Source organism: Nonomuraea sp. NEAU-A123, assembly GCF_018603905.1.
GTDB lineage: Bacteria > Actinomycetota > Actinomycetes > Streptosporangiales > Streptosporangiaceae > Nonomuraea.
Window position 1 is genome coordinate 1 of sequence record NZ_JAHFZZ010000029.1, and the last position, 41614, is coordinate 41614.

General features: G+C 71.0%; 40 protein-coding genes. 21 read left to right on the forward strand and 19 right to left on the reverse strand.

The window, feature by feature from the left end:
* Window positions 1-408 precede the first annotated feature (408 nt).
* The 7 genes from KLK06_RS50845 to KLK06_RS50875 form a co-directional block, all read right to left on the reverse strand.
* Window positions 409-783, reverse strand: a complete 375-nt coding sequence (locus tag KLK06_RS50845; protein ID WP_214643072.1) for a hypothetical protein — start codon at window positions 781-783, stop codon at window positions 409-411.
* 384 nt (window positions 784-1167) lie between these two features.
* On the reverse strand, window positions 1168-1551 hold the full coding sequence (locus tag KLK06_RS50850) for a sensory rhodopsin transducer (RefSeq protein WP_214643073.1): 384 nt from the start codon (window positions 1549-1551) through the stop codon (window positions 1168-1170).
* Between the two features lie 53 nt (window positions 1552-1604).
* Window positions 1605-2381, reverse strand: a complete 777-nt coding sequence (locus KLK06_RS50855; RefSeq protein ID WP_214643074.1) for an SDR family NAD(P)-dependent oxidoreductase — start codon at window positions 2379-2381, stop codon at window positions 1605-1607.
* Between the two features lie 24 nt (window positions 2382-2405).
* Window positions 2406-3863 (reverse strand): sugar porter family MFS transporter, encoded by a 1458-nt coding sequence (locus KLK06_RS50860; RefSeq protein WP_214643075.1) that lies wholly within the window; start codon window positions 3861-3863, stop codon window positions 2406-2408.
* Window positions 3864-3930: 67 nt separating this feature from the next.
* A complete protein-coding gene (locus KLK06_RS50865; RefSeq protein WP_214643076.1) occupies window positions 3931-5067 on the reverse strand; it encodes a mandelate racemase/muconate lactonizing enzyme family protein in 1137 nt (378 codons plus the stop codon).
* A 594-nt stretch (window positions 5068-5661) separates the two neighbouring features.
* Window positions 5662-6312, reverse strand: coding sequence for a GntR family transcriptional regulator (locus KLK06_RS50870; RefSeq protein ID WP_214643077.1), 651 nt, complete (start codon window positions 6310-6312; stop codon window positions 5662-5664).
* 90 nt (window positions 6313-6402) lie between these two features.
* Window positions 6403-7056: a hypothetical protein gene (locus KLK06_RS50875; RefSeq protein ID WP_214643078.1), complete on the reverse strand. Its 654-nt coding sequence runs from the start codon at window positions 7054-7056 to the stop codon at window positions 6403-6405.
* A gap of 1 nt (window position 7057) precedes the next feature.
* On the opposite strand from KLK06_RS50875, the gene KLK06_RS50880 reads away from it, so the two are divergent.
* The 4 genes from KLK06_RS50880 to KLK06_RS50895 all read left to right on the forward strand — a co-directional run bounded on the left by KLK06_RS50880 (window position 7058) and on the right by KLK06_RS50895 (window position 9336).
* On the forward strand, window positions 7058-7390 hold the full coding sequence (locus KLK06_RS50880; protein WP_214643079.1) for a hypothetical protein: 333 nt from the start codon (window positions 7058-7060) through the stop codon (window positions 7388-7390).
* 57 nt (window positions 7391-7447) lie between these two features.
* Window positions 7448-7807, forward strand: a complete 360-nt coding sequence (locus KLK06_RS50885; protein ID WP_214643080.1) for a hypothetical protein — start codon at window positions 7448-7450, stop codon at window positions 7805-7807.
* A 58-nt stretch (window positions 7808-7865) separates the two neighbouring features.
* Entirely contained in the window at window positions 7866-8021 is a 156-nt protein-coding gene (locus tag KLK06_RS50890; protein ID WP_214643081.1) for a hypothetical protein, read from the forward strand.
* 331 nt (window positions 8022-8352) lie between these two features.
* A complete protein-coding gene (locus KLK06_RS50895; RefSeq protein ID WP_214643171.1) occupies window positions 8353-9336 on the forward strand; it encodes an RNA ligase family protein in 984 nt (327 codons plus the stop codon).
* A gap of 231 nt (window positions 9337-9567) precedes the next feature.
* On the opposite strand, the gene KLK06_RS50900 is transcribed toward KLK06_RS50895, so the two are convergent.
* The 3 genes from KLK06_RS50900 to KLK06_RS50910 all read right to left on the reverse strand — a co-directional run bounded on the left by KLK06_RS50900 (window position 9568) and on the right by KLK06_RS50910 (window position 11440).
* Window positions 9568-9894, reverse strand: coding sequence for a hypothetical protein (locus KLK06_RS50900; RefSeq protein WP_214643082.1), 327 nt, complete (start codon window positions 9892-9894; stop codon window positions 9568-9570).
* A 420-nt stretch (window positions 9895-10314) separates the two neighbouring features.
* Complete coding sequence (locus tag KLK06_RS50905) at window positions 10315-10554, reverse strand: hypothetical protein (RefSeq protein WP_214643083.1); 240 nt, start codon at window positions 10552-10554, stop codon at window positions 10315-10317.
* A 7-nt stretch (window positions 10555-10561) separates the two neighbouring features.
* On the reverse strand, window positions 10562-11440 hold the full coding sequence (locus KLK06_RS50910; RefSeq protein WP_214643084.1) for an SDR family oxidoreductase: 879 nt from the start codon (window positions 11438-11440) through the stop codon (window positions 10562-10564).
* A gap of 46 nt (window positions 11441-11486) precedes the next feature.
* Here KLK06_RS50910 and KLK06_RS50915 point away from each other — a divergent pair, with 46 nt between their 5' ends.
* From KLK06_RS50915 to KLK06_RS50925, 3 genes are all read left to right on the forward strand, one after another.
* Window positions 11487-11867 carry a hypothetical protein gene (locus KLK06_RS50915; RefSeq protein WP_214643085.1) on the forward strand — a complete coding sequence of 127 codons (381 nt, stop codon included), beginning with the start codon at window positions 11487-11489 and terminating at the stop codon, window positions 11865-11867.
* A 73-nt stretch (window positions 11868-11940) separates the two neighbouring features.
* Entirely contained in the window at window positions 11941-12609 is a 669-nt protein-coding gene (locus KLK06_RS50920; RefSeq protein ID WP_214643086.1) for a cysteine hydrolase family protein, read from the forward strand.
* A complete protein-coding gene (locus KLK06_RS50925; protein ID WP_214643087.1) occupies window positions 12606-13370 on the forward strand; it encodes a methyltransferase domain-containing protein in 765 nt (254 codons plus the stop codon). Before KLK06_RS50920 ends, KLK06_RS50925 begins: the two co-directional genes overlap by 4 nt.
* Window positions 13371-13402: 32 nt before the next feature.
* On the opposite strand, the gene KLK06_RS50930 is transcribed toward KLK06_RS50925, so the two are convergent.
* From KLK06_RS50930 to KLK06_RS50945, 4 genes are all read right to left on the reverse strand, one after another.
* On the reverse strand, window positions 13403-13765 hold the full coding sequence (locus KLK06_RS50930) for a gamma-glutamylcyclotransferase family protein (protein ID WP_214643088.1): 363 nt from the start codon (window positions 13763-13765) through the stop codon (window positions 13403-13405).
* Between the two features lie 148 nt (window positions 13766-13913).
* A complete protein-coding gene (locus KLK06_RS50935; RefSeq protein ID WP_214643089.1) occupies window positions 13914-14123 on the reverse strand; it encodes a molybdopterin-binding protein in 210 nt (69 codons plus the stop codon).
* 104 nt (window positions 14124-14227) lie between these two features.
* The gene (locus KLK06_RS50940) at window positions 14228-18397 is read right to left on the reverse strand and encodes a bifunctional nitrate reductase/sulfite reductase flavoprotein subunit alpha (protein WP_214643090.1); all 4170 of its coding nucleotides are present in this window, start codon (window positions 18395-18397) and stop codon (window positions 14228-14230) included.
* Between the two features lie 340 nt (window positions 18398-18737).
* Complete coding sequence (locus KLK06_RS50945; protein WP_214643091.1) at window positions 18738-19853, reverse strand: hypothetical protein; 1116 nt, start codon at window positions 19851-19853, stop codon at window positions 18738-18740.
* 350 nt (window positions 19854-20203) lie between these two features.
* Here KLK06_RS50945 and KLK06_RS62060 point away from each other — a divergent pair, with 350 nt between their 5' ends.
* A complete protein-coding gene (locus tag KLK06_RS62060) occupies window positions 20204-21634 on the forward strand; it encodes a sensor histidine kinase (RefSeq protein ID WP_214643092.1) in 1431 nt (476 codons plus the stop codon).
* Window positions 21635-21756: 122 nt separating this feature from the next.
* Window positions 21757-22401 carry a response regulator transcription factor gene (locus KLK06_RS50955; protein ID WP_308168826.1) on the forward strand — a complete coding sequence of 215 codons (645 nt, stop codon included), beginning with the start codon at window positions 21757-21759 and terminating at the stop codon, window positions 22399-22401.
* A 17-nt stretch (window positions 22402-22418) separates the two neighbouring features.
* Here the strand turns inward: KLK06_RS50955 and KLK06_RS50960 are convergent, their stop codons facing one another.
* Window positions 22419-23390 carry a LacI family DNA-binding transcriptional regulator gene (locus KLK06_RS50960; protein ID WP_214643093.1) on the reverse strand — a complete coding sequence of 324 codons (972 nt, stop codon included), beginning with the start codon at window positions 23388-23390 and terminating at the stop codon, window positions 22419-22421.
* A 140-nt stretch (window positions 23391-23530) separates the two neighbouring features.
* On the opposite strand from KLK06_RS50960, the gene KLK06_RS50965 reads away from it, so the two are divergent.
* The 9 genes from KLK06_RS50965 to KLK06_RS51005 are packed head-to-tail and all read left to right on the forward strand — an operon-like array spanning window position 23531 to window position 33252.
* The gene (locus tag KLK06_RS50965; RefSeq protein ID WP_214643094.1) at window positions 23531-25435 is read left to right on the forward strand and encodes a primary-amine oxidase; all 1905 of its coding nucleotides are present in this window, start codon (window positions 23531-23533) and stop codon (window positions 25433-25435) included.
* A 12-nt stretch (window positions 25436-25447) separates the two neighbouring features.
* A complete protein-coding gene (locus KLK06_RS50970) occupies window positions 25448-27067 on the forward strand; it encodes an ABC transporter substrate-binding protein (protein WP_214643095.1) in 1620 nt (539 codons plus the stop codon).
* 2 nt (window positions 27068-27069) lie between these two features.
* Window positions 27070-27978 (forward strand): ABC transporter permease, encoded by a 909-nt coding sequence (locus tag KLK06_RS50975; RefSeq protein WP_214643096.1) that lies wholly within the window; start codon window positions 27070-27072, stop codon window positions 27976-27978.
* A gap of 50 nt (window positions 27979-28028) precedes the next feature.
* Window positions 28029-28874: an ABC transporter permease gene (locus KLK06_RS60920; RefSeq protein ID WP_214643097.1), complete on the forward strand. Its 846-nt coding sequence runs from the start codon at window positions 28029-28031 to the stop codon at window positions 28872-28874.
* Window positions 28871-29881 (forward strand): ABC transporter ATP-binding protein, encoded by a 1011-nt coding sequence (locus KLK06_RS50985; RefSeq protein ID WP_214643098.1) that lies wholly within the window; start codon window positions 28871-28873, stop codon window positions 29879-29881. The genes KLK06_RS60920 and KLK06_RS50985 overlap by 4 nt, the downstream gene beginning before the upstream one ends.
* Entirely contained in the window at window positions 29878-30615 is a 738-nt protein-coding gene (locus KLK06_RS50990; protein WP_308168828.1) for an ABC transporter ATP-binding protein, read from the forward strand. The genes KLK06_RS50985 and KLK06_RS50990 overlap by 4 nt, the downstream gene beginning before the upstream one ends.
* The gene (locus KLK06_RS50995) at window positions 30612-31580 is read left to right on the forward strand and encodes a P1 family peptidase (RefSeq protein ID WP_214643099.1); all 969 of its coding nucleotides are present in this window, start codon (window positions 30612-30614) and stop codon (window positions 31578-31580) included. Before KLK06_RS50990 ends, KLK06_RS50995 begins: the two co-directional genes overlap by 4 nt.
* A 5-nt stretch (window positions 31581-31585) precedes the next feature.
* The gene (locus KLK06_RS51000) at window positions 31586-32194 is read left to right on the forward strand and encodes an FMN-binding negative transcriptional regulator (protein ID WP_214643100.1); all 609 of its coding nucleotides are present in this window, start codon (window positions 31586-31588) and stop codon (window positions 32192-32194) included.
* Window positions 32191-33252 (forward strand): C45 family peptidase, encoded by a 1062-nt coding sequence (locus tag KLK06_RS51005; RefSeq protein ID WP_214643101.1) that lies wholly within the window; start codon window positions 32191-32193, stop codon window positions 33250-33252. Before KLK06_RS51000 ends, KLK06_RS51005 begins: the two co-directional genes overlap by 4 nt.
* A gap of 5 nt (window positions 33253-33257) precedes the next feature.
* On the opposite strand, the gene KLK06_RS51010 is transcribed toward KLK06_RS51005, so the two are convergent.
* Complete coding sequence (locus tag KLK06_RS51010) at window positions 33258-34418, reverse strand: acyl-CoA dehydrogenase family protein (RefSeq protein ID WP_214643102.1); 1161 nt, start codon at window positions 34416-34418, stop codon at window positions 33258-33260.
* 68 nt (window positions 34419-34486) lie between these two features.
* Between KLK06_RS51010 and KLK06_RS51015 the strand changes: the two genes are divergently transcribed.
* From KLK06_RS51015 to KLK06_RS51025, 3 genes are read left to right on the forward strand one after another with little or no spacing between them, the layout of a single operon-like run.
* Window positions 34487-35932, forward strand: a complete 1446-nt coding sequence (locus KLK06_RS51015; protein WP_214643103.1) for an aldehyde dehydrogenase — start codon at window positions 34487-34489, stop codon at window positions 35930-35932.
* Complete coding sequence (locus KLK06_RS51020) at window positions 35929-37044, forward strand: CaiB/BaiF CoA-transferase family protein (RefSeq protein ID WP_214643104.1); 1116 nt, start codon at window positions 35929-35931, stop codon at window positions 37042-37044. The genes KLK06_RS51015 and KLK06_RS51020 overlap by 4 nt, the downstream gene beginning before the upstream one ends.
* Window positions 37041-37715 (forward strand): GntR family transcriptional regulator, encoded by a 675-nt coding sequence (locus KLK06_RS51025; RefSeq protein ID WP_214643105.1) that lies wholly within the window; start codon window positions 37041-37043, stop codon window positions 37713-37715. Before KLK06_RS51020 ends, KLK06_RS51025 begins: the two co-directional genes overlap by 4 nt.
* Window positions 37716-37748: 33 nt before the next feature.
* Here the strand turns inward: KLK06_RS51025 and KLK06_RS51030 are convergent, their stop codons facing one another.
* The 3 genes from KLK06_RS51030 to KLK06_RS51040 form a co-directional block, all read right to left on the reverse strand.
* Window positions 37749-38525 carry an SDR family NAD(P)-dependent oxidoreductase gene (locus KLK06_RS51030; protein WP_214643106.1) on the reverse strand — a complete coding sequence of 259 codons (777 nt, stop codon included), beginning with the start codon at window positions 38523-38525 and terminating at the stop codon, window positions 37749-37751.
* A 67-nt stretch (window positions 38526-38592) separates the two neighbouring features.
* On the reverse strand, window positions 38593-39981 hold the full coding sequence (locus tag KLK06_RS51035) for an amidase (RefSeq protein WP_214643107.1): 1389 nt from the start codon (window positions 39979-39981) through the stop codon (window positions 38593-38595).
* On the reverse strand, window positions 39981-41614 hold a 1634-nt coding region (locus KLK06_RS51040; protein ID WP_214643108.1), incomplete at its 5' end, for an FAD-dependent oxidoreductase. The genes KLK06_RS51040 and KLK06_RS51035, both read right to left, overlap by 1 nt.

Sequence of the window (41614 nt, forward strand, 5' to 3'; positions counted from 1 at the left end):
ACTGCTCAGGGGCATGCCTGTCCCCAAGACACACCGGCGAGCACACGCGGGCGTGGGGACTTAAATCTGGCCACCAGTGGTGACCTCAACCCGGCCACCTGCGGCTACCTTTGCACGGCCACGGACAAGCAGCGAGCAATTTCGCCATGCCTCCAATGTCGCGGGAAGATCACTCAGGATCAGTCACGCCTGCCTGCCTGTTGGAGTGGGGGTCTTCCCTACTGTCGATTGTCCGGGGGAGGCCAATTGCGCCGATCGAGGGATGGGAGGCGGACACCGGCCAACGGCCGCCCGGCCGATCTCCTCGAAGGCGCGGTAGGTGAGGTGCTTGGGGCCGCCGCGGGTGACCGCAGTACTTGTCACGGCAAGGGATCTTCAGGGCCGGAGGGGCGGGCCTCCGGGTGGGGATCATCTGAGGAGGGCGAGGTCCTCGGTGTATATGAGGGTCCCCGCCGAGGCGAACCATACGATCACGGCCGCTGAGAAGGCCAGTGCTTGGGCCATGAGCAGCCTGCCGACGATTCCCGTTCGGGTGAACGAGCAGCGATAGGCGAAGAGCAGGGCGGCGATGGGAGGCAGGACGAGTGCCCCTTCCAGGAGGTTGACGTGCCACCCTCTGGCACAGGTCTTACCACCGCACAGCCCGGCCCAGCCGATCTCGATGAGACCGAAGAACATGATCACGAGCATGACGAGAGCACCCACGCCGGCCGCGATGATCAGCACGAGGCGCTGCCGCGACGTGATCGGCAGCCGGTCGTCGCGAGCGATCTGCGGTGCCAATCGCCGCCTCCGATGAGCTCGTGGTCGCCAGTTGTCCTCATCCTGACACCGATCAGGCTCCTACCTAGGATCCAGCGCTGCAGTTCGCGCTTGAAAAAGCCGACTGGAGTGAAGATCGGGAAGTATCACGGCGAGCACTCTAACGACCCGACATCCTCAACCCCGGGAAACGATCACAGAATGTCGGGAAGGGATCTTCTCGGTATTCACTCCCACCAGGCCAACGCCACTTGTGCCCACCCCGCCGAGGGCCGTTCTTGAAACGCAGTGCGGTCAAGTCCTCGGACGGCCGTATCGTCCAGGCCGGTGGTCGCGGTGGCCGGTCGGCGACCGAAGTCGAGCGCACCCAATAGGTTCGGTACGCGGTCGCACGCCGTGCACCATTCACGCGGGGAAGGCGATGGTGCTCATCAGCGCGTTGGCTTCCTGCCTGGAGTCCAGGCGGGTGTGCTGGACGACGATGGGCACGTCGCTGGTGACGATCAGGCAGTAATCGGTGCCGGTGGGAATCTGCTCCGGGTGCCTGAGATCGTTGATGCGTTGGTGAAAGGCGCGTCGGGGGTCGATGGCGAGAAGGAAGGGGCCGGCCGGCTCGCGATCGGTGAAGTAGACGTACACCTCGACGCGTGCCTCGCTGTCTCCCGGGTTCAGCATGCAGATGCTGTCGTGACTGGTCATTTCCGGCTCGGGTCCGGAACTTCGGGGTGGTATGTAGCCGTCGGCGACGACCCACGTGGTGGATCCGATACCGGTCAGCCCTGGGTTCATGGGTCTTTCCTTTCAGTTCTGGAGGGGGAGGGACGCCTGGTCGCAGGGCGGGGTCAGAAGTCGTTGGCGCCCCTGGCCGTGAGACCACCGTCGACGTGCAGGTGGCTGCCGGTGACATAACTGGATTTGGGGCCGAGAAGCCAGTCCACCGCCTCGGCGATCTCCTCGGGCCGCGCGAGCCTGCCCATGGGTATCTGGGTCCGTGCGCGGTCGGCGACGTCATGTCCATTCGCGGCGACGTCGAGCAGAGGTGTCGCCGTGGCGCCGGGGACGACGCCGTTGACGCGGATGCCGGACTGCGCGTAGTCGATGGCGAGGGCTCTGATCAGGGCGGAGATCCCGCCTTTCGAGCTTCCGTAGGCACTGTTGCCTCCCCCGGCGAAGCCCACGAACGCGGAGGGTGACGAGACGCAGACGATGGTCCCGGCAAGGCCCTCGTTTAGGAGGAGCCTGATGGCGTAGCGGCAGGTGAGGAAGGTGCCCGTGAGGTTTACGTCGATCACGTGCCGCCATTCGGCAAGCGTGGTCTCGTGTGCCTTTCGTGAGATCTCGATGCCGGCGTTGGCGACGATCCTGGTGGGGGTGCCGAGAGAGGCTCGGCACTGTTCGAAGGCGCGGGTGATGTCGGTTTCGGAGGAGATGTCAGCGGTGATGGCCAGCGTGTGCTGGGCTCCGCGTTCCTTCGCCGCCGCGGCGACTTCTCTCGCGGCGGGCTCGTTCCTGTCCATCAGGGCGAGCGAGCGTCCGGCCGACGCCTGCTGGAGCGCGATGGCCCGCCCGATGCCGGATCCCGCACCGGTGATCAAAGTGATGTCGTTCTGCATGGTCATGTACCTCACACGAAGGGTGGCCGGTCAGGGACGAGCGTCCCGGTGGGCCGGCGCGCTGCTCATGTCCTCGAGCTCGCGGTTCGTCGTTTCGGGTACGCCGAAGTAGACCAGAAACCAGGAGAGCGCCGCCATCACCGCATAGATCGCGTAGCTTCCAGGGAGGGAGATCTCGCGCATGGTCGGGAAAGAGAGGTTGAGCCCCACACCGGCGATCCAGTTGATCGACGCCGCCAGCGCGAGTGCGACCCCACGGATGGCGTTGGGGAACATCTCTCCTAGCAGCACCCATACCACTGGGCCCCAGGAGACGGCGAAGCAGACCACGAACGCGTTCGCGCCGATGAGGGTCAGCGGGCCCCAGGCCTCGGGGAGCGTCAGTTCCCCGCGAACCGTGACGGACTGCGCGAACCCGAAGCTCACCAGGACGAGGCTGGCCACCATGCCGGCGGAGCCGACGAGCAGCAGCCGGCGTCGGCCGACCCGATCGATGAGCACGATCGCGGCGATCGTCGAGAGCACATTGATCAGCGAGCTCAGGACGGAGAGTCCGAACGAGGCGGACTCGTCGAATCCGACCGACTTCCACAGGGAGTTCGAGTAGTAGAAGATCACGTCGATGCCGACGAGGGCCTGGAGTGCGGCGATGCCCACGCCGATCCAGACGATGGGGAGGAGGCCGGTCCGGCGGGAGAGCAGGTCCCGGAAGCGGGGGCGGTGTCCTCGGGAAACAGTGGCCTCCATGCGGTCGACGTCCCGCTCGGCCTGATCGAGGGGGATCGCGTGCAGGTCGGCCAGCACCCGGGAGGCTTCGTCCCGGCGGCCGCGGGCCGCCAGGTAGCGCGGGGATTCGGGGAGCTTGACGGAGAGGGCTCCATAGAGGAGCGAAGGGACCACCCCGGCGATGAACATCCACCGCCATGCCGGGAGCCCGAGGAACGTCTCGGCGTCCGCGCCGCCGAGTAGGGCGGCGATGAGGGAATCGGTGAGGAGGGCGGTGAAGATCCCCAGAACGATGGCCATCTGCTGGAGAGAGGACAGCCGGCCGCGGATTGAGGCAGGGGCGATCTCGGAGATGTAGAGCGGGCCGAGGACCGTCGCGTACCCGACGGCGACCCCTGTCAGCAGGCGCCATACCACCAGATCCCAGAAGCCCGCCGACACCCCGCATCCGATCGCGGAGGCGACGAAGATGAGGGCGGCGACGCCCATGACCTTGGTTCTTCCGATGCGGTCGGCCATCCAGCCCGCGATCAGCGCCCCGGTGGCGGCGCCGAACAGGGTGATGGCCACGACGACGCCGAGACCGACCGAGCTGAGGTGGAAATTCTCCTTGATGGGGTCGACGGCCCCGTTGACGATGGCTGTGTCGAAGCCGAAGAGGAAGCCGCCCACGGCCCCCGCGATGGATATGAGAATCACTCGGCGGGGCGATTTGCCGGTATGGGGACCAGAGGCGAGCGCTGCTGTGGACTCGTCGGACATGAGCTTTCTTCTCTCGCGCTGTTGGAATGGATCACTGCGAGTGGTGTGCGGTCGAGGCAAGGGCTGGTCAGGGCCGCAGCAGAGCGGTGACGTCGGCGTAGCGGGCCAGGGCCTCGGGGTCGAGGCGGATCCCCAGGCCCGGGGTCTCGGGGATGGCGAGCATCCCGTCGGAGTCGAGTCGCCAGGGAGTGGTGGTGATGTCGTCGACGTAGGGCGATCCGGTGACGTACTCGACGAGGTCGGTGCCGGGCAGCGCCGAGGCGAGCTGCAGATCGGCGGCGAGCCCGACTGCTGTGTTCCAGCCGTGCGGGATCAGGCGCACTCCGTGGTCCTGGGCCGCCCACCCGATGCGGCGCTGTTCGCTCAGGCCGCCGACCTTGGTGACGTCAGGCTGGACGATGTCGAAGGCCCCGGCCTCCAGCCAGGCGTGGAAGCTCTGCCGCCTGGTCAGGACCTCACCTCCCGAGATCGCCACCATGGCCTCGCGGCGCAGATGCGTGTAGTCCTCGAGAGCGTCAGGGTTGAGCGGTTCCTCGAACCAGGCGACGCCGTAACGGTCGAGCATGCGGGCGGTGCGGAGCGCCCACTTGTAGCCGTTCGACCAGGCGCTGTCGCTGCCGCCCGCGTCCACCATGAGCAGGGCGTCGGGACCCACAGCCTCTCGGGCGGCGGCCACGATCCGCTCGTCCAGGTCCTCACTGACCCGCCCGAAGGGGCCCCAGCCGATCTTGAAGGCTTTCCAGCCCTGAGCGGCCAGAACGTTCAGGCGTTCCGCCAGGACCTCTGGACGGTCCATGAGCAGGGAGGCGTACGGGCGGACGCGCTCACGGTACCGCCCGCCGAGCAGGCGGCCGACGGGCTGGCCGGTGACCTGGCCGAGCACATCCCACAGGGCCACGTCGATCCCGCTGATCGTGTGCGTCACCGTCCCACCGCGGCCCAGCCAGAATGTGGCCCGATGCAGGCGCTCCGACACTCGCTCCGGCTCTGTCGCCTCCTCTCCGATCAGCAGCGGGCGCAGCACCTCAAGGGCGCCGCGGACCAGCGCTTCGCTGGTGAACACGCTGCCGACGCCGATCAGCCCTTCGTCGGTGTGCACTGCCACCAGGGTGTGAACGACGTCGTCACTGGTGAGTTCCTCCTGCCACCCGCCCGCCGGGGTGGCACCCCGCAGGCCGGCCGCACGAATGTCACGGATTTTCATGAGTTCCTGATCCGTTTCGCGAAGATTCCCCGACGGCTCTGGGCGAGCCGACGGACGGTTGATGAAGTTGGAGCCACCAGAGCGCCGATCCCTTGCGAAGCATGAGATCGAGGTCGCGGCGTCTACCACGTCTCATCTGCAGGTGAGGCGATGAGGTGATGGGGAACATTAACCGCTCAAATGGCAGATGGTCAACCATCTGCCATCGTGGTCGGTTATCGCAGTCGTTCCACGCAGCGCGCCATCACGGGTCGGCGGCATGGCCCGCAAAGCTTTGGCAGCGGGGCCGCACACGGCTCTGGCGATCTGGCTGCTGTGAAGCTCAGGGAATGTCGGCTTTCGCCTGACGCGCCTGCTGCACGTGGAGTCAGCCGAGGTGATGGCGGGCGGGCGTACGAGGTCGCCGACCGCTACGGCGCGAAGCCGGTGCCCATGGCAGAGAGCCTCTCGTCGGCCTGCGACGTACTGGCGCGGTGCGCACTGAGGGAGGCGGTGACGGGTGGGACGCCGAGATCTACCTGGAGGAACGACTCCTCGGCCACGGCGACCAGAGCGGCCCGCGTCAGGCGTCTTCGAACGGGCCGGGCATGCGGGTCACCCGCCGATGTAGGTCTCCACGTGTTCGGCGATCGCGCGTTCGGTGGCCTCTGGGTCGGCCGAGCGGATGGCGTCGAGCAGCGCCCGGTGCTGGCGAGGGATCTCGGCGGGGTCGGGGTGCTCCGGCGCGTCCCGGACGAAGTAGGCGCGGACTCGCGGCTGGATGGTCCGCCAGATGGACAGCGTCTGCGTGTGGCTGGAGGCCGCGATGACCGCTTCGTGGAAGGCGAGGTCGAGATCGGCGAGCCGGTCCGGTGAGGTGGTCTTCTCCATGTCGCTGACCAGGGCGGTGAGCCGGTCTACCAGCTCGGGGGTGGCGTTTTCCGCCGCGTGCCTGAACGCGAAGCGCTCGATGACGAGCCTGATCGGCACGAGGATCTCGCTTATCTCGGCCTGTGAGACCGGAGCCACCTGGGCGCCGCGGTAGGGATGGGAGACGACCAGGCCCTCCTGTTCGAGGATCATGATGGCCTCGCGCACCGGCCCACGGCTCACCCCCGAGCGTGCCGAGATGTCCCGCTCCACCAGCCGGTCCCCGGCCTTGAGCTCGCCGGACGAGATCGCCTGCCGTAGCCAGCGCAGCAGCCAGTCGCGGCGGGACTCGGGTATCGCGCTAACGGGCTCGGACATCGAACCTGACCTGCTCATGGCCGAGATCATAGCGCATGGTAAATGGTTGACCATTTGCATCCGTGTGGCTACGCGACGGGGCCGTCGCCTGACGGCCCCGTCCGCCGTTCATCGCCGGGAGCCCTCTTCGACGCCCTTGAGCACCGCGTCGGCGATCGAGCGTGGGTCGACCCCGAAGTGCCTGCGCACGGACTCGCGGGTGCCGGACAGCCCGAACCCGTCGGTGCCGAGCGACGTCCATGGCTGGTCGATCCAGGGGCGAATCTGGTCGGGTACGGCGCGCATCCAGTCACTGACCGCGATCACCGGGCCGTTGATCCCGGCCAGGGCCTGCCGCAGGTACGGCACGCCCGTCGCGGCCATGGCATCACGGCGCAACTCGCTCCACGACGTGACCGACCAGACGTCGACGCCCAGGCCGTACTCCTCCTGCAGCATGCGCTGCGCGGCCAGCGCCCAATGGATGGCGGTGCCGCTGGCGAGCAGGTGGGCCTGGCCGCCACCGGCGGCGTAGCGGTAGATGCCTCTGAGGATGCCCTCCTGCGCTCCCTCGGGCATCGCGGGCTGGGGGAGCGGCTCGTTGTAGACGGTCAGGTAGTAGAACACGTCCTCGCCGGCGGGCCCGTACATGCGCCTGAGGCCCTCCCGTACGATCACCCTCACCTCGTAGGCGAAGGCGGGGTCGTAGGCCAGGCACGCGGGGTTGGCGGAGACGAGGAGCTGGGAGTACCCATCCGCGTGCTGCAGCCCTTCCCCCGTCATCGTGGTCCGGCCGGCCCTGCGGGATCTCGCACTCGCCGAGGACGGGTCGGCGGCGCTGTCGGCGTTGGACGATACCCGCCAGTTCGACGCCTGGGACACGACAGCCCTGACTCAGGGGCGCGCCTACGACAGCAGCGGATTCGGTGAGCACGGCCTGCCCACCGCTGTCGCGGCCAGCCCGAACGGCGCCTACGTCGTGGGCGGCTGGAACTCCTCCGCGGGCGACGCGGCGGAGCTCGTGGTGTATGACGCGACCACCGCGGAGGTCATCTACACACTGCCGGTGCCATCCGGTCTGACGACCTTGCCCGGCACCGGGCGGATGCACCTCTAGCGGCTGCCGCCCTCGCCCTACCACTCCTCCACGCTGACCTTGACGGCTCCCTCCAAGGTGACCGCGCTCAAGCAGTCGACCCTCAGCGGACGACTCACGCTGAGCAGCGGACTGCCACCCGGCCTGCAGACGCTCGAACTGTACCGTTGGCTCCCCGATGGCACCTCCAGCTTCCAGGAGGTCACCACGGCGGCGGACGGGACCTATCAATTCACCGACGCCCCGCCGTCCATCGGGGCGTTCAAGTATCAGGTGTACTGGCCGGGCAACTCATGGTTCCGGGGTAGCGGCTCCTCGGTGACCGTCACGGTGGCCTTGTACGAGCCGACGCTCACCGTGACCGGACCGGCGACGGGCAACGTCGGCGAGCGACTCGAATTCAGACTCTTTCAAAACCGCGAAGTCGCGAGACGGTGATGATCGTCTGCGGGAAGGTGATGCCGTCGGCGCCGAAGGTGCCGACTCGAAGCACCTGGTGAAGTTGATCGCCGCCGCCGATGGGTCGTTCAGCTTCTCCGATACGCCGACCACGGCCGGCGAACACACGTACACCATCCACTTGTTCGGCAACTCGACCATCGAGTCAGTGAGCACCACCCACGTGGTCACCGTCCTCCAGCCGCCCGCGTAGCATCCCGACGCCCGGGTGACGGCGAGTCGACTCGCCGTCACCTATGCTTTCCCACGCCAAGGGACTACAGATCGCCACGGCAGCCATAGGGGTCCGCCTGAGCGCTGGCCGAACGACACCGTCCATCGACGAGATCGCGGCCGCCGCCGACGTGTCCCGCCGACGCGATCAACGAGCCTCGCTGTAGGTGCGTGGTGACGGTCTTCGCTTTGCCAGCTATTGACCCTGACCTGGGTACACTCCCTCAACACACCCCCGCGTCGGTCGAACCGTTGGGGATGCGTCATGGCCACACTGCGCGCCGCCGGCCCCATGCTGGCACTCGCCATCGATCACCTGCCCGACCCGGCCAGTCGCCGCGGAGGATGTCTTTTACGAGCCGAAATATGACGGGTATCGCGCGTTGACCAGGATCGACAACGACGGCGGCGTACACCTGCAGTCGCGGCACGGCACCCGGCTCAACGAGATGTTCCCTGAACTCGTTTTCGCTCTGTGGGAGCACCTCCCAAAGCGGACCATCGTGGATGGGGAGATCGTCCGTTGGAGCGAGGCGGGCAGGCTCGACTTCGGCGCGTTGCAGCGTCGCGTGGGCGGCGGCAACCACGCCCGCCACCTGTCGATAGTGGAACCCGCTCACCTCGTGATCTTCGATCTCCTGGAGGTCGACGGCGTCGACATCCGCACCCAACCTCTGGCTGAGCGGCGCAAGCACCTGGAGGACCTGTTCGCCGGCATCCCGGCCGCCTGCCCGCTCGCCCTGTCCATGCAGACCAACGACCCGGTCGAGGCTCGCCTGTGGTTCACCTCGCTGGCCGCGCACGGCATCGAGGGCCTGGTGATCAAAGCCGCCGCCGAGCCGTACCAGCCCGGCGCGCGAAGCTGGTGGAAGTACAAGTCCCGGACGTCCACCGAAGCGATCTTGGGAGGCCTGACCGGCACCCTGGCCCGGCCGTCAGGGCTTCTGCTGGGCCGCTATCCCCCCAAGGGAGGACAGCTGCGGGTCGTCGGCCGGACCACCCGCCTCGCCCGCGACCTGGCCGCCGAGGTGGCCGCGTATCTTCGCCCGGCCGCCCCGGCTGAGCATCCGTGGCCCGAGCAGCTGCCCCCCGGGTGGGCGAGCGGCCTGCATGGCAAAGGCGACCCCGTGACCTACAGGCGGGTCGTGCCGGAGCTGGTGGTCGAGGTGCTGGTCGACGTCGCCCGCGAGCGCGGCCAGTGGCGCCACCCGATGCGCTGCCTGCGTCTGCGGCTGGATGTGTCCCCGGACGCTGTACCGCGCGGTACCAGGCTGGACGCCGGACCGGCGGCCTGACGGCCACGCCGATGCACGGTGGGCCCCCGGTCAAATTCTGTCTTGAGCCCTGGCACCGATTGATCTTGCTCTCCCGCCTGCAGGAATGTGATCCGACTTACGTCAGCAGCCGGCGACAAGGAGCGTCCAGCGCGGCGGCCATCCGAGAAGAGTCGAGATCAAACGGTTCGGAATCTGCACCACCCTTTTGGAGATCGCTCTACTGCGAACGCGCCCAGTCGTCTTTCCGGCTCAGACCTGGCGCTCGTCAACGCCTACGGCGCCGACGCCGGTGCCGAGACGGCCGCAGGAGCCCTGCGACTGCCCAGAGCCGCCCGGCGGGAGCGTGACCCACTCCCCGACGACGTCAGGTGCCCAGCCGCAGGTGATCACGGCTCGGAACCTCCAGGTTTGGCCTGTGGGGTTGCCGCACGACGCGATGCCGACGTAGTTGTCGTTATGGTGGACGAAGGTGTCGCAGTTGAGGACCGTGGCCGCTGACGCTGGTGTGGTGAGCCACTGCGACAGCAGCGCGACGGAGCCGGCTACGACCGCCGCGACGCGTAGTGTCTTGAACATTGCCCCTCCTGAACCCGCCATTGAACGTTGCTTTGTGTTACCGATCATATGCATAGAGTGGCTATGGCGAAACTGGATTCCCGCGGCACGTCTACGTGGCCGGCCACCTCGACCGGGTCCGAAGCCGTCGCGCCGCCGATGATGGACGGCCCTTCCCTACTCTTGCCGGCTCACGGCATGGCGGCTGTGCTGCTAGTCCGGTTATCCTGCGGTTTCTCGTTGAGGTCGAGTAGGAGTACGTCCATGGCTGCAACGTTCGGAGCCGGTCGCGATTGGCCGACGATACGCCACCCTCACCGCAGGTACATGGCGTGAGCGGCGGAGGCCATGACAATCGTGCGCACCAAGGATCAACGGTCAAGCAGGAGCGTTCAGCGGACGTCACGCGGCAGCGGGGCCGCCGCACCGGGGATTGACGTGCTAGGGGCCGCCCCGAGCCTCTCGGAGCACCTTCAGCAACGTGATGAGGTGGATGCGCTCCTCATCCGTGAGTTCCTGGATCGCCCCCAGGCCTGCCCAGACGGCCTGCGCACCCGAATCAGCGCCGACGAGAGGGCCGAGCGCTGGCGAACGGTCCGGCTCCTGCTCCGGGTCGCCACCATCAAGGATGGCGTCGAACGAACCCGGTTTCCAGCCGAGCCGCTCCTCTATGACGGCCACCGACGCGTCACCGACCTGTCGGTGTGGTCAGGCCGACCAGATCGGCGCTCACCTGCCAGAGCCGTGCCGCGGCCGCCTCGTCGTAGCTGCGCTGGGAGGATCTCTTGGGTTTGCTGTTGGCGAAGTAGCGGCCCGTCACCTGCTCGAGCTCAGGAGCGGAAGCCAGGTGGATGGACGTGGCGGCGCCCCGGGCCGGGGTTTTCATGAAGGGCCGGATGAACGGGACGATCAGTCGCTGGAGGAGGGCGGGATCCTCGGCTCCCCAAGAGGTGTTCACCATGCCGGGATGCAGGGCGTTGGCGGTGACGGAGGTGCCCGGCAGCCGCCTGGACAGTTCGTAGCTGAACAGGATGTTGGCGAGCTTGGACTGGTTGTAGGCGGTTCCGCCGGAGTAGGACCGTTCGCCCTGGAGGTCGTCGAAGTCGATGCGGCCCAGGGACTGCACGTTGGAGGCGACCGTGACCACGCGGGCGGGGGCGCTCTGCTTCAGCCGGTCGAGGAGCAGGTTGGTGAGCAGGAACGGCGCGAGATGGTTGACGGCGAAGGTGTGTTCGAGCCCGTCGGCGGTGACGTGCCGGGTGTGCCAGTAGCCTCCGGCGTTGTTGATCAGCACGTCGATCCGGGAAAGGCTCTGGAGTAACTCCGCGGCCAGCCGCCGCACCTCCGACTGGGCGGACAGGTCCGCGACGAACGCGTCCACCTGCCCGCCGCCGGCCGCCCGGACCTCGCGGGCCGCGCGCTCGGTGCGCTCGCGGTCCCGGCCGATGATGGCCAGCCGCGCGCCCATCGTGGCCAGGCCCAGGGCGGTCGCCTTGCCGATGCCTCCGGTGGCACCGGTGACCAGCACTGTCCTGCCCGCCATCGGCCCGCTGTGGATCTGTTCCATGTTCGTGCCTCTCCGCTGACGAAAAGCTACAGTACTAAGTACGATAATGCTACCGATCGGCAGCGTCAGGAGCGTCGACCCAGGTGAGCACGAGCCGTCAGGGACGGAGCCGGGCCGGGGCGGCCCGCAACGTACGCTGTTCACCGTCACCGCGTCGGGGCGATCCGCCGTGGACGAGTGGCTGATGCGGCCTGTAGAGCGCATCCGCGACATCCGCACCGAGTTCCTGGTCAAGCTCGCCCTGCTCGAACGGATCACGACGGACGCACGGCCGCTGCTGGACGCGCAGGCGGAGCGGATCAAGCCGATCATCGCCAGCCTGCGCGAGCAGCGTGACCAGGCACGCGGGTTCGAGCACGTCGTGGCCTCCTGGCGATATGAGACGGCCGAAGCGGCCCTGCGCCTGATGCGGACGGCCGGACGGTGAGCCAGGGCCGCCGTGAGGTGATGGGGCGGCGGATGCGATGCTCTCGCGGGAGAACATAGCGAGAGGACCGTTCATGAGCGATCCCCACCTGACGCCGAACTGGGCCACGTCGGCGCTGCTCACCATCGACGTGCAACGCGACTTCCTGTCCGAGGCACCGTACGGCGTGCCGGGCACCACCGAAGCGCTGCCCGCCCTGGCCGCGCTGGCGGCGGCTTTCCGCGCGGCCCGGCGGCCCATCGTGCACATCGTGCGGCTGTACCATCCCGGCGGCCAGGACGCCGACCTCGTGCGCCGCACGTTGCTCGCCGACGGAGCCGCCATCGTGGCGCCCGGCAGCGCGGGCAGCGCCATCGCCGCCGACCTGCTGCCGCCCGGTGCACCGCCCCTGGATCCGGAGCTGCTGCTGTCGGGCGAGCCGCAGCCGCTGGGTGAGCACGAGGTCGCGCTGTTCAAGCCACGCTGGGGAGCCTTCTATCGCACCCGGCTGGACGAACTGCTGCGCGGCTGGGACGTGGACACCCTTGTCGTGGCCGGCTGCAACTTCCCCAACTGCCCGCGGGCCACCCTCATCGAGGCCAGCGAGCGGGACTACCGCCTCGTCCTCGCCGACGACGCCATCTCACGCCTGCACGACGTCGGGCGTACGGAGATCACCGGTATCGGCGTCAACCTGCGCAGCGTCCAGGCCATCACCGGCGCCCTGCACAACGCTTCCCTCTCCCGGCAGGAGGCTCCTTGACCGCCACGCTCTCCGGCGACTTCGACTACGACCGCCACGGTCACGGCTACGCCCGGCAGCGCCGTACCGACCCCCGCATCGCCGCCCACGTCCACGCCGCGCTCGGCCAGGCCCGCACCGTCATCAACGTCGGCGCCGGCGCGGGCTCCTACGAGCCGGAAGACCGCCACGTCGTGGCGGTCGAGCCCTCCGCCGCGATGCGCGCCCAACGCCCCCGCCACCTGGCCCCCGCTCTGGACGCCACCGCCGAACGGCTGCCGTTCGACGACGATGCCTTCGACGCCGCCATGGCCACCGTCACCGTCCACCAGTGGACCGACACCGAGCGGGGACTGCGCGAGCTGCGCCGGGTCAGCCGCGGCCCGGTCGTCATCCTCACCTTCGACGGCGCCGCCCTCGACCTGCTCTGGCTCGCCGAGTACGCGCCCGACCTCATCACCGCCGAACGCCGCCGCTACCCGCCGATCGACCTGATCGCCACCCTCGTCGGTGGCCACGCCGACGTGGTGCCGGTCGCGATCCCGATCGACTGCGTGGACGGCTTCACCGAGGCCTACTACGCCCGCCCGGAACGCTTCCTCGACCCGCAGGTCCGCGCCTCGCAGTCGGCCTGGGGATTCGTCGACGACGCCGCTGAGGCCCGCGCCGTCGACAGGCTGAGGCATGACCTCGACAGCGGCGTCTGGGACGACCGCTACGGCCACCTGCGCGAGCAACCTGAGTTCCTGGGCTCGCTCCGCCTCATCATCGGGCACCCGTGAAGGCGAGCCGGCACTGTCGATGCCGTACAGGGTCATGCTCTCCCTGCGGTGTGATCGGCCGCGTACACCCAGGCACGCAGACCTGATGCCAGCGGTACGAGGGCGCGCTGGTAGTCGTCGACCTCATAGTCGTCGGCTGCGGCGAGCTCGTCGGTGCTGAGGTGAAGCGCGGTGCCCTCGACGACGTCGGCGGGATCGCCGGTGGCGCGCAGGATCGGGTGATGCGTGGCACCGCTGACCGCGATGACCCGCGGGTCGGTGATCTCCACCGTGGACAGCCGATAACCGGGCAACGCATCGGGAGCGCCCGTGATCTCACGGCCGAACAGCGACAGCTGCACGTCCCGCTGACGCAGCGTGCCGTAGGAGAACAGAACGACAAGATGATCCACCATGTGACCATCATTCCAGAGCCGTGATCACCGGCGTTCCCGCCCTGCCGAGTGGTTCGCCGCCTGACCGGTCGCGCGGTGAGCGCAGTAGTACCAATGAGACTACGTACAGGGTGAGAAGACAAGAGGGATGGCGGCCGCGCTCCGCGTCCTAGTCCTTCACCGCCAGGATCAGGTCGGAGGCCTTGATCACCACGATCGCCTCGCTGCCCGCCGACAGGCCCAGCTCCCGCGCGGCCTCCACGGTGATCGAGGCCACCAGCCGCACCCCATTCGCATCCAGCTCCACATTGGCCGTCGCCTCACCATGAGTGATGGCGGTGACCCGCGCCGGAATCTTGTTACGCGCGCTCAACCGCATGACACTCTCCCTTGATCGACATCATTCCTCGCCTGCTCTCCTTCCCCCCTTCGTGCGAATCACGGCCATGGCGAAACCGGCCTTCTCCCATGAGCGGCGCGTTTCTAGTACACGTCGCGGACGTAGCGCTTGTCGGCGGCGAGCTTCTTGACGTACGCGGCGGCGTCGTCCTCGGTCAGTCCGCCATGGGCGGCGGCGATCTCACGCAGGGTGTGGTCGACGTCCCTGGCCATCCGGCCGGCGTCTCCGCAGACGTAGAAATGGGCCCCGTCCTGCAGCCAGGACCAGAGCCGGGCGCCATGTTCGCGCATCCGGTCCTGGACGTAGACCTTGGCGCGCTGGTCACGGGAGAAGGCCAGATCCAGCCGGGACAGGGTGCCCGCTCGCTGGAATCCGGCGAGTTCGTCCTGGTAGTAGAAGTCGGTGGCGCGGTGCTGCTCGCCGAAGAACAGCCAGTTGCGTCCGTGATCACCACGGGTACGGCGCTCGTCGAGGAAGCCGAGGAAGGGAGCGATGCCCGTACCGGGGCCGACCATCACCATCGGTGTGGCGGGGTCGGCAGGGGGCCGGAAATGGGGTGAATGCTGGACGAAGACCGGCACGAAGCTGTCGGCCGGGGCGTCGGCGAGGTGGGCCGAGCAGGCGCCGTTGCGTCGGCTGCCGTGCTGGTTGTCGAATCTGACCACCGACACCGTCAGACGGATCTCGCGGGGGCTGGTGAGCGGGCTGGAGGAGATGGAGTAGAGGCGGGGCTGCAGGCGCTTGAGGACGTCGGCCCATTCCTGGGCGGTGGCGCGGACGGGGAACTCGGCGATGACGTCGATGGCCTGCCGTCCCCAGATCCACTGCGCCAGTTCGTTCTTGTTGTCCGGGCGCAGGAGTTTCTTGAGATGACGGTCCTGGGAGCGCTCGGCGACGAACCGCAGCAGATCAGGGGTGATTCTGGTGATGTCCCGGTGGCGGTGCAGGGCCTCGCCGAGTGGCATCGGGCCGTCGGCGGCGGTGATGGCGGCGGCCGGGTCCAGGCCGGTGACGGCCAGCCACTCCGCGACGAGGTCGGGGTGGTTGACCGACCAGACGCCCAGCGCGTCACCGGCCTCGTACGGCAGGGTGACGTCGCCGGTGTCGAAGACGAACTGCCGTACCTCCTTGACCGCTCCGGGCAGGCTCAGGAGCCGGTTGCCCGACAGCCTCGCGAGGAGCGGCGCGTTCTTGCTGTACTGGGCCGGGCCCGCCGCGCCGCCCGGGACGGTCGGCGTCGGGGGTGTGGCCAGTGCCCGGAGCACCTGGTCGAGCCACTGCCGGGCGGGTTGCTCATCGTCCGGTTCGCAGTCCACGCGAGGGGCCAGGCGTACGGCGCCGAGTTCTCCCATGCGCTGGTCGAGACGGCGGCCGTGGGCGCAGAAGTCGTCGTAGCTGGAGTCGCCGAAGGCCAGGACCGAGTAGCGGACGCCGTCCAGGCGGGGTGCTTCGGGTGCGGTGAGCGACTCCCAGAAGACCGTGCCGTTGTCGGGGGCGTCGCCGTCGCCGAAGGTGCTGGTGATGATGAGCAGGTCCGCGCTGCGCGGGAGGGCGGCCGGTGTGCACTCGGCCATGCTGAGGATGGTCGGGGCCCGTTCGGTCTCGCTCAGGTGGCGGGCCGTGGCGAGGGCGAAGTCTTCGGCGTTGCCGGTCTGGGAGGCCCACAGGACGACCAGCTCGCGTTCTTCGCGGGCGGGGGCCGGCCGCGCCCACGCCGGGTCGTCGGAGCCCTCGGCCCGGCCCGCCAGCGTCCGGGAGAACATCCCGGCCAGCGTGCCGTTGACCCACAACGCCTGGTCCGGGGCGAAGGGTGCGGACTCCGGCAGTACCGGCACGGCAGCGCCGTCGGATGGTGGCGCCGCGCCGAGCCCGGCCAGGAAGCCGGCCAGGTAGCGGCGTTCGTGGTCGGCGAACACAGGCGGGGAGACGTCCGCGAGTCCGAGCAGCCGGGCCAGGTCCGCCACGGCGCCGCCGCCCGGCGGGGTCGCGGCCCGCAGCGGGGCGGTCGCGGTGGCGGGGCGTTCGGCCAGGTCGTCGCCGTCGCCCGTAGTGCTGGGCGCAGCCGCGACCCGGGTGAGGGAAACCGCGCACACCTTGAACTCGGGCTGGAAGGAGATGGGGTCGACCGCGTCGTTGGTCACGGCGTTGATGCTGAGGTACTCGCCGAACAGATCGTTCCAGTGGAAGGGCGCGAAGCAGTCACCGGGCCGCACCCGGTCGGTGACGACGGCCGGAAGCACTGCCTGCCCGCGCCGGGAGGCGACCCGCACCGCGTCGCCCTCGCCGATGCCGAGGGCGCCCGCGTCGCCCGGATGGATCTCCACGAAGGGCCCGGGGTTGAGCTTGTTGAGCTTGGCGACCTTGCCGGTCTTGGTCATGGTGTGCCACTGGTGCTGGAGCCGGCCGGTGTTCAGGACGAAGGGGAAGTCGTCGTCGGGCAGCTCCGCCGCCGGCAGATGCGGGCGAGGGAAGAACACCGCCCGGCCGCTCGCGGTCGGGAAGGACAGCCGGGGCCGGCTGCCGTCCGGGCCCTCGGCGAGGTCCTGGCTGGCGCCGTCGTTGAGGTAGCGGATCGGGTTGCGGTCGCCGCCGTCGGCGGACGCGCTGGGCCACTGCACCGGCGTGGCACGCAGCCGGTCGTAGGCCACGCCGCGCAGGTCGTAGCCGGTCTTCGGGTTCCAGGCCCGCTTGATCTCCTCGAAGATCTCCTCGGCGCTGCCGTAGTCGAAGGCATCGGCGAAGCCCATCTCGCAGGCGACGCGGGCGATGATCTGCCAGTCCGGCAGGGCCTGGCCGGGTGGGTCCACGGCCGGTCGGAGCAGGGTCAGGTTGCGCTCCGAATTGATCATCACCCCTTCGCCCTCGGTCCACAGGGCGGCGGGGAGCACCACGTCGGCGTAGGCGTTGGTCTCGGTCTCGGCGAAGGCGTCCTGGGTGACGACGAACTCGGCGGCCTCCAGCCCTTGGATGACACTCTTGCGGTTGGCGACCGACGCGACCGGGTTGGTACAGATGATCCAGCACGCCTTGATCTCGCCGTCGGCCATGCGGGAGAACATCTCGATGGTGCCCTTGCCGACGTCGGTGCGCAGCGTCCCGGGCGCGATCCCCCACAGGTTCTCGACGAAGCGGCGATCCTCTTCCACCAGCACCGAGCGCTGCCCAGGCAGGCCCGGGCCCATGTAGCCCATCTCGCGCCCGCCCATGGCGTTGGGCTGGCCGGTGAGGGAGAACGGGCCGCTGCCCGGGCGGCAGATCGCGCCGGTGGCCAGGTGCAGGTTGCACAGCGCGTTGGTGTTCCAGGTGCCGTGTGTGCTCTGGTTCAGCCCCATCGTCCAGCAGCTCATCCACTCGCCGGCCGCGCCGATCAACTGGGCGGCGCGGCGGATGTCGGCTTCCGGAATGCCGGTGATCTCGGCGACCTTCGCGGGCGGGTAGTCCCGCAGGAACGGCGGCATCGCCTCCCAGCCCTCGGTGAACTCCGCGATGAAGCCCTCGTCGACGTGCCCGTTCTCGACCAGCAGGTGCAGCAGCCCGTTGAGCAGGGCGAGGTCGGTGCCCGGCCTGATCTGCAGATGGAGGCCGGCTTTGGCGGCGGTGGCGGTACGCCGGGGATCGACCACGATGAGCGTGGCGCCCGCCTTGACCCGCTCCATCAGCCGCAGGAACAGGATCGGGTGGCAGTCGGCCATGTTGGCGCCGATGACGAAGAAGACGTCCGCGTGCTTGAAGTCGTCGTACGAACCGGGCGGGCCGTCCGAGCCCAGCGACAGCTTGTACCCGGTGCCCGCGCTGGCCATGCACAGCCGGGAGTTGGACTCGATCTGGTTGGTCCGTACGAACCCCTTGGCCAGTTTGTTGGCCAGGTACTGCGCCTCCAGCGTCATCTGGCCCGACACGTAGAAGGCCAGCGCGTCCGGGCCGTGCTCGTCCAGGATCCCGCGCAGCCGCCGCGCGGTCGCGGTGATCGCGGCGTCCATATCGGCGGGCGCGGGCCCGGCACCACGATCCGCCCGCGCCAGAGCAGTGGTCAGCCGGCCCGGGGCGGCGAGCAGGTCGGCGCTGGTCGCGCCCTTGGCGCACAGACGGCCGAAATTGGCGGGGTGGGACTTGTCACCGGAGGCCTTGACGACCCTGCGCCGCCCGGCGCCGTCTTGAGCGACCTCGAGCACCATTCCACAGCCGACACCGCAGTAGGAACAGACCGTCTTCACGGCCGAGCTGGCGTTTTGCGGGTGGTCGGTCGCCGTCACCTGACCCCCTTCTGGTCACCGCTCCGGACAGCGGTGGGCACCTCACGCACCGCACCCTAAGAAGAACCTGTTACGTGGTTGTCACAACCGCCGTCCTGGCGTGGTTACATCCGCCCCACACGTGCAGCATCACGTTCATACCGGGTATCTCGCTTCACGCCATGACCCGTTACAGCGCCAGATCGAATCCGAAGCCCGACGGCGCCGCAGCGTCCCCGGGACCTGACCCGCTCGGCCCACACACATCGCCTCTACCACTACGCGAACGAACACGAGATTCTCGACGGCATCATCGATCCCTCGAGCGGCGGTCCCAGTATCGCGAAGTGGCCCCGGAGTACTACGCCGGTGTGCGGCGGCTGAGCAGCGCCAGCAGGCCGATCATGACCAGCCCGAGCGCGGTCAGCCCGGCCCGGTCGGCGAGGGTTTCGGCGTTGGCCACCACCCCGAAAGCGGTGTGTGCCACCAGCGCCCCGCCGGCCAGGGCGAGGCTGTGCCGGTCCGTCCACCCGCCGCCCGTCGTCCAACGGCGTACCAGCCACCCTGCGAGCACTGCGAGGACCGCCGCGACCAGCATCGGCACCGCCACCCAGCCGCCATGGGTGAAGGCGGGCTGCGTGGCCCCGCCGAAGGGGAACAGCAACGCGAGGTAGCCGAAGGCGACGATCCCCCCGAAGACGCCCACAGCCCACGAACCGGGCACCGCGCCCGTACCGGCGGCCGGAGTGGATGCGTTTGGGACGGCGGCTGACGTGCCCGGAGCGGTGTGCGGTGGTGGTGTGTTGGCAACGATGCGCGGCGCGCTGGCTGATCTGCTGGGAGCGGGGTGCGGTGCGCTGGGATCCGGGCGCGATGCGGCGGGAACGAAGCGCAGTGCCGCCGCCGCGAGCAGCGCCACAGCCGCCAGGCAGCCCACCACCACCGCTACCGGCGCTTGGTAGCCGGGGTCGATGAAGCCCGCCACGCTCCACCGCAGCAGGGCCCCGCCCAGCACGAACACCACCCCGGCCACCACCAGCCCCGTCCGCTTCAGGTACGGCCGGTCGCGCAGGCTGGGGAACATCAGGTCGGCCAGCAGGATCGGCAGCGCCACACTGAACACGGCGTGGTAGGGCAGGTTGAGCTCGGCGTAGGCGCTGTTCAGTCCAAGCACTCTGGGAGCCCAGCCGGCGACGCCGTACAGGGTGGGGCTGCTGAGCGCCTGCAGCACCAGGCCCTCCTCGACGATGCCGTACGCGACCCCGAGCAGCAGGATCGACGGCCAGCCCGCGCCGCGCCGCCGTACCAGCTCGCGGATCAGCACGGTTCCCGCGCCGTAGATCGGCACCCACAGGAGCAGCAGCCAGATCTGGCTGAGGGGCGGGTTGCCCAGGGTGAGTTCGGCGACGATCGGGGTGATCACCGCGAGCAGCAGCGCGGCCCATCGGCCGCGCCCGCTGGAGTCAGATGTGGTCATGCCGCCACGGTGTCGCGCGCCGGGCAACCGCCGCTGCTACCCGAAGACCGGTCCGTGGCCACTTCGGTCACTTTCCGCCACCCACCTCGGTTGTCTGCCGACTGTGACTTCGGTCAGCCGCCGCCTGTTCGGTCAGCCGCCATCTGTCCGGTCAGCCGTTGCCTGTTCGGTCGGGCGGCGCCGATGACCTGGGCACCGGCTGGCGGCGACTTTGGTCAACCGCCCCCGATGTCCCGTTGGCGGCGACTTCGGGCGACCGCTCCCGATGTTCCGGTGGCTGCGACTTCGGTTGTCTCCGGTGGTGACTTTGGTTGCTTACGCACGGGTCGGTGACGGGCTAGCCTGCGGTCATGTTCGTGGCCAGCGCGGAGGACGTACGGCCCGGTTGGATTCGGTCGCGGCGTGACTGGGCGGTCGGGGCGGGTGGCTTCATGTGCGCGCTCGTCGGGGCTGTCGCGGTCGTCTGGGGAGACCTGGCGGGCGAGACGCCGGGCTGGTACCTGGTGGCCGACGTGGCGGGTGGCGCGCTGGCCTGTGCGGGGTTGTGGTTGTGCCGCAGGTGGCCGGTGACCGTGGGACTGGCCGTCATCGCGCTGTCGGTGCCCGCGGCGGCCGCCTCGGTGGCGGCCGGGATCGCCACGGTGATCGCGGCCCTGTATCGGCGGCCGCCCGCCGCGATCGCCGTGGGGGCTGCGGGGGTGGTGGCGACGCTGGTCAGGTTCGCTTGGCGACCGCCGGGGCTGGCGCCGTATCCGGTGTGGGCGCTGGTGGGCGTGTTGTTCGGTGGGGCGCTGACCGGCTGGGGCATGCTGGCGCGTACTCGGCGGGAGCTGGTGCTGTCGCTGGCCGAGCGGGCTCGGCGGGCCGAAGCCGACCAGCGGCTCCGTGCCGAAGAGGCGCGCCGGGCGGAGCGGATCGGCATCGCGCGGGAGATGCACGATGTGCTCGCGCACCGGCTGTCGCTGCTGGCGGTGCATGCTGGGGCGCTGGAGTTCAACGCGGGTGCGACGCCGGGCGATGTCGCGGAGGCCGCGGGGGTGATCCGGTCGAGCGCGCATCTGGCGCTGGAGGAGCTGCGTGCGGTCATCTCCGTGCTCCGCGACGCGCCGCCGTCTGATGACGGCTCGTTGACGCGTGGCCGGCCGGATCTTGTGCCGCTCGTGGAGGAGTCCCGGCGGGCTGGGATGCGGGTCGAGCTGTACGACCACGGGCTGCGGTTGGCGGATCTGCCGGACGCCACCGGCCGTGCCGCCTACCGCATCGTCCAGGAAGGTCTCACCAACGCCCGCAAGCACGCGCCCGGCCAGCCGGTCACGGTCCTCCTGTCCGGTACGGCGGGCGCCGAGCTGAGGGTCGAGGTACGCAACCCGTCGCCTGGCGAGACGGCATCCGAAACGGATGTTGAGCTGGGCGGTGGGGTGGGGCGGTTTGGGGAGGATGCCGGGCCTACCGAAGGCGTGCGGTCTGGTGCGGGTCCCGGGCCCGCCGGCATCGCGACTCCTGGGTGGGGCGTCGGGTCCGTGGGAGGTGCGGGGTCGGGCGTTGGGTCCGTGGGAGGTGCGGGGTCCGGTGCCGGGCTCGCTGGAGGCGTGGGGTTCGGTGGGGTTGGTGCCGGTGGGGCCGGAGGGCTCGTGTCCGGGGTCGATATCGGGCTGACGGGGGCGGGGGCTGGGTTGGCTGGGTTGGGGGAGCGGGCGGTTTTGGCGGGTGGGCGGTTGGAGTGCGGGCCCATGGTGGGTGGCGGGTTCCGGCTGGTGGCGTGGCTACCATGGCCGATGTGAGTGAGTCGCCGCAGCCGCAGCCGCAGCCGCAGCCGCAGCCGCAGCCGCAGCCAGTGCCAGTGCCAGCGACGGCGCCAGTGCCAGTGACGGCGCCAGTCACGGCGGCGTCGGCGCCTATCCGGGTGCTGATCGTTGATGATGACGCGCTCGTCCGTGCCGGTCTGACGCTGATGCTCAAAGGTGCGGCCGATCTCCTGGTGGTGGGGGCGGTGGCCGATGGTGGTGAGGTGCGGGCCGCGGTCGACCAGTACGCGCCCGATGTGGTGCTGATGGACATCCGGATGTCCGGGCTCGATGGCATCGAGGCGACTCGGCGACTGCGCAGCCGGCCCGATGCGCCCGAGGTGATCGTGCTCACCACGTTCGACGCCGACGAGCACGTCTTCCGGGCGTTGCGGTCGGGGGCCAGTGGGTTTCTGCTCAAGGACACCCCGCCGGAAGGGATCGTCGATGCCATTCGCCGGGTTGTGGGCGGCGAGCCGATACTGTCGCCGAGCGTCACCCGGCGGTTGATCGCGCACCTGGTGCCCGAAGAGGAGAGTCGCCGTCGCGCCGACGCCCGGATGGTGCTGGCGCGGCTCAGTGGGCGGGAGCGTGAGGTGGCGCTGGCGGTCGGTCAGGGTAAGCCCAACGCGGTCATCGCCGCCGAGCTGCACATGAGCGTCGGCACCGTCAAGGGTTACATCTCCCGCATCCTCACCAAGGCGGCCCTGGACAATCGGGTCCAGCTCGCCCTGGTGGTCCACGACGCGGAGAGCTCGTCATGAGGGACGTTGAGCGCTCGTCATGAGGGCTGTGTGGAGGCTCGCAAGGTGAGTTCGATGGGGTGGATGCGTTCCGTCCCCGCCGGGCTCGTACCCCTCAGCAGGTCGAACAGCAGCTCCGCACACCGTACCCCCGCCTCCCTGGGCCGCAGGTCGATGGCGGTGATGGGCGGGTCGGCCTGCAGCATCGCGGGGCTGTCGACGCAGGACGCGAGCAGCAGGTCGCGGCCCTCCTCTCGGAGGAGCGGCAGCAGGTCCGTGGCCGATCCGGCGGGGCCGCAGACCAGGGCGTCGACGCGCGGCTCCAGCGCGAGCAGGTCGCGGGCGGCCTGGTGGACCTCGTCCGCCGAGCAGTCGAAGGGGACCGTGCGGACCAGCGGGTCCGCGCCGTGGCGGGTGCACCAGTCGCGGAAGCCCCGGTGTACGGAGGCGGCCCAGTCGCTCATGTCGCCGGCCACGATGAGCGCGGGGCGGGTCGCGCCGGAGGCCCGCAGGTGGTCCATGAGCCGGCCCAGCATCTCGGCGTGTTCGGAGCGCACCACGCCGTCGGCCCGCCCGGTGCCGGTGAAGCGTTCGCAGGTGACCGTGGGCAGGCCGGTGTCCATGAGCTTGGCCACGATCGGGTCGTCCCCGAGGGGGTCGCCGAGGACGAGGCCGTCGACGCGCGGGGTGCGGCGGCCCGAGGTGATCAGCGTGACGTCGTAGTCGTTGTCGGCCGCCCCCTGCACGACCCCGAACACGAACGACATGTAGTAGGACGAGCGGGTGAGCACCTCGGGCACGTGCAGGCCGATGGTGCCGGTGCTCGCGCGGCGCAGGTGCCTGGCCGACCCGTTGGGCACGTAGCCGAGCGCGTCGGCCGCCTCCATCACCCGGGCCTTGGTCTCTTCCGACACCCGGCCGGAGCCCCTGAGCGCGTCGGACGCGGTCGTCTTGGAAACCCCTGCCGTCTTGGCGACCGTGAGGATCGTGGCCGGCTCGTCTGCGCGCACGCCCCGATGTTAGCGCCACCGTTGTTCTGTTTCCGCCATGTATCGACCTGGCCAAAGGACTTGTCCTCGCCCTGACGCGGAAGTATGTTGACCCGCATGCCGGAACGTTCCGGCAAACCAAGGAGAGGGGCGAAAGCCGGATGGCAGCTGGACGGCGGGTTCTCGGCGTCGGGGAGCGGTCTCATCCGCTCGACCCGCTCAGCGCGGAGGAGATCGAGGACGTCAAGCGGATCATGGCGGACGACGGCGTGCTGGCCGTCACCGGCCGGGTGGCCTACCTCGGGATCGAGGAGCCCCCGAAGGAAGCCGTGCTAGGCGAAGCCCCCACGGCCCGTCGGGCCCGCGCTCTTGTGCTCGATCTGGCGACCGAGCAGGCCCAGGACGTCATCGTCTCGATCACCGAGGGACGGGTGGCGGAGCGCCGGCCGATCGACCCGATCACCGACGGCCAGGTTCCCATGCTGGACGAGGAGCACGAGCTGGTCAGGAAGGTGCTCGGCGCCGACGCCGGGTGGGCCGAGGCGCTGGCCAGACGTGGTCTGGACGACACGGCTCTGGTGTGGCTCGCCGCGCTGTCGGCGGGCAGCTACGGCCTGCCGGGCGAGGAGGGCAGGCGGATCGCCCGCGTCCTGGCCCACCTGCGGCCCACCGAGGAGAGCCTGCCCTGGGCGCACCCCATCGACGGCCTGGTGGCCTTCGTCGACCTGCTCAAGGGCGCGGTGGTCGAGATCGTCGACACCGGCGCGCAGCCCATCCCCGCCGAGGCGGGCGACTACCACCTGGAGCGCGAGCACCGCACCAGCCAGCGGCCCATCCACATCACCCAGCCGGAGGGCCCCAGCTTCGGCATCGACGGCAACCTCGTCACCTGGGAGAAGTGGAACGTCCGCCTCGGCTACGACATGCGCGAGGGCTTGGTCCTGCACCAGATCGGCTTCGACGGCCGGCCGATCGTCTACCGCGCGTCGGTGGCCGAGATGCTGGTGCCGTACGGGGACCCGAGCCCGATCCGGTTCTGGCAGAACTACTTCGACACCGGCGAATACCAGCTCGGCAAGCTGGCCAACTCGCTGGAGCTGGGCTGCGACTGCCTGGGCGAGATCACCTACTTCGACGTCACCGTCACCGGCGGCGACGGCTCGCCCCAGGTGCTGCCGAACGCGATCTGCATGCACGAAGAGGACTACGGCGTGCTGTGGAAGCACACCGACCCGGCCAACGGCTCCCGCGAGACCCGCAGGCAGCGGCGGCTGGTCATCTCCTTCTTCGTCACTGTCGGCAACTACGACTACGGCTTCTACTGGTACCTCTACCTGGACGGCACCATCGAGCTGGAGGTCAAGGCCACCGGCATCGTGTTCACCGGCGCCTATGACGAGCGGGCCGCGCCGTACGGCTCGCAGGTGGCGCCGGGGCTGGCCGCGCCGTACCACCAGCACCTGTTCTCCGCGCGGCTGGACATGATGGTCGACGGCCCGGCCAACGCGGTGGACGAGGTGGAGGTCGTACGCCTGCCCATGGACGAGGGCAACCCGTACGGCAACGCCTTCGGCCGCAAGGTCACCAGGCTGCGCACCGAATCGCAGGGCCGGCGCGACGCGGACCTCGCTGCGGGCCGGACCTGGCACGTGGTCAACCCGGCGGTTACCAACCGGCTGGGCGAGCCCGTCGGCTACGCGCTGTACCCCGAGGGCCTGCCCACCCTGCTCGCCCACGAGGACTCCTCGATCCGCGCCAGGGCGGAGTTCGCCACCAGCCATCTCTGGGTCACCAGGTACCACCCCCGGGAGCGGTATCCGGCCGGTGACCTGGTCAACCAGCATCCAGGTGGCGCCGGTCTGCCCGCGTACACGGCGGCGGACCGCGACATCGACGGCCAGGACATCGTGCTGTGGCACACGTTCGGGCTGACCCATTTCCCCCGTACCGAGGACTGGCCGATCATGCCCGTCGACACGTGCGGATTCACCCTGAAGCCCGCCGGGTTCTTCGACCGCAACCCCACGCTCGACGTCCCGCCGAGCAGCCAGGGCTCCTGTCACTAGAGATGAGGCGTCATGCGATACAGACTGGCCGGTAGCGTCGCGGCACTCGCGTTGGCCACTTCCGCCTGCGGCGGCGGGACGGCGGCGGCCCCGCCGGGCACCGCCGCGACCGGTTCGACGGCCGCCCCCGGCTTCCTGGCCGTGGCCGACGACAAGCTGCCCGCGGGCGGCGCGCTCAACGTCGCGGTGCACATCGACAGCGGCGCGGCGACCGGGCTCGACCCGCAGCTCGCCGACGTGGCCACCTCCTGGCAGCTCATGTCGCTGGTCTACGAGACGCTGGTCACCGTGGGGCCCGACTTCACCCCGCAGCCGCGGCTCGCCGAGAGCTGGGAGAACCCGACCCCGACCACGTACGTGTTCCACCTGCGCAAGGGCGTCGCCTTCTCCAACGGCAGGGAGATGACCGCCGACGACGTGGTGGGCAGCCTGAAGCGGCTGCTGGCCGCCAAGTCGGTGTGGCGGGGGCAGCTCGGCCCGGTCGAGAAGGTGGCCAAGGTCGACGCGGCCACGGTCAAGGTCACGCTGGCCAAGCCGTACACGCCGTTCCTGGCGGCGCTGGCCAACGTGCCCGCCGCGATCCTGCCGATGAAGGAGATCGAGGCCAAGACGCTCGACCCGGCCAAGGAGATGCTCGGCACCGGGCCGTTCAAGGTGCAGGCGCACCGCCAGGACGTGTCCTGGAATTTCGCCCGCAACGAGCACTACTGGGACAAGGGGAAGCCGGCCGCCGACAGCCTGACCGTCACGATCGCGCCCGAGGAGGCCGCCCGCGTGGCCGCCGTGCAGAACGGCAGCTCCGCCCTGGCCGCGCTGGGCAACGTCGACTCCGCCGCGATGCTGGCCGGAGCCGCGAACGTCAAGGTCGCCACCCAGGCCACCACCGACTTCTACTACCTGATGCTCAACTCCAAGAACCCCAAGTTCGCCGACCCCCGGGTCCGGCAGGCCCTGAACATGGCCCTGGACCGCAAGCAGATGGCCGAAGTGGCGCTCGGCGGCCAGGGCAAGCCCACCGGCGTCACGCCCGCCGGCCTGCCCGGCGCCTGTGACCCGGCCACGCTGCCCTCGGCCACCGGAGGCGGCGCCGCGAAGGCCAAGGAACTGCTGGCCCAGGCGGGCGTCGCGAACCTGTCGTTCACGCTCAGCATCTACTCCACCGAGCCGGCCCCCGCCGTCGCCCAGGTGATCCAGCAGAACCTCCAGCAGGCCGGCGTCGCCGTCAAGATCGAGCAGATGGACGAGGCGAGCTGGTCGGGCAAGGTATACGGCAAGGTGCCCGCGACGTTCGACGCCGCGCTGTCGTGGTTCGCCGGGTACGCCGACCCCGGCATGGTCACCACCTGGTGGAACCCCGACGTCGCCGGCTTCAACGTGGGCTTCATGCAGGCCGACAAGGACCTCAACAAGCTGATCGCCGCCGCGACCGAGACCCCGTCGGGCGCGGAACGCGACAAGGCGCTGGCCGCGGTGTGCGCCAAGGTGGACACCGACGCGCAGATGATCCCGCTGGTCACCCGCCCGGCCACGGTCGCCTACCGCGCCGACGCGGTCAGCCCGAGCCTGTACGCCACCGAGGGCTACGGCAACCTGCTCCGGCTGGTCGCCGACGCCCGGGTCAAGAAGGGCTGACGATGCGGCTCCTGCTGTGGTGGGCGGGCCGGGCGCTGAGCTCGGCCGTCACCCTCCTCGGCATCTCCGTCCTGATCTTCGCGGCGCTCCGGCTGATGCCGGGCGGGTTCGCCGAGACGATCCTGGGCCCGTTCGCCACGCCCGAGCAGAAGGCCGAGCTGGCCGTCAGGTACGGGCTCGACCAGTCGGTGTTCGCGCAGTACGGGCACTGGATGGCGGCCGTCGGCACCGGGGACTTCGGCACCTCGATGATCAGCGGGCAGCCGGTCGCGGCCGAGCTGTGGGCCCGGCTCCCGGTGACCGCCCAGCTCACCCTGCTCGCCGTCGCCGCCGCCGTCCTGGCGGGGGTGCCGCTGGGCGTGCTGACCGCGCTGCGCGCCCGCCCGGGAGGCGGTGGCGTCGCCGGGCGGCTGCTGAGCGGGCTGGGCGTGAGCGTCCCCGAGTTCGCGCTGGGCAGCCTGGTGGTGTTCGTGGTCTCCCGGTACGGCCTGCAGACCAGCGGCTACCTGCTGCCCGCCGCGGTGCTGTCGATCTTCGCCATCTCGGCGACGGCCAGGACGACCCGCGACGCCGTGCTGAACGTGCTGGTCGAGCCGCACGTCACCGCCGCCGTCGCCCGGGGCGAGACGCCGTGGTTCATCGTCAGGCACCACATCCTGCGCAACGCCGCAGGGCCCGTGCTGACGCTCACCGCGACGATCACCGCCTACCTCCTGGGTGGCGCGCTGATCGTGGAGTACCTGTTCAACCTGCCGGGCATCGGCTCGTACGTCGTCCAGGCGGTCGGGCGCAGGGACTACGCGGTCGTGCAGGCGGGCGTGCTGCTCGCGGCCACCGTGTTCATCGTCATGAACGTCCTGATCGACCTGCTCGTCGGGCTGGTCGACCCGAGACTCGGGAGGCGCGCGTGAACAGGACCACGCGGGTGAAGGGGACGGCGCGTGCGAAAAGGACTGCGAGCGTGAAAGGGACGGCAGGCGGGCGGCGGGCGAGGCGGCTTGATCCGCTGTCGCTGACCGGCCTGGGCTGCCTGCTGCTGCTCGTACTGGTCGCGCTCGGCTCGCTGGTGCACGCCGGCGGCGACCCCGACGCGATCGTCGGGCCGCGGTTGCAACCGCCCGGGCCGGGCTGGTGGCTGGGCACCGACAACCTGGGCCGCTCGATGCTGCCGCGCGTCATGGAGGGCGTCGGCACCACGCTGCTGCTCTCCTCGGCCGCCGTCCTGGTGACCGCCGCGCTCAGCGCGGGCTTCGGCATCCTCGCCGGATACCGCGGCGGCTACCTGAACGAGCTGGTCATGCGGGTGGTGGAGCTGCTCTACTCCTTCCCCGCCATCGTCCTGGCGATCCTGGTGGCAGCCGTCGCCGGGCCCGGCCAGCTCGCGGCGGTGGCCAGCATCGTGCTGGTCACGATCCCGCTGATGATCCGGCTGGTACGAGCCGCCGCCGTCGCCGTGGCCGAACGCGACTACGTGACCGCGGCGGCCATCAGCGGCGCGGGACTGCCGCGGATCCTCGGCCGCCACATCCTGCCGAACGTGGCCGGCACCATCGCGGTGCAGGGCACCTACGCGTTGTCGGTCGGCATCTCGGTCGAAGGCGGCCTGAGCTTCCTCGGCTTCGGCGTGCAGCCGCCGCAGGCGTCGCTCGGGGTGCTGATCCGCCAGGGCGGCACCTACATGATGGCGGCCCCCTGGCTGATCATCGGGCCCGGCGTCGTGCTGGTGCTCGCCATCCTGTCCATCAACGTGCTGGGCGACGGGCTGCGCGACCGGTTCGAGCCGAGGGAGACGAGGGCACTGATATGAGCGCGCTGCTCGAAGTGGACGGCCTGGAGGTCGACTACGGGACGGCCCGCGCCCTCGACGGCGCCGACCTGCGAGTGGCGGCGGGCGAGGCCGTCGGGGTCGTGGGCGAGAGCGGGTCCGGCAAGTCCACGCTCGGCGCGGCGATCGGCCGCCTGCTGCCCCGCCAGGCGGTGGTCACCGCGGGCACGGTCCGCGTAGCCGGCGAGCCGGTGCTGGACCTGCCGCCCGCCGCGCTGCGGCGGCTGCGCGGGCAGCGGCTCGGCTTCGTCTTCCAGGACCCGATCGCCTCCCTCGACCCCACCATGCGGGTCGGCAACCAGCTCAAGCTCGTCCTGCGAGCCCAGGGCCGCGAGGGCCGCGAGGGCCGCGACGGTCATGACAGCGGCGGTGGCCGCGGTGGTCGCGGCGGCGGGATCAACGCGGACGTGGCCTTCCACCTGGGGCGGGTCAAGCTCGACGACCCGCGCGTGGCGACCGCCTACCCGCACCAACTGTCCGGCGGCATGGCCCAGCGAGTGGCGATCGCGCTGGCCATGGCCGCCTCACCCGAGCTGCTGGTCGCCGACGAGCCGACCGCCTCGCTCGACAGCCAGGTGCGCGAGGAGGTGCTGAACGTGGTGTTCTCGCTGGCCCGCGAGGAGGGCACGAGCATCGTCTGGCTCAGCCACGACCTGCCCGCCGTCGCCCGCAGATGCGACCGCGTGGCGGTCATGTACGCCGGGCGCGTCGTGGAGAGCGGCCCCGCCACCGAAGTGCTCGGCAACCCCGTCCACCCCTACACCGCCGCCCTGGCCAGATCGGCCCCCGCCGCGGCCACCCCCGGGGTACGGCTGGAGCCGGTGCCGGGCCGCCCCCCGGTCCTGACCGGCCCCTCGGCCGGCTGCGCGTTCGCGCCCCGCTGCCCCTTCGCCGAGGACCGCTGCACCACCGAACGCCCCGAACCGGTCCGCGTCGGCACCCAGGACGTGCTCTGCCACCGGGCCGCCGAGCTGGAGGTGATCGCGTGATCCTCGATCTCACCGACGTCACGGTCTCCTTCACCACGGGCCCGCCGCTGCGCCGTACCCGCCTGGACGCCATGCGCGGCGTCTCGCTCTCCGTCGCCGAAGGCGAGACGCTCGGCCTGGTGGGCGAGTCGGGCTCAGGCAAGACGACCACCAGCCGGGTGGCGCTCGGGTTGCAGCGGCCCACCTCCGGCACGGTCAGGTTCGACGGCCGCCCCTTCCCCCGGCGGCGCAAGGACCTGGCCGGACGGATGCAGGCCGTGCTCCAGCACCCGCACTGGTCGCTGAACCCGAGGATGCGCATCGGCCAGAGCGTCGCCGAGCCGCTGGCCGTCCTGGGCAAGGACGCCGGTTCGCTGGTCCCCGAGGCGCTCGAACAGGTCGGCCTGGAGCCCGGCTTCGCCGACCGCTACCCGCACGAACTGTCCGGCGGCCAGCGGCAGCGGGTGTCCATCGCCCGCGCGCTGATCACCCGGCCGAGCTTCATCGTCTTCGACGAGGCCGTCAGCGCCCTGGACGTCTCCGTTCAGGTGCAGATACTCAACCTGCTCAAGGACCTGCAGGCGGAGTACGGCTTCGCCGCGCTGTTCATCTCCCACGACCTCGGCGCCGTCCGCTACGTGGCCGACCGGATCGCCGTCATGCGCGGCGGCGAGGTCGTCGAGACCGCCGACGCGGTCACCTTCTACTCCGCACCCGAACATCCGTACTCGCGACAACTCCTGGAGTCCCTGTGACCCTCGCTCCCGTGTCGGCCTTCGCCGCCGGCGTGCCCGGTAACTCCGACCTCACACTGACCCCGCAGCCCAGCCCGGGCCGCGGCTCGGTCGCGTTCGACCTGCCCGGCGTGTACGTCGGCACCGCGGAGTACGGCGAGGGCCCCACCGGCTGCACCGTCGTGCACGTCCCCGCGGGCGCGCGGACCGCCGTGGACGCCCGCGGCGGGGCGGTCGGCCTGAGCGGCGGCTACGACTACAACCACGCCATCTGCCTGACGGGCGGCTCGGTGTACGGGATGTCGGCGATCGCCGGGGTCGGCGAGGAACTGCTGGCCCGCCGGAGCAACCGGACCAAGTGGGATGAGCTGCAACTCGTCTCGGGCGCGGTGATCTACGACTTCTCCACGCGGGACAACGCCGTCCACCCCGACGGGCCACTGGGCCGCGCCGCGCTGCGCGCCGCCGTCGAGGGCGAGTTCCCCGTGGGCAGGTGCGGCGCCGGCCGCAGCGCCAGCGCGGGCAAGGTCGAGTTCGCCAGGGCGGAGTTCGCCGGGCAGGGCGCCGCCTTCGGCACCTTCGGGGCGGTCAAGGTCCTGGTGGCGACGGTGGTCAACTCCGTGGGCGTGGTCGTCGGCCGCGACGGGACGATCCTGCGCGGCAACTACCACGCCGGCGAGGACGCCAGGCGCCACCCGAGCGTGGACTACGCGATCGCCTCCGACGCCCCCGCCGTCATGGGCAACACCACGCTGACGGTCCTGATCACGAACGTACGGCTGGCCGACGTCGAGCTCACCCAGTTGAGCCGCCAGGTGCACGGCTCGATGCACCGGGGCATCCAGCCGTTCCACACCCAGAACGACGGCGACGTGCTGTTCGCGCTGACCACCGACGAGGTGGAGCTGGGCGGGCTCAAGCCGGCCGGGCTGGGCGCGCTGGCGTCGGAGATCGCCTGGGACGCCATCCTGAGCAGTGTGGAGTAGGCGGAATGTATAGCTTCCCGCGATTCGCGGCACCAGGCCCCGCGCATGTGGCGCGGCTGGTGCGGGAGAACCCGTTCGCGCTGGTGATCACCGCGACCGGCGGCGTGCCGGTGGCCACCCACGTGCCCGTCATCGTGGAGAGCGGCGGCGAGTCCACGTTCGTGGGCGCGACGCTGCTCGGCCACATGGCCAAGGTCAACCCGCAGTGGCACGCCTGGGACCAGCGGCAGACCGAGGCGCTCGTGGTCTTCTCCGCCGCGCACGGCTACGTCTCGCCGACCAGCTACGCGGTCGATCCCGCCGTACCGACGTGGGACTACGCGGCCGTCCACCTGACCGGCCTGATCGAGCCGCACCCCGACCCCTTGGACGTCGTGCGGCGCACGGTGGAGGCGATGGAGTCGCCGCGGACGCCGAGCTGGCGGCCCAGCCCGGCCTCCGAGGAGGTCTTCGCCAGGATCGTGTCCGGCGTGGCGGCCTTCCGCGTACGGGTCACGGCCGAGCAGAGCGTGTTCAAGCTGAGCCAGGACAAGGACGACGAGCAGCGCCACCGGGTCCGCCGCGACGCCGGCGCCGCCGTCGCCGCGCTGATGGACAAGGTGGACCCGAGATGACCTTTCCCTCCTATACCTCCTCCTGCCTCGACGCGGCCGGACGCGGCAGGCAGTTCGGCGCCCGCTGGCGTCAGGCCGTACACGCCAATCTCGACGGCTATCTGCGGCTGTTCGAGGTGAGCGGCGCGCGCGAGGGGCGGGTCAGAGAGCTGGGCGAGCAGGCGCTCGACAGCACGACCGCGTGGGCGCCGGAGCTCGCCGAGGAGATCGGCGGCATCGCGGCGGGGTGCGGCCTGGAGCCCTGGCAGGTCGCCGTCATCAACGCGCGTACCGAGATCCTGGCCGCGCTGCGTCACGACGGGGAGGGCGAGTGCTCCACCGCCGTCGTGCTCGGCGGCGGGCTGCCGCCGCGCACGACGCAGACCTGGGACTGGCACGACCACCTGCGCGACGCGCCGCTGCTATGGGCGTACGAGCCGCGTGAGGGACACAAGGTACGGACCTTCACCGAGTTCGGGGTGCTGGCCAAGATCGGCGTGAACAGCGCGGGACTGGGCGCGCACTTCAACATCCTGCGCCACGAGTCGGACCACGCGAACCCCGGCGTGCCCGTGCACGTGGTCGCCCGCCGGATCCTGGACGAGGCCGCCACCCTGGAGCAGGCCACCGAGATCGCCAGGTCGGCCAGGACGTCGGCGTCCACCGTGATCACCGTGGTCACCGAGGAGGGGGCCAGGTCGCTGGAGATCTGCCCGGACGGCGTCGCGGTCGTCGAGGCGGACGCCGCCGGCGTACTGCTGCACGCCAACCACTTCCTGGACGGCGCGCTGAGCGCGGGGGAGCGGCTGGGCACCGAGCGGCCGGGCACCTACGCCAGGCTCGAACACCTGGAGGAGCGGACCGGCGAGCTGGGCGACCCGGACGCCACGGCCAGGGCGCGGGCGATGACCTGCCACGCGCCGGTGGCGCCCGTGTGCGCGCACGCCGACCCCACGCTGCCGCTCGACCAGCGCTGGGAGACGCTCGCGGTGATCAGCCTGGACGTGACGGCGGCCGAGATGCGGGTGCACAAGGGCAGGCTCTGCCAGGTCACCGACTCGACCTGGCAGACCTTCTGAACCCGTCAGTGGAACGCGGGCACCCCGGTCAGCGCCTTGCCCACCACCAGCGTGTGGATCTCTGAGGTGCCCTCGTAGGTCAGTACGGACTCCAGGTTGACCGCGTGCCTGATCACCGGGTACTCCAGGGTGATGCCGCTCGCGCCGAGCAGCGTGCGGCACGTCCTGGCGATGTCGATCGCCTCGCGCACGTTGTTCAGCTTGCCGACGCTCACCTGCTCGGGGGTCAGCTCGCCCCGCTCCTTCAGCCGCCCGAGATGCACCGCCAGCAGCAGGCCCTTGCCCAGCTCCAGCGTCATGTCGGCGAGCTTCTCCTGGGTGAGCTGGAAGGAGGCGAGCGGCCGGGCGAAGATCTCCCGCTCGGCCGCGTAGGCGAGCGCCGTCTCCAGGCAGTCGAGCGCCGCGCCCATCGCGCCGAACACGATGCCGAACCGGGCCTCGTTCAGGCAGCCGAGCGGCCCGGACAGGCCGCGCGCGCCGGGCAGCATCGCCTCCTGCGGGAGCCGCACGCCGTCCAGCACCAGCTCGCTCGTCACGCTCGCGCGCAGGGAGACCTTCCGCTTGAGATCGTGTACGGCGAAGCCGGGCGTGCCCGCGGGCACCAGGAAGCCGCGGATGCCCTCCTCGGCCCGCGCCCAGACCACGGCCACGTCCGACACAGAGCCGTTGGTGATCCACATCTTGGTGCCGTTCAGCACCCAGTCGGAGCCGTCGCGCTTGGCCGTCGTCCGCATGCCCGCCGGGTCGGAGCCGAAGTCGGGCTCGGTGAGGCCGAAGCAGCCGATGCGCTCACCGGCCGCCATCGCGGGCAGCCACTCCTGCTTCTGCTCCTCGCTGCCGTACTTCCAGATCGCGTACATGGCCAGGGAGCCCTGCACCGAGACCAGGCTGCGCAGGCCGGAGTCGGCCGCCTCCAGCTCCAGGCAGGCCAGGCCGTAGGCGACGGCGCCGAGGCCCGCGCAGCCGTACCCGTCGAGGTGCATGCCGAGGACACCGACGGACCCGAGCGAGCGGGCCAGCTCGCGGGCGGGCAGCGCGCCCGCCTCGAACCAGTCCGCGACGTACGGCCGGATCTCCCGGTCGCACACCTGGCGGACGGCCTGGCGGATGTCGCGCTCCTCGTCGGTGAGCAGACCGTCGATGGCGAAGAGGGCGGAGGGGTGCATTTCTACGCTCCCTGTATTTTGGATCCAATATTGATTATCCAATATGGCACAGTTAAGGTGCGTTGACCATGGACATCCTGAATCTCGTGGACGGCCGCTGGATCGAAGGATCCGGCGCGGAGTTCACCGACACCAACCCCGCCAAGCCGGAAGAGGTCGTCGCCCGCGGCCACGCCGCCTCACCCGAGCAGGTGGAGCTGGCGATCCGGGCGGCCCGCGCCGCCGCCTCCGCCTGGCGGGCCACCCCGCACCACGAACGCGCGGCCGTGCTCGCCGGAGCCGCAGCCCTCATCGACGACGCCGCCGAGGAGTGGGGCCGCGAGCTGAGCCGCGAAGAGGGCAAGACGTTGCCCGAGGGCGTGGCGGAGGTACGCGGCGCGGCCAGGATCCTGCGCTACTACGCCGCCGAGGCCGACCGCGAGAGCGGCGAGATCTACGCCTCCCCGCGCCGCGGCGAGAACCTTCTGGTCATGCGCAAGCCGGTCGGCGTGGCCGGGGTGATCACCCCGTTCAACTTCCCGATCGCGATCCCCGCCTGGAAGCTGGCGCCCGCCCTCACCTACGGCAACACGGTCGTGTGGAAGCCGTCCTCGCTCGTCCCGCTGCTGGCCGCCCGCCTGGCCGGCGCGCTCGTCGATGCGGGCCTGCCCGCGGGCGTGCTCAACCTGGTGTACGGCGAGGCCGACGCGGGCGCGGCGATCATCGGCCACCCCGGCGTGGACGTGGTCTCCTTCACCGGGTCCACCGAAGTGGGCCGGGCCGTCATCGCGCGCTGCGGCGAGCTGGCCAAGCCGGTGCAGACCGAGATGGGCGGCAAGAACGCCGCCGTCGTCCTGGCCGACGCCGACCTCGACCATGCGGCCGAGCAGGTGTGCCTGGGCGCGTTCCGGTCCACCGGGCAGAAGTGCACGGCCACCTCCCGGCTGATCGTCGAGGAGTCCGTCGCCGACGAACTGCTGCGCAAGGTGGCCGCCAAGGCGGCGGAACTCGTCGTCGGCGACCCGCTCGGCGCCGGGGTGGACATGGGCCCGCTGGTCAGCGCCGCGGCCAGGGACCGGGTGTCGGCGGGCGTGCGCGACGCGCTCGGGCAGGGCGCCACCGTGCTGGCGGGCGCCCGGCCGTACACCGAGGGCGATCTCGCGGCCGGCTGGTTCACGCCGCCGACCGTGCTCGCGCTGCCGGGCACCGGCGTGGACCTGTGGAGCAGAGAGCTGTTCGGCCCCGTCGTGGGCGCCGTGCGGGCGTCGGGCCCCGAGGAGGCGCTGCGGCTGGCCAACCACAGTGAGCACGGCCTGTCGGCGGCGATCTTCACCAGGGACCTCGGCGTCGCCCTCCAGGCCGTCGAACACCTGGAGGTCGGCGTGCTGCACGTCAACTCCGAGTCGGCGGGCACCTTCCCCTGGGTGCCGTTCGGCGGGCGCAAGCTCAGCGGCTTCGGGCCCAGGGAGCAGGGGCGCGCGGCCCGCGAGTTCTTCACCCAGACCGTGACCGTCTACCTCGGGGCCCCCGCATGAGTGGCGCGCTGTCCGGGCTGCTGGTCGCCGACTTCAGCCGGGTGCTGGCCGGCCCGTACGCGACCATGCTGCTGGCCGACCTCGGCGCCGACGTCGTCAAGGTGGAACGCCCCGGCGCCGGCGACGACACGCGCTCGTGGGGGCCGCCGCACGCCGGGGGAGTGGCCACCTACTTCCTGGCCGTCAACCGCAACAAGCGCTCGATCGCCCTCGACCTGCGCGACCCGGCCGACCTGGAGGTGGCCCGCGCGCTGGCCGCCCGCGCCGACGTGCTCGTCGAAAACTTCAAACCGGGCACCATGGACCGGCTGGGCCTCGGCTACTCCGAGTTGAGCGCCGCCAATTCCGGGCTGGTCTACTGCTCGATCACCGGGTTCGGCGCGGGCAAGGGCGCGGAACTGCCCGGGTACGACCTCATCGCGCAGGCCGTCGGCGGGCTGATGAGCGTGACGGGCGAGCCGGACGGCCCCGGCACGAAGGCGGGCGTGGCCCTCGTCGACGTGATCACCGGGCTGCACGCGGGGCTCGGCGTGCTGGCCGCGCTGCGCCACCGCGACGCCACCGGGCAGGGACAGCGGGTGTCGGTGTCGCTGCTGTCCTCGCTGCTGTCGGCCCTGACCAACCACGCCTCCGGGTACGCCGCCGCCGGGGTGGTGCCGAAGGCCATGGGGAACCGGCATCCGAGCATCGTGCCGTACGAGGTGTTCCACGCCGCCGACCGGCCGATCGTCATCGCGGCCGGGAACGACCGGCAATTCCGCGCCCTGTGCGCTGTGCTGGGCCGGGCCGACCTGGCCGAAGATCCCCGCTTCGCCGCCAACACCGGCCGGGTCGCCTGCCGGGAGGAGCTCGTGGGCGAGCTCGAGCGGGCGCTGGCGGCGCGCACGGCCGACGAGTGGTTCGCCGCGCTCACCCCGGCCGGGGTGCCGTGCGGGCCGATCAACGCCCTGGACGCGGCCTTCGCCTTCGCCGCGGAACTCGGGCTGGAGCCGCTGGCCGGCGATCAGGTGGCCAACCCCATCGGCCTCGGCGCGACGCCGCCCGAGTACCGCCTCCCGCCCCCCTCGCTCGGGCAGGACGCGGACTGGGTCCGTGAGATATTGGGGCAATGACCTCGGTAGAAGGGCACCGCAGGCCGCCCACGGCCCAGCAGTTCGTCCTGGAGGAGCTCAGGCGGGCGATCACCACCGGCCGCCTGCGCCCAGGCGATCCGATCAGGCAGGAGGCGCTGGCCGAGGAGTTCGACGTCAGCCGGGTCCCGCTGCGCGAGGCGCTGAAGACCCTGGAGGGCGAGGGGCTGGTCACGTACAAGGCGCACCGCGGCTACTGCGTGCAGCGGCTGTCGCTCGACGACCTGCGCGAGGTCTACCTGATCCGCGAGCTGCTCGAGGCCGAGGCGGTCCGCCGCGCGGTCGAGCACCTCACCGACGCCGGCCTGGAGTCGGCCGAACGGGCGCAGGCCGAGGTCGAGCGGGCCGCGGCGGCGGGCGACGTGCTGGAGATGGCCGAGGCCAACCGCCGCTTCCACATGACCATCTTCGAATGGTCGGAGCTGCCGCGGCTGGTCCGGCTGATCAGGACGCTGTGGGACTCCACCGACGCCTACCGCTCCCTGTACTACGCCGAGGAGCCCAACAGGCAGCGGGTCATCGAGGAGCACCGCGCCACGCTCGACCTCCTTCGCCGCCGAGACGCCGAGGCCGTGGTGGCCGTGCTGGCCGGTCACCGCGCCCACGCGGTGACCGCCATCGAGGCGCGGTTGTCTCCCGGTACGACCGACTGACCGACGCGCACCCCGCGCCTGAGGGGCCGACGGTCAGAGGAAGGTCGGGAGCTGGCTGCCGGCGCAGACGTGGAGGACCTCGCCGGTGATCCGCGCCGCCTGGTCCGAGGCCAGGAACGCGACGGCGTTGGCGACGTCCTCGGGCCGTACCAGCTCGCCCATCGGCGTCACGGCGCGCACCCGCTCCGCGTAGGCGTCGAGCATGCGCTCGTCCCCCCGCTGCCTGCTGAACCCGGTGCGGACGAAGCTGGGCGCGACCGCGTTGACCCGGACACCCAGGGGCGCCAACTCCATCGCCAGCGACCTCGTCAGGCCGACGAGGCCGGCCTTGGAGGCGGCATAGCCCGGGTGCCCGCCGCCCAGCCACGTACGTGACCCGATGTTCACCAGGGACCCCGACCGCTGCCGCGCCCACCAGGGCAGGACGGCCTGGGCGATCAGGGCGGGGCCGCGCAGGTTGACGTGCTGCGTCCGGTCCCAGGCGTCGACGTCGATGCCGGCCAGGTCCTGCGCCGGCTCTATCCCCGCGGCGCAGACGACCGCGTCGATGCGCCCGAACTCGGCCCCGGCTCCCTCGACGAAGGCGCTGATGTCGCGCGGGTCGGCGACGTCGAGCCGCCGCCCGTGCACCGCCCCCGGGACGCTCTCGGCGGTGGCGAGGGCGGCGGCGAGGTCGAGGTCGCCGATCACCACCGTCCATCCGTCGGCGGCCAGCCGGGCGGCGGACGCGCCGCCGATGTCCCCTCCGCCTCCGGTGATCAGCGCCACGGGCGTGCGCGGGCCGGTGCCCGTTTGCGTCGCGTCGCTCATCGCGGCGCTCCGGGGGATCCGACCGGGGTGATGGTCTCGTGCGGGTAGCTGGGCATGTGTCGTCCTTTCAGGGGGCGGCGGGGAAGGGGAGCAGTCCGGCGGCCCGGCAGGCGGAGCCGATGGAGAGCAGCCGGCGGTCCGAGTCGGGCGGCCCGGCGAGCATGAGCCCCACCGGGAGTCCGTCGTGTGTCCCGGCCGGCAGGGACAGGGCGGGCGTCCCGGCGAAGCAGAACGGGTACGTGTGGCGGACGAGGGCCGTCGTGGTCGCCTCGGTCGCGATGTCGATCCGCGGCGCCGTGATCGGGGTGGTGGCGGTGAGCAGGACGTCCACGCCGGCGAAGGCGGCGGCCAGCTCGGCCTGCCAAGCCCTGCGGAACTCCAGGGCGCGGGCCAGGTCGTCGGGGCCGTACCGGTGGGCGCGGCGCGCTTCCACGGTCGGAGCGTAGGTCCTGCCGGGCTCCAGCAGCTCCGCGAAGGTGGCGGCGGCCTCGACGGCGTAGAGCGTCCGCGCATGCGGGTGGACGGCGGACGCGGAGGGCAGCTCGACGGGCTGGACGGACGCGCCGGCCCCCGTCAGGTCCCGCGCCGCGACGGCGACCTGCCGCCGCACGCCCTCGTCGACCTCGGCCGCGTCGTCGAACCAGCCCGTGAGCACGCCGACGCGTAGCCCCGCGAGGCCGTCTCCCGGAACCTGGCGCAGCGGCGGAGTGCCGTCGGGCGCGTCCGGTGGTACCTCAGGCTGCCCGTCCGAGGGTACGTCCTGCCGGCCGTCCAGGAGGACGTCCAGCAGGACCGACAGGTCGTCGGGGGTGACGGCGACGAGGCCGACGGTGTCGAGCGTGGGGCTGAGCGGGACCACGCCTTCCGTGCTGACGCGGCCGTGCGTGGGCCGCAGCCCGCAGACGCCCGTGAGCGCGGACGGGATCAGCACCGACCCTCCGGTGTCCGTGCCGAGCGCGGCGACCGCCATGCCGGCGGCGACGGCGGATGCCGAGCCGCCGCTCGACCCGCCGGCGGTGCGCGCCGGGTCCCACGGGTTGCGGGCGTCGCCGTAGTGGATGTTGCCGGTCACGGCCGAGCTGGCCAGCTCGGGCAGGTTCGTCTTGCCGATGACGAACGCGCCCGCCTCCGTCAGCCGGCTCACCGCCACGGCGTCCCGCGTCGCGGGCGGGCGCTCGCGGGCCGGGCGGCCCAGGGTCGTGACCCGGCCGCCGACGTCGATGTTGTCCTTCACCGCGACGGGCAGCCCGGCCAGCGCCCCACGGACGCCGCTCCCGCCCGGAAACTCGGTGAAGACCTGGGTGAACGCGTGCAGGTCTCCGTCCAGTTCCGCTATCCGGGCCAGCGCGGCCCGCGCGAGGTCCTCCGGCCGCAGTTCCCCGGCGCGCACCGCCGCGGCCAGACCGGAGAGGCCGCCGTGCCGGGCGAGCAGGTCGATGAGCGGGGCCGTGGGCATCACAACGTGCCTTCGGACAGGGCGGGGGCGCTCTCCAGGACGTAACCGAACCTGTGGCGGGGGGTAAGCGCCTCGTAGCGCGGCCATGCGAGCTCGACGCCGATGACCTCCGCCAGCATGGACTGGAACTCACCCAGCTTGTCAGGGTCGGAGCGCGCCTGGGACGGGAGCGCCTTGCGGCGGACGCAGAAACCGGCCAGTGCGCCCGCGGCCTCGCCGACGGTCCACTCCCCGGGGTGTACCCGGCAGGCGCCGCTGGTCAAGTGCGTCGCGCCGATGTTCTTCGCGGCGGGCAGCAAGTTGCGCAGGCGTACCGGCACGAGGCTGCCCAGCGGGATCTGGAACGGCCAGGTGTCGATGTCGATGGTGGGCCGCCCGCTGGTGGAAGGGTGCACGTCGATGCGGTAGGCGCTGATGCCGACGCTGTCGTGGAAGCGCTCGGCGCCTTCGAGCCCGGCCCGGGCCTCGACGCCGATGTGCTGCTCGACCAGCGTGAACTCGCTGCGGATGCGCCTGCTCTCGCGGATGTAGGGCATCTTGGCCAGCCCGTCCGGCGTGCCGGTCAGGTCGCCGCGCGGCCTCAGCTCCGGGTATCCCCGCCCGCCGTCGTGCCGCGGCGCCTCCGTCTGCATCCAGTGCAGGAAGGACAGCGAAAGCTGGCGGGCCTCCAGCAGGGCCAGCTCCCTGGCGGGCGCGTCGACGCCGATGAGAGGCAGCCGGCAGTAGTCCATCATGGGCCAGGCGGCGGCCGTGATGTCACCCCACAGGGGTTCGAGATGCGCGGCGTCGAGGACCCTGCGGGCGTGCCACAGGTCGTAGCGGACGCCTCCGGCCGACTCCTGCTCGGTGAAGAGCGGGCGCAGACGGGGCTGGTGGGTGATGTGGTCGCTGACCTCCCAGCTGAGCAGCGGCCCCGGCCACTCGGGCGGCTGGTACGCGCGCCACGTCGCGTAGCCGGCCGGCGGGTCGATCGTGTTGTCCGTCCCGGGGTTCCAGCTCAGCAGCATCGCCCAGGTGATCGCCTGCTGGTCGTAGGGGTCGGCGGGCCCGGGAAGCGCGTGCGGCTCGCCGGTCTCGGAGCTGCTCTCGGCGCCGAAGACGTGCTCCGCCCCGGCCAGGTCGATGAGGTCGCCGAGGTCGGTCGCGTCGAGGAAGAACGCGCCGGTCAGCTCCGTCTGCTCGCCCTCGGGCCCGCGTACGAGCACGGAGCGGACCTCGTCGTGCTCGGTGGCGACCTCGGCCGCCCGGTGGTCGCGGAGCACGGTGACCAGGCCCCTGCTGATCCAGGGCGCCAGCATCTCCTCCAGGACGAGCCGCGCCACCTGCGGCTCGTGGCTGAGCGGGCCGATGTTGCCGGAGCCGGGGTTCAGCCGGCTGGTGGTGCGAGCCTCGGCCTTGAGCGGGTAGTTGCGCCGGTAGAACAAGCGGACGCGGTCCCGGAAGTCCCGGTAGGTGCGCGTGCAGCCGACCGACTCGATCCAGGGATGCTCGTCGGGAGGGATGCACTGGCTGCTCACCTGGCCTCCGACCCAGTCGCACTCGCTCACCAGCACGCTGCGCAGGCCGAGGCGGGGGGGGGGCCCGGCCGCGGAGAAAACCCCCCGGGCGCCCCCCCCCCCCGCCACGGAGACGA

Excerpts from the sequence above, each read along its gene's own strand:
- KLK06_RS50850 (WP_214643073.1), bottom strand. The coding sequence starts at position 1,551 with ATGAACCCAGGGCTGACCGGTATCGGATCCACCACGTGGGTCGTCGCC.
- KLK06_RS50855 (WP_214643074.1), bottom strand. The coding sequence starts at position 2,381 with ATGACCATGCAGAACGACATCACTTTGATCACCGGTGCGGGATCCGGC.
- KLK06_RS50860 (WP_214643075.1), bottom strand. The coding sequence starts at position 3,863 with ATGTCCGACGAGTCCACAGCAGCGCTCGCCTCTGGTCCCCATACCGGC.
- KLK06_RS50865 (WP_214643076.1), bottom strand. The coding sequence starts at position 5,067 with ATGAAAATCCGTGACATTCGTGCGGCCGGCCTGCGGGGTGCCACCCCG.
- KLK06_RS50870 (WP_214643077.1), bottom strand. The coding sequence starts at position 6,312 with ATGAGCAGGTCAGGTTCGATGTCCGAGCCCGTTAGCGCGATACCCGAG.
- KLK06_RS50875 (WP_214643078.1), bottom strand. The coding sequence starts at position 7,056 with ATGACGGGGGAAGGGCTGCAGCACGCGGATGGGTACTCCCAGCTCCTC.
- KLK06_RS50900 (WP_214643082.1), bottom strand. The coding sequence starts at position 9,894 with ATGTTCAAGACACTACGCGTCGCGGCGGTCGTAGCCGGCTCCGTCGCG.
- KLK06_RS50910 (WP_214643084.1), bottom strand. The coding sequence starts at position 11,440 with ATGGAACAGATCCACAGCGGGCCGATGGCGGGCAGGACAGTGCTGGTC.
- KLK06_RS50915 (WP_214643085.1), top strand. The coding sequence starts at position 11,487 with ATGCTACCGATCGGCAGCGTCAGGAGCGTCGACCCAGGTGAGCACGAG.
- KLK06_RS50920 (WP_214643086.1), top strand. The coding sequence starts at position 11,941 with ATGAGCGATCCCCACCTGACGCCGAACTGGGCCACGTCGGCGCTGCTC.
- KLK06_RS50930 (WP_214643088.1), bottom strand. The coding sequence starts at position 13,765 with ATGGTGGATCATCTTGTCGTTCTGTTCTCCTACGGCACGCTGCGTCAG.
- KLK06_RS50935 (WP_214643089.1), bottom strand. The coding sequence starts at position 14,123 with ATGCGGTTGAGCGCGCGTAACAAGATTCCGGCGCGGGTCACCGCCATC.
- KLK06_RS50945 (WP_214643091.1), bottom strand. The coding sequence starts at position 19,853 with ATGACCACATCTGACTCCAGCGGGCGCGGCCGATGGGCCGCGCTGCTG.
- KLK06_RS62060 (WP_214643092.1), top strand. The coding sequence starts at position 20,204 with ATGTTCGTGGCCAGCGCGGAGGACGTACGGCCCGGTTGGATTCGGTCG.
- KLK06_RS50965 (WP_214643094.1), top strand. The coding sequence starts at position 23,531 with ATGGCAGCTGGACGGCGGGTTCTCGGCGTCGGGGAGCGGTCTCATCCG.
- KLK06_RS50970 (WP_214643095.1), top strand. The coding sequence starts at position 25,448 with ATGCGATACAGACTGGCCGGTAGCGTCGCGGCACTCGCGTTGGCCACT.
- KLK06_RS50975 (WP_214643096.1), top strand. The coding sequence starts at position 27,070 with ATGCGGCTCCTGCTGTGGTGGGCGGGCCGGGCGCTGAGCTCGGCCGTC.
- KLK06_RS50985 (WP_214643098.1), top strand. The coding sequence starts at position 28,871 with ATGAGCGCGCTGCTCGAAGTGGACGGCCTGGAGGTCGACTACGGGACG.
- KLK06_RS51000 (WP_214643100.1), top strand. The coding sequence starts at position 31,586 with ATGTATAGCTTCCCGCGATTCGCGGCACCAGGCCCCGCGCATGTGGCG.
- KLK06_RS51005 (WP_214643101.1), top strand. The coding sequence starts at position 32,191 with ATGACCTTTCCCTCCTATACCTCCTCCTGCCTCGACGCGGCCGGACGC.
- KLK06_RS51010 (WP_214643102.1), bottom strand. The coding sequence starts at position 34,418 with ATGCACCCCTCCGCCCTCTTCGCCATCGACGGTCTGCTCACCGACGAG.
- KLK06_RS51015 (WP_214643103.1), top strand. The coding sequence starts at position 34,487 with ATGGACATCCTGAATCTCGTGGACGGCCGCTGGATCGAAGGATCCGGC.
- KLK06_RS51020 (WP_214643104.1), top strand. The coding sequence starts at position 35,929 with ATGAGTGGCGCGCTGTCCGGGCTGCTGGTCGCCGACTTCAGCCGGGTG.
- KLK06_RS51025 (WP_214643105.1), top strand. The coding sequence starts at position 37,041 with ATGACCTCGGTAGAAGGGCACCGCAGGCCGCCCACGGCCCAGCAGTTC.
- KLK06_RS51030 (WP_214643106.1), bottom strand. The coding sequence starts at position 38,525 with ATGAGCGACGCGACGCAAACGGGCACCGGCCCGCGCACGCCCGTGGCG.
- KLK06_RS51035 (WP_214643107.1), bottom strand. The coding sequence starts at position 39,981 with ATGCCCACGGCCCCGCTCATCGACCTGCTCGCCCGGCACGGCGGCCTC.